The 55,215-nt window shown below is 28.3% G+C and carries 51 protein-coding genes and 1 other annotated feature; of the genes, 41 read left to right on the top strand and 10 right to left on the bottom strand.

Going from position 1 to position 55,215, the window contains the following annotated elements; translation table 11 throughout:
- The first annotated feature begins 189 nt into the window (after positions 1-189).
- Positions 190-966 carry an enoyl-CoA hydratase-related protein gene (locus tag HMPREF3045_RS03285; RefSeq protein ID WP_004839134.1) on the top strand — a complete coding sequence of 259 codons (777 nt, stop codon included), beginning with the start codon at positions 190-192 and terminating at the stop codon, positions 964-966.
- Positions 967-1,022: 56 nt separating this feature from the next.
- On the opposite strand, the gene HMPREF3045_RS03290 is transcribed toward HMPREF3045_RS03285, so the two are convergent.
- Positions 1,023-3,140, bottom strand: a complete 2,118-nt coding sequence (locus HMPREF3045_RS03290; protein ID WP_070737048.1) for a metallophosphoesterase family protein — start codon at positions 3,138-3,140, stop codon at positions 1,023-1,025.
- A gap of 202 nt (positions 3,141-3,342) precedes the next feature.
- Between HMPREF3045_RS03290 and HMPREF3045_RS03295 the strand changes: the two genes are divergently transcribed.
- The 9 genes from HMPREF3045_RS03295 to serS all read left to right on the top strand — a co-directional run bounded on the left by HMPREF3045_RS03295 (position 3,343) and on the right by serS (position 12,457).
- Positions 3,343-4,233 carry a DUF2232 domain-containing protein gene (locus HMPREF3045_RS03295; RefSeq protein ID WP_070737049.1) on the top strand — a complete coding sequence of 297 codons (891 nt, stop codon included), beginning with the start codon at positions 3,343-3,345 and terminating at the stop codon, positions 4,231-4,233.
- Entirely contained in the window at positions 4,230-6,236 is a 2,007-nt protein-coding gene (locus HMPREF3045_RS03300; protein ID WP_070737050.1) for a DHH family phosphoesterase, read from the top strand. Before HMPREF3045_RS03295 ends, HMPREF3045_RS03300 begins: the two co-directional genes overlap by 4 nt.
- Positions 6,217-6,657 carry a 50S ribosomal protein L9 gene (gene rplI, locus HMPREF3045_RS03305; protein ID WP_026074017.1) on the top strand — a complete coding sequence of 147 codons (441 nt, stop codon included), beginning with the start codon at positions 6,217-6,219 and terminating at the stop codon, positions 6,655-6,657. The genes HMPREF3045_RS03300 and rplI overlap by 20 nt, the downstream gene beginning before the upstream one ends.
- Positions 6,657-7,982, top strand: coding sequence for a replicative DNA helicase (gene dnaB, locus HMPREF3045_RS03310; RefSeq protein WP_070737051.1), 1,326 nt, complete (start codon positions 6,657-6,659; stop codon positions 7,980-7,982). The genes rplI and dnaB overlap by 1 nt, the downstream gene beginning before the upstream one ends.
- A gap of 1 nt (position 7,983) precedes the next feature.
- Positions 7,984-8,547: a GNAT family N-acetyltransferase gene (locus HMPREF3045_RS03315; protein WP_070737148.1), complete on the top strand. Its 564-nt coding sequence runs from the start codon at positions 7,984-7,986 to the stop codon at positions 8,545-8,547.
- Positions 8,537-9,298: a DnaD domain-containing protein gene (locus HMPREF3045_RS03320; protein ID WP_004839125.1), complete on the top strand. Its 762-nt coding sequence runs from the start codon at positions 8,537-8,539 to the stop codon at positions 9,296-9,298. The genes HMPREF3045_RS03315 and HMPREF3045_RS03320 overlap by 11 nt, the downstream gene beginning before the upstream one ends.
- The gene (locus tag HMPREF3045_RS03325) at positions 9,295-10,254 is read left to right on the top strand and encodes an ATP-binding protein (protein ID WP_070737052.1); all 960 of its coding nucleotides are present in this window, start codon (positions 9,295-9,297) and stop codon (positions 10,252-10,254) included. The genes HMPREF3045_RS03320 and HMPREF3045_RS03325 overlap by 4 nt, the downstream gene beginning before the upstream one ends.
- A gap of 9 nt (positions 10,255-10,263) precedes the next feature.
- Entirely contained in the window at positions 10,264-10,926 is a 663-nt protein-coding gene (locus tag HMPREF3045_RS03330) for an NAD(P)H-hydrate epimerase (protein WP_070737053.1), read from the top strand.
- A gap of 35 nt (positions 10,927-10,961) precedes the next feature.
- Positions 10,962-11,127, top strand: a binding site (T-box leader).
- Between the two features lie 40 nt (positions 11,128-11,167).
- Positions 11,168-12,457: a serine--tRNA ligase gene (gene serS, locus HMPREF3045_RS03335; RefSeq protein WP_070737054.1), complete on the top strand. Its 1,290-nt coding sequence runs from the start codon at positions 11,168-11,170 to the stop codon at positions 12,455-12,457.
- Between the two features lie 56 nt (positions 12,458-12,513).
- Here the strand turns inward: serS and HMPREF3045_RS03340 are convergent, their stop codons facing one another.
- The 3 genes from HMPREF3045_RS03340 to HMPREF3045_RS03350 are packed head-to-tail and all read right to left on the bottom strand — an operon-like array spanning position 12,514 to position 15,898.
- Positions 12,514-13,050 carry a 5-formyltetrahydrofolate cyclo-ligase gene (locus tag HMPREF3045_RS03340; protein ID WP_070737055.1) on the bottom strand — a complete coding sequence of 179 codons (537 nt, stop codon included), beginning with the start codon at positions 13,048-13,050 and terminating at the stop codon, positions 12,514-12,516.
- Between the two features lie 59 nt (positions 13,051-13,109).
- Positions 13,110-13,991: a YihY/virulence factor BrkB family protein gene (locus HMPREF3045_RS03345; protein WP_004839120.1), complete on the bottom strand. Its 882-nt coding sequence runs from the start codon at positions 13,989-13,991 to the stop codon at positions 13,110-13,112.
- Positions 13,988-15,898, bottom strand: a complete 1,911-nt coding sequence (locus HMPREF3045_RS03350; protein WP_070737056.1) for an alpha/beta hydrolase family protein — start codon at positions 15,896-15,898, stop codon at positions 13,988-13,990. The genes HMPREF3045_RS03345 and HMPREF3045_RS03350 overlap by 4 nt, the downstream gene beginning before the upstream one ends.
- A gap of 114 nt (positions 15,899-16,012) precedes the next feature.
- Here HMPREF3045_RS03350 and hpf point away from each other — a divergent pair, with 114 nt between their 5' ends.
- The 10 genes from hpf to HMPREF3045_RS03400 all read left to right on the top strand — a co-directional run bounded on the left by hpf (position 16,013) and on the right by HMPREF3045_RS03400 (position 28,076).
- Positions 16,013-16,546, top strand: coding sequence for a ribosome hibernation-promoting factor, HPF/YfiA family (gene hpf / locus HMPREF3045_RS03355; protein WP_070737057.1), 534 nt, complete (start codon positions 16,013-16,015; stop codon positions 16,544-16,546).
- A gap of 104 nt (positions 16,547-16,650) precedes the next feature.
- Positions 16,651-17,457: a prephenate dehydrogenase gene (locus HMPREF3045_RS03360; RefSeq protein WP_070737058.1), complete on the top strand. Its 807-nt coding sequence runs from the start codon at positions 16,651-16,653 to the stop codon at positions 17,455-17,457.
- Positions 17,457-18,488: a 3-dehydroquinate synthase gene (aroB, locus tag HMPREF3045_RS03365; RefSeq protein WP_070737059.1), complete on the top strand. Its 1,032-nt coding sequence runs from the start codon at positions 17,457-17,459 to the stop codon at positions 18,486-18,488. The genes HMPREF3045_RS03360 and aroB overlap by 1 nt, the downstream gene beginning before the upstream one ends.
- Complete coding sequence (gene aroA, locus HMPREF3045_RS03370; protein ID WP_070737060.1) at positions 18,475-19,704, top strand: 3-phosphoshikimate 1-carboxyvinyltransferase; 1,230 nt, start codon at positions 18,475-18,477, stop codon at positions 19,702-19,704. The genes aroB and aroA overlap by 14 nt, the downstream gene beginning before the upstream one ends.
- Complete coding sequence (locus tag HMPREF3045_RS03375; RefSeq protein WP_070737061.1) at positions 19,705-21,192, top strand: shikimate kinase; 1,488 nt, start codon at positions 19,705-19,707, stop codon at positions 21,190-21,192. It abuts the gene before it with no gap.
- Positions 21,173-21,607, top strand: a complete 435-nt coding sequence (aroQ, locus tag HMPREF3045_RS03380; RefSeq protein WP_070737062.1) for a type II 3-dehydroquinate dehydratase — start codon at positions 21,173-21,175, stop codon at positions 21,605-21,607. Before HMPREF3045_RS03375 ends, aroQ begins: the two co-directional genes overlap by 20 nt.
- A gap of 126 nt (positions 21,608-21,733) precedes the next feature.
- Positions 21,734-24,448, top strand: a complete 2,715-nt coding sequence (secA, locus tag HMPREF3045_RS03385) for a preprotein translocase subunit SecA (RefSeq protein ID WP_039920545.1) — start codon at positions 21,734-21,736, stop codon at positions 24,446-24,448.
- Positions 24,449-25,558 carry a peptide chain release factor 2 gene (gene prfB / locus HMPREF3045_RS03390; protein ID WP_019117432.1) on the top strand — a complete coding sequence of 370 codons (1,110 nt, stop codon included), beginning with the start codon at positions 24,449-24,451 and terminating at the stop codon, positions 25,556-25,558.
- A gap of 34 nt (positions 25,559-25,592) precedes the next feature.
- Positions 25,593-26,681, top strand: a complete 1,089-nt coding sequence (gene trpS, locus HMPREF3045_RS03395; protein WP_070737063.1) for a tryptophan--tRNA ligase — start codon at positions 25,593-25,595, stop codon at positions 26,679-26,681.
- Positions 26,682-26,825: 144 nt separating this feature from the next.
- Positions 26,826-28,076 (top strand): dicarboxylate/amino acid:cation symporter, encoded by a 1,251-nt coding sequence (locus HMPREF3045_RS03400; RefSeq protein ID WP_019117434.1) that lies wholly within the window; start codon positions 26,826-26,828, stop codon positions 28,074-28,076.
- Positions 28,077-28,128: 52 nt separating this feature from the next.
- On the opposite strand, the gene HMPREF3045_RS03405 is transcribed toward HMPREF3045_RS03400, so the two are convergent.
- Both HMPREF3045_RS03405 and HMPREF3045_RS03410 read right to left on the bottom strand, forming a co-directional pair.
- Positions 28,129-29,253: a HAMP domain-containing sensor histidine kinase gene (locus HMPREF3045_RS03405; RefSeq protein ID WP_070737064.1), complete on the bottom strand. Its 1,125-nt coding sequence runs from the start codon at positions 29,251-29,253 to the stop codon at positions 28,129-28,131.
- Positions 29,250-29,924 carry a response regulator transcription factor gene (locus tag HMPREF3045_RS03410; RefSeq protein WP_019117436.1) on the bottom strand — a complete coding sequence of 225 codons (675 nt, stop codon included), beginning with the start codon at positions 29,922-29,924 and terminating at the stop codon, positions 29,250-29,252. Before HMPREF3045_RS03410 ends, HMPREF3045_RS03405 begins: the two co-directional genes overlap by 4 nt.
- 104 nt (positions 29,925-30,028) lie before the next feature.
- Between HMPREF3045_RS03410 and HMPREF3045_RS09295 the strand changes: the two genes are divergently transcribed.
- From HMPREF3045_RS09295 to HMPREF3045_RS03420, 3 genes are read left to right on the top strand one after another with little or no spacing between them, the layout of a single operon-like run.
- Positions 30,029-30,184: a CD1871A family CXXC motif-containing protein gene (locus HMPREF3045_RS09295; protein ID WP_004839104.1), complete on the top strand. Its 156-nt coding sequence runs from the start codon at positions 30,029-30,031 to the stop codon at positions 30,182-30,184.
- Positions 30,171-31,097: a 4Fe-4S binding protein gene (locus HMPREF3045_RS03415; RefSeq protein WP_070606069.1), complete on the top strand. Its 927-nt coding sequence runs from the start codon at positions 30,171-30,173 to the stop codon at positions 31,095-31,097. The genes HMPREF3045_RS09295 and HMPREF3045_RS03415 overlap by 14 nt, the downstream gene beginning before the upstream one ends.
- Positions 31,087-32,016 (top strand): TlpA family protein disulfide reductase, encoded by a 930-nt coding sequence (locus HMPREF3045_RS03420; RefSeq protein WP_070737065.1) that lies wholly within the window; start codon positions 31,087-31,089, stop codon positions 32,014-32,016. The genes HMPREF3045_RS03415 and HMPREF3045_RS03420 overlap by 11 nt, the downstream gene beginning before the upstream one ends.
- Positions 32,017-32,113: 97 nt before the next feature.
- On the opposite strand, the gene ppdK is transcribed toward HMPREF3045_RS03420, so the two are convergent.
- The gene (gene ppdK, locus HMPREF3045_RS03425; protein WP_070737066.1) at positions 32,114-34,744 is read right to left on the bottom strand and encodes a pyruvate, phosphate dikinase; all 2,631 of its coding nucleotides are present in this window, start codon (positions 34,742-34,744) and stop codon (positions 32,114-32,116) included.
- The gene (locus HMPREF3045_RS03430; RefSeq protein ID WP_019117439.1) at positions 34,737-35,558 is read right to left on the bottom strand and encodes a pyruvate, water dikinase regulatory protein; all 822 of its coding nucleotides are present in this window, start codon (positions 35,556-35,558) and stop codon (positions 34,737-34,739) included. The genes ppdK and HMPREF3045_RS03430 overlap by 8 nt, the downstream gene beginning before the upstream one ends.
- Positions 35,559-36,005: 447 nt before the next feature.
- Here HMPREF3045_RS03430 and HMPREF3045_RS03435 point away from each other — a divergent pair, with 447 nt between their 5' ends.
- The 8 genes from HMPREF3045_RS03435 to HMPREF3045_RS03470 all read left to right on the top strand — a co-directional run bounded on the left by HMPREF3045_RS03435 (position 36,006) and on the right by HMPREF3045_RS03470 (position 45,054).
- Entirely contained in the window at positions 36,006-38,633 is a 2,628-nt protein-coding gene (locus HMPREF3045_RS03435; RefSeq protein ID WP_070737067.1) for a valine--tRNA ligase, read from the top strand.
- A complete protein-coding gene (locus HMPREF3045_RS03440; RefSeq protein WP_070737068.1) occupies positions 38,633-39,361 on the top strand; it encodes a class I SAM-dependent DNA methyltransferase in 729 nt (242 codons plus the stop codon). The genes HMPREF3045_RS03435 and HMPREF3045_RS03440 overlap by 1 nt, the downstream gene beginning before the upstream one ends.
- Before the next feature lie 2 nt (positions 39,362-39,363).
- A complete protein-coding gene (locus HMPREF3045_RS03445) occupies positions 39,364-39,570 on the top strand; it encodes a cold-shock protein (protein WP_070737069.1) in 207 nt (68 codons plus the stop codon).
- Positions 39,567-40,574, top strand: a complete 1,008-nt coding sequence (locus HMPREF3045_RS03450; protein ID WP_070737070.1) for an alpha/beta fold hydrolase — start codon at positions 39,567-39,569, stop codon at positions 40,572-40,574. The genes HMPREF3045_RS03445 and HMPREF3045_RS03450 overlap by 4 nt, the downstream gene beginning before the upstream one ends.
- Before the next feature lie 58 nt (positions 40,575-40,632).
- Positions 40,633-41,940: an amidohydrolase gene (locus HMPREF3045_RS03455; RefSeq protein ID WP_070737071.1), complete on the top strand. Its 1,308-nt coding sequence runs from the start codon at positions 40,633-40,635 to the stop codon at positions 41,938-41,940.
- Positions 41,915-42,556, top strand: a complete 642-nt coding sequence (pcp, locus tag HMPREF3045_RS03460; protein ID WP_070737072.1) for a pyroglutamyl-peptidase I — start codon at positions 41,915-41,917, stop codon at positions 42,554-42,556. Before HMPREF3045_RS03455 ends, pcp begins: the two co-directional genes overlap by 26 nt.
- 118 nt (positions 42,557-42,674) lie before the next feature.
- Positions 42,675-43,430, top strand: a complete 756-nt coding sequence (locus HMPREF3045_RS03465; protein ID WP_180363001.1) for an ABC transporter ATP-binding protein — start codon at positions 42,675-42,677, stop codon at positions 43,428-43,430.
- Positions 43,423-45,054 carry a hypothetical protein gene (locus HMPREF3045_RS03470; RefSeq protein WP_070737074.1) on the top strand — a complete coding sequence of 544 codons (1,632 nt, stop codon included), beginning with the start codon at positions 43,423-43,425 and terminating at the stop codon, positions 45,052-45,054. Before HMPREF3045_RS03465 ends, HMPREF3045_RS03470 begins: the two co-directional genes overlap by 8 nt.
- A gap of 21 nt (positions 45,055-45,075) precedes the next feature.
- On the opposite strand, the gene HMPREF3045_RS03475 is transcribed toward HMPREF3045_RS03470, so the two are convergent.
- On the bottom strand, positions 45,076-45,348 hold the full coding sequence (locus HMPREF3045_RS03475; RefSeq protein ID WP_070606046.1) for a YkvA family protein: 273 nt from the start codon (positions 45,346-45,348) through the stop codon (positions 45,076-45,078).
- 183 nt (positions 45,349-45,531) lie between these two features.
- Between HMPREF3045_RS03475 and HMPREF3045_RS03480 the strand changes: the two genes are divergently transcribed.
- Positions 45,532-46,023: a macro domain-containing protein gene (locus HMPREF3045_RS03480; protein WP_070606044.1), complete on the top strand. Its 492-nt coding sequence runs from the start codon at positions 45,532-45,534 to the stop codon at positions 46,021-46,023.
- Between the two features lie 151 nt (positions 46,024-46,174).
- On the opposite strand, the gene HMPREF3045_RS03485 is transcribed toward HMPREF3045_RS03480, so the two are convergent.
- Positions 46,175-46,930 carry a DeoR/GlpR family DNA-binding transcription regulator gene (locus HMPREF3045_RS03485; RefSeq protein ID WP_004839088.1) on the bottom strand — a complete coding sequence of 252 codons (756 nt, stop codon included), beginning with the start codon at positions 46,928-46,930 and terminating at the stop codon, positions 46,175-46,177.
- Between the two features lie 226 nt (positions 46,931-47,156).
- Between HMPREF3045_RS03485 and ulaG the strand changes: the two genes are divergently transcribed.
- From ulaG to tkt, 9 genes are all read left to right on the top strand, one after another.
- Positions 47,157-48,221: an L-ascorbate 6-phosphate lactonase gene (ulaG, locus tag HMPREF3045_RS03490; protein WP_004839087.1), complete on the top strand. Its 1,065-nt coding sequence runs from the start codon at positions 47,157-47,159 to the stop codon at positions 48,219-48,221.
- A gap of 54 nt (positions 48,222-48,275) precedes the next feature.
- Positions 48,276-48,731: a PTS sugar transporter subunit IIA gene (locus tag HMPREF3045_RS03495; protein WP_004839086.1), complete on the top strand. Its 456-nt coding sequence runs from the start codon at positions 48,276-48,278 to the stop codon at positions 48,729-48,731.
- Positions 48,732-48,740: 9 nt separating this feature from the next.
- Positions 48,741-50,213, top strand: a complete 1,473-nt coding sequence (locus HMPREF3045_RS03500; RefSeq protein ID WP_070737075.1) for a PTS ascorbate transporter subunit IIC — start codon at positions 48,741-48,743, stop codon at positions 50,211-50,213.
- A gap of 9 nt (positions 50,214-50,222) precedes the next feature.
- Positions 50,223-50,519 carry a PTS sugar transporter subunit IIB gene (locus tag HMPREF3045_RS03505; RefSeq protein WP_004839084.1) on the top strand — a complete coding sequence of 99 codons (297 nt, stop codon included), beginning with the start codon at positions 50,223-50,225 and terminating at the stop codon, positions 50,517-50,519.
- Positions 50,520-50,529: 10 nt separating this feature from the next.
- On the top strand, positions 50,530-51,222 hold the full coding sequence (locus HMPREF3045_RS03510) for an L-ribulose-5-phosphate 4-epimerase (protein ID WP_070737076.1): 693 nt from the start codon (positions 50,530-50,532) through the stop codon (positions 51,220-51,222).
- Positions 51,209-52,039: an L-ribulose-5-phosphate 3-epimerase gene (locus HMPREF3045_RS03515; protein ID WP_180363002.1), complete on the top strand. Its 831-nt coding sequence runs from the start codon at positions 51,209-51,211 to the stop codon at positions 52,037-52,039. Before HMPREF3045_RS03510 ends, HMPREF3045_RS03515 begins: the two co-directional genes overlap by 14 nt.
- Positions 52,040-52,049: 10 nt before the next feature.
- Complete coding sequence (locus HMPREF3045_RS03520; RefSeq protein ID WP_070737078.1) at positions 52,050-52,685, top strand: 3-keto-L-gulonate-6-phosphate decarboxylase UlaD; 636 nt, start codon at positions 52,050-52,052, stop codon at positions 52,683-52,685.
- Positions 52,686-52,711: 26 nt separating this feature from the next.
- On the top strand, positions 52,712-53,359 hold the full coding sequence (fsa, locus tag HMPREF3045_RS03525) for a fructose-6-phosphate aldolase (protein ID WP_004839080.1): 648 nt from the start codon (positions 52,712-52,714) through the stop codon (positions 53,357-53,359).
- A gap of 96 nt (positions 53,360-53,455) precedes the next feature.
- Positions 53,456-55,215, top strand: a 1,760-nt coding sequence (tkt, locus tag HMPREF3045_RS03530; RefSeq protein WP_070737079.1) for a transketolase, incomplete at its 3' end; no start/stop codon positions are given.

Genomic DNA, 55,215 nt, shown 5'->3' on the forward strand with positions numbered 1-55,215 from the left:
TAGCATGAGGATTTGTATACTTTGTCAACAATCTAAATTCCCCAATGAGGGAATTTTTTATTTGCAAAATTTTAAAAATATTCAAATGAAATTATAATTCTATTTACTATATTTGCTTGACAAAAATTAATCAATGTTATAAGATGAATTTATAGAAAGCGTTTTTAAAAAAATCTTAAAGGAGAAAATATGAATAACGTAAAAGTAGATGTAAAAAATGAAATTGCTTATGTAACTATTGATAGACCAAAAGCTTTAAATGCTTTAAATTCAGAAACTTTAAAAGAATTAAATGAAACTTTTTCAGATATAAGAGATAGAAAAGATGTAAAAGTTTTAATTCTTACTGGTGGCGGAGAAAAATCTTTTGTAGCTGGTGCTGATATTTCTGAAATGGTAAATGCTACACCACAAGAAGGAAGAGCTATGAGTATGCTTGCCTATGAAACTTTTAATATGCTTGAAGAAATGCCACAAGTTACAATTGCAGCTGTAAATGGCTTTGCTCTTGGCGGCGGTTGTGAAATTTCTATGGCTTGTGATATTAGAGTTGCATCTAAGAATGCTCTATTTGGTCAACCAGAAGTTGGTCTTGGAATTATTCCAGGATTTGGTGGAACTCAAAGACTTCCAAGACTTGTTGGAAAAGGAATTGCAAAAGAATTAATTTTTACAACAGATTCTATAAAAGCTGACGAAGCTTACAGAATTGGTCTTGTAAATCACGTAGTTGAAAAAGAAGAATTAATTGATTATTGTACAAAAATGGCAGAAAAAATTATTTCAAAAGCATCTTATGCAGTAACACTTGCAAAACAAGTTATAAATCTTGGAGTAGAATCTGACCTCCACACAGGAATCCAATTAGAAGCAAACACTTTTGCATCAACTTTTGAAACTCACGACAAAAAAGAAGGCATGACAGCTTTCCTTGAAAAAAGAAAAGCAGATTTATCTGATTTTTAATTAAAAAAATTAGGGGCTTTTGTAGGATTAAATTATTTCTACAAAAGCCCCATTTTTTATTCATCTTCGTATTCCACATAAGAAAAATAATGATCTCTTTCATTTAAATCTTCATTTTCGTAAGTTTCAATTACTTCGTTGTTGATTGATTTTACTAAATCTATTATATATGATCTAAGATTTGCTCTTCCGAGCATTTTTTTACCTAAATTTTGTTTTATATTTGTGATTTTTTTATAATTTACTATATATTTTGCAAGGTCGACGCCTTCAACTCTTCTTTTTTTCAAAATAAATTTGGAAATAAAAGTTAGAAGGTCGAACAAATTATTTGATTTTCTTTTTAAATATTTAATTAAACTATTAAAAAATATTCCCTTTATAGAAACTAATTTATTAAAAAATTTATCTTTTGAACCATCAATTTCAAATCTTATATTTTTTGTTAAAAATTCAAAAATTTCATTAATTTCATCTTGGCAATAATCAATTATTTGGTCTGTTATTGAATAATTTGGATTATTTAATTTTGCCATAAATTCAACTACATAAGATGGAGTTGTCTTTTCATCAAGCGCCTTGTATTGGTAAATATAATTTGAAAAATCATATAAGCTATGTCCGTCTTTTGAAATTGGCATAGAAATACCTTTTTTCATAAGCTTATCATAATAATAAATTATATTGTCTGTTGTCATTATTTTTTCTTCAAATTGCTCAATCAAAATCTCTAGACATTCTTCCAAATCTTTTGCTTTTATTATGGCGTGAGACCTGTATGAATCAATTTTTATAAACATTTCCCCATCTGCATCAAAAATATTTATAAAACCTAATTTTTCAATATGAATTGGGAATTTATCCTTGTAAAATTTTAAAATTTCTCCTATATATCCTTTTTTTGGAAGATTTATTTTTAAAGCTGTGTTTATCCTATCAATTAAAAATTTTTTAATATTCATTTCAGAAATCATAGGATTTTTTGCCATGGAATGAACGTAATTAAACAAAACATCCTTTAGTGATAATTGATTTTCTAGAGCGTATGCAATTGAATTTTCTATTTTTATGGTTTCTCCTGATAAATTTTCGTAAGAAAAAGATTTGATTAATTGAGTTTTTAAATCAACCGAAAATCCATTAAATTCTTCTATATCATCCAAAACATTAATGTGTCTTATTGGAAGAGGATAGGTTACGGTTGAGCCAGTTTGAATATTAAATATTTCATTTCCCAAAACAGATTTATATTTTGCAGTTCCATTTTCATGCAGGTGACCTGTAAATAAAAATTTTACGCCCATATCTGCCAAAACTTCAATTGGAAGCTTATCATTTATTCTAGGATCATCGTCAATATATTTTTCTTTCCAATTTTTTATTATAAAAGGTCCCAAGACGAGTCTTTGATCTCTAAAATTTGGAATAAAAGCATGATGAGATATTACAAAAATCATATCTTTTCTACATTTTGCCTCATCGATTTTTTCAATCGCCCATTTCATAACATTTTTATCAAGGGCTCCAACCACATTTGTTTTGCCATCCTTATGATTTTGTTCATAATCACAAGAATAAATTGAAGTGTCAATAAAAAGTAAAGTTAGAGAATTTTTATTTTCTAAATTATTATCAATTCTTGCAAGATAAGAGCCATATCCTTGGCAATAATAAGAATATTTAAAATCTCTGTTAAATTTTTTATTTACAAAATCTAAATGAGATTTAAAAATATTAGAATTTTTATAAAATTCCAAAACCTTATCTTTGTATAAAAAATCATATATTTCAAAAAATTCTCTAGGTTCAATATAATCAGTTTTTTTTAGATTTTTATAGTCAAAAGCTTGCTTGTTATTTATATCATGATTTCCTGGAATTAAAAATATATTTCTTTGTGGATTTTCATAGGTCCAAGATTTTAAAATTTCCCTAACTTCTAGATGAGATTTTTTTTCTCCATCTTTTGTCAAATCGCCAGGAATTATTATATATTTGCTATCATTAAGACTTGCAAGCTCTAATGCTTTTTTTAAAAGCCCTTCGCCTTCAACCAAAAATTTTCTGTCATATTTTATAGCCATATTAAATTCTTTGTTATTAGCCATCAAAGATCTTGCCAAAATATGAATATCAGAAAGAATGCTGAGGCTTATTTTTTTATTATTTTCCATACTATCATTTCCTTTTTCTTAATTTTAATATACCATAAGTAAAAAATAAAAATAAGGAGAAATATTGAATTTTTAATGGAAATGGCTGCTTAATAATTTAAATTATTTTATTTTTTTGTTTTGATTTTTTTGGGTTAGCTTTTTTTTGCTAAAAATCGTATAATCTATGTGATAAACATCCTAAAAAATAGAAAGGATTTTTATGAATGATTATTTAAAGAAAAATAAAAAATTAGGAGCAATAATTTTTGGTTTAATAAATGTTGTTTTAGCATTTTTATCAACGCGTTTTTTGGTATTTGCATTTTTTATTCCAATTTTTACTGCCATAAAATTGTGGGAATTAAATGATAAAAATAAAATGATATTTTTATTTACGACAGGTTTATTTTCTGCAATTTTAAATATAAGGATGACTATTTTTTTAATGTCTCCTATGATAATTTATGGAAATGTTTTATATGATTTAATTAAGAAAAATAAAACTGATAAGTATAGTTTGAAAGTACTTACTATAATTTTTTCGGTTTTATCTTTGACAATTATTGGGTATCTTTACTCTAAGTCAGATATTAATTTTAATTTTTTAGTAGATGCAACGGAAAAAATATTTAAAGATCAAAATTTCAAAATAAATAAAGTAATAATAAGAAAAAGTCTTAAAGCAATACCTTTGGTTTTTATTTTCTTTTCTTTGATTTACAGCATGATTTCACTAAAACTTGTTAGAAATTATTTGAATTATAAAAATGAAAATATAAGGGATTTAAGAAGAATTAACACAATTAGAATTGATATAAAAGATTTAAGAGATATTTTTATTTGCCTAATTATTTCAGTAATATTATGTAAAATTTTATCTTTTTCAAATGAATTTATTTTGTTAAATTCAATTATGGCTTTTAAATTATTATTTTTTCTAAATGGAGTTTTGCTTATTGATTATTTTGTATCACTAAAGAAAAGCAAAGTAGCAAGAATAATTAATTGGTTTTTATTATTTATATTGTTTGCTTACATATCAGATATTATAGCAACAATAGGTTTTATTGATATATTTTTGAATTTAAGAAGAAAAGCGAGGATAGCATGAAGGAAAAATTAAGGTATTTTACGAAAGAAAATTATATTTTTATACTAATCTTACCTCTAATTATTTCGATAATCTTGTTTTTTTATGAGAAAATTTTTGCAACTATAGGACTTATCCTTGTAGTTTTATTATATTTTTATATTAGAAAAATAGATGATAATAATGAGGATTTTTTCCAAGCATATATTGATGAGTTGGATTATTCTTTTGATGAAATAACTAAAAACGTTGTATTTCAAATGCCATTTCCTATTGTTATTTTGGAAGATGGAAAAACAATTAAGTGGCATAATTCTAATTTTAAGGAATTGTTTGAGGCGAAAAATTTAATAGGGAAAAGTGTAAATAATTTTATAACAGATTTTAGCCAAATAGATTTTTCTAAACAATCAACGGATCCTATAACTGTTGATATTTACGATAAGGTTTATGAATTTTATTATTCCACAATAAAAAGAGAAAAATTTGATGATGAGCTTACTTTTGTTTATGGAATTGATAATACATCTGATGAAAATATCAAAAAAATATTTAAAGACAGACGCCTTGTTGTTTTGACAATGTATATTGACAACTTTGATGATTTAAGACAATCTACAAAGGCAAGTGACAGATCATCTCTAACTGGAGAAATTGATAGAATTATAATGAATTATTTTGAAAAATTTGGTGCCATGGTAAGAAAATACGAAAATGATAGGTACATGGTAATGATTCATTATGATGATTACAAAAAAATTTATGATAGTAAATTTAAAATTTTAGATTTGGTAAGAGATGTAAAAAAAGGAAATTCTATCCAACCAACTCTTTCTGTTGGTGTAGGTTTATCAGGCTCAAAGCCTATTGATATTTACGAGGAATCTAGAATTTCAATAGATATTGCTCTTTCGCGTGGTGGCGATCAAGTTGTAATAAAAGAAGGCGATAATTACGAATATTTTGGTGGCAAATCAAAAGCAACAGAAAAAATTTCAAAAGTAAGAAGTCGTGTTATATCTCAAGCTTTAAAAAGAATGGTAGAAACATCATCAAAAGTTTTTGTTATGGGACATAACAATCCAGATATGGATTCTTTTGGATCAGCTCTTGGAATTTATGAAGGAATAAAAAGTATTGGTAAGGAATGTTATTTTGTTTTAAATGAAGTAAACAAACCAATAGAAAATATTTACAATAGAACTGTTGAAGATTTGGAAGGCTTTAGAGAAAATGTTGTTACAGAAATAAAAGCTTTGGAACTAATGGATCAAGGCTCTTTGGTAATAGTAACAGACAATCACAGAAAAAATTCTACAGAAGCTCCATCATTAATAGATAGGACAGAACAAATTGTAATAATTGATCATCATAGAAGGGGAAATGATTATATAAGAAATGCAACAATTTCTTATATTGAGCCTTATGCCTCAAGTGCAAGCGAGCTTGTAACAGAAATTTTAAATTATTTTGATGAATCATTTAAGGCAAGAGTTCCAGTTGCAGAGGCTTTACTTGCAGGACTTACTGTTGATACAAAAAATTTCGTTTATCAAACAGGAGTAAGAACTTTTGAAGCTGCATCAATTTTAAAAAGATGGGGAGCAGATTCAATTATAATAAAAAGAATGTTCAAAGATGATTTTGAAATAGTAAAATACAAATCAGAAGTAATAGCTGATTCGACAGTTGTAAATGATTTTATTGCAATAGGTCATTTTAATAGAGAAATGGATGGCTCAACTTTAATTGCAAGTCAAGCTGCTGATGATTTATTAAATATAAAAGGTGTTAAAGCAAGTTTTGTTTTAACAAGATCGAATGATAAAATCCATATATCAGGAAGAAGTTTGGGAGATATTTCAGTTCAATTAATTTTGGAAAGAATTGGCGGAGGAGGACATTTAACTTCAGCTGCAACCCAACTTGATATGAGTATAGAAGAAGCAGAGATTATGCTTAAAAAAGCTATAAAAGAATATTTAGAGGAGGAAGTTGAAAAAAATGAAGATAATATTAACTGAAGATGTTAAAAAAATCGGCAAAAAAGGCGAAGTTGTAAATGTAAAGCAAGGTTACTTTAGAAATTATATTTTACCAAATAATCTTGGAGTAGAAGCAAATAAAGAAAATTTAGCAAAGCTTGATGAGCATCTTAAACAACTAAAAAAAGAAGAAGATGAAAACATAAAAGCTGCAATGGAAAATAAAGAAAAAATTGAAAAAACAGAAGTTATAATCAAGGTAAAAGCTGGAGAAAATGGAAAATTATTTGGCTCTATTACAAATATGGATATTAAAAAAGCTCTTGATGAAAAAAATATTGAAGTAGATAAGAAAAAAATCGACAAGGCTGACATTGATTCACTTGGAGATTATGAAGTTACAATTAAGCTTTACCAACAAGTTTCTGCAAAATTAAAAGTGAAGGTTGAGGCAGAATAATGGAAGAAAATCTTAGGCAAATGCCTAGTGATATTTCTTCAGAGATGGCCATAATTGGTTGTATAATTACAAAAAGTGAAACCATAGATCAGGCTATACAATTAGTAAAGCCTTATGAGTTTTATGATTCAAGATGCCAAAGAATTTATAAGACTTTAGTTAATATGTATCAAAAAGATATAAAAATAGATGAAGTAAGTCTTATATCAAAATTAAAATCAGAAAACATCTTGGAGGAAGTTGGAGGAGAGCAGTTTATTGTAGAGATAACACTCTCCTCATTTTATACTCCAAATATGGATCAATACTGTGAGAATGTCAAAGAAAAAGCTCTCCTTAGAGCATTAATCGGTGCGTGTGATGAAATAGTTGGAAAATCTTACGAGCAAAAAAAAGATGCTAAAGAAGTTATAGAAATGGCAGAATCAAAAATTTTTGAAATAAGCCAAAAAAATCTTGATAAGGGCCTTGTAAGAGTTTCTGAAACTATGGATGAAACAATAAAGCAACTTGAACTTTTAAGTTTAAATGAAGGAAAAATAACTGGAGTTACGACAGGAATTTCAAGCGTTGATGATAAACTGTCAGGTCTTCAAAATTCCCAATTAATTTTACTTGCAGCAAGACCTGCAATGGGAAAGACTGCTCTTGGTCTTACTATGGCATGGAATGCAGCAAACGCTGGCAAATCAGTTGCATTTTTTTCATTAGAAATGTCAACTTATCAATTAAATCAAAGATTAATTTCTATGGTTTCTATGATTGATCTTGAAAAAATTATTACAGGAAATTTGGAAGCTGATGAGTGGATTGAAATTATAAATGCAATTACAAAAATAAAAGAAAAAGAAATCTACGTCGATGAAACTGCAGGAATTACTTTGTCAGAGCTTAGAAGTAAATGTAAAAGATTAAAGGCAGAAGAAGGACTTGATTTAATTGTAATTGATTATTTGCAACTTATGACTGGGGAAGGAAGATTTGATAATAGGCAACAAGAAATTGCGCAAATTTCTAGAGGCTTAAAATCTTTATCAAAAGAAATAAATTGCCCAGTTTTATCACTTGCCCAACTATCTCGTGAGGCTGACAAAAGATCCGATCACAAGCCGATTTTATCAGATCTTCGTGAATCAGGAGCAATCGAGCAAGATGCTGATGTTGTTATGCTTTTGTATAGGGAAGATTATTATGACGTAGATGATAATCCTAATGTGGCAAAAATTATTTTGGCAAAACACAGAAATGGACCAACTGGTCTTATGGAGTTATTTTTCCACAAACAATGCACAACTTTTAAAGACCTAAGTCATGATGAAAAATAAAATGAAAATAATTGGAAAAGACGATAAGATATATTTAAAAAAATTAGACTTAGATGATGCTTATGATTTAAGAAAATGGTCAATGAATGAGGATGAAAGATTAAAAGGCTATAATTATGGAAATTTTTCTCAAATTGATTGCGAAGTTTGGTTTATGAATGTAAATATTTATAGGAAAAGATATTTTGCAGTAAGAAAAATTGACGATGATAGTTTTATTGCCTTTATTGGTCTAAAAAATTATAATCCGATTTTAAGAAAAAGTGAATTGGGAATTGTTTTTGATCCACAATATACTTCAAGAGGTTATGGTTTTAAGGCTATGCAAATCTTACTTGATTATTATTTTGAGGATTTAAAATTTAATGAACTTTATCTTGATGTAAATAATTTTAATAAAAGAGCGATTTCTTTGTATGAAAAATTAGGATTTAAAAAATGTGGCGATACAATAGAAATTTTTGAAAACCAAGAAATATATCCTGACGATAAATATTTTTTAATGAAAAATGGCAAAATTTATAGTTTTATTACAAAAATGAAAATAAGAAAAGATGGAAGGTAATAATTTGGAATTTAAAATTCAAAATTTAAGTTTGGATATGGGGGAAACATCATTTGAAAATATGTTTTTAAATACATACGTACCCATGGCAGACGGAGATAGCCTAAAAGTTTTTTTGCTTTTATATAAGGATTTAAAATCTAGTGGAGAAGTTGATTTAGAAAAAATAAAAAGACAACTTGCCTTTGATGATGAAAAAATGAACGAAATAATTTCATATTGGACAAATATGGGAGTATTTAGGAAAAAAGATAGGGGCGATGGGACTTTTTATCTTGAAATAATTTCTCTAAGACAAGCTTATTTTGGAAATTCAAAGGCAAATGCAAGCGAAAATATGCTTGATACTTCAAAAAGAAAATCTGTAATGTTTAATCAGGTTGAAAGAATTATTCAAAGACAGCTTACTCCACAAGATATTAGGAGGATTCACGAAACTTTAGATGAATATAAACAAGATCCTGAGCTTGTTACAGAAGCTTTTAGGCAAGCAAAAGAAGTAAATAATGTTGATGTAAAATATGTAATGGGATTTTTAAAAACTTGGAGAGATCAAAGTATTTTTTCCTTAAATGATTTAAAAATAAAAGAAGAAAGAGCGAAATTAATGAGAGAAAAATCTCCAAGAAAATATAAGAGTGCAAAAAAAGTTTATAGGTCAAAAAATAAAAATCCAAATGAAAAATCTTATGCCCAAAAGGCTAGGGAAGAAAGATTTAAAAAAATTCTTGAAGGAGGGGATATAAGATGAGTCCCAATGACAATATTTCAAGAATAATTGAAAAAAGAAGAATAAAAAATAAAGAAGATCAAGAAAAAAGAAAAAAAGAAATCTATGAAAAATTTCCAAGAATTAAAGTCATTGACAAAACTATTGCATCGCTTGGGCAAATGGCAATAACAAAGGCTCAAGAAGGAATTAATGTAGATGAATTAAAGAAAAAATTAAAAGAGCTTGATAGGCAAAAGGAAGAAATTTTACTTGAAAATTCTTACCCAAAAGACTATTTAAAAATCCATTATCATTGTGATATATGTAAGGATACAGGTTTTGTAAATACACAAATTTGTAGGTGTAGAAAAAAACTTATAATAGAGAAAAAATATTCCCAATCAAATATTAGTAGGCTTGTTCAAAGAGAAAATTTTAGAACATTTAACGCAAATTTATATTCTAAAAATCTTTACAAAGATTATCCAATTAGTCCCTACGAAAACATAATTAGAATTCAAAATGATGCAAAAACGTATGTTGAAAATTTCTCAAAAAATTATAAAAATCTTTATATATTTGGAGATGTTGGAAGGGGCAAAACTTTTTTGATAAATTCTATTGCCAAGGAAATTTTGGATAGAAATTATTCTGTTCTTTATCTTACAGCTACAAAATTATTTTCTTTTATGAATGATTATTTGTATGCCTTTTCTGAAAGAAAAGAGGAATTAAAAGAAAGATATGATTTGATTTTTGAATCAGATCTTTTAATTATTGATGATTTGGGAAGCGAAAATGACAGAAATTCTAATGAATCAAATCTTTTTGAAATTGTTAATGATAGGATGATTAACAAAAAACCAATTATTTTTTCATCAAACTATTCTGAAGATGAGCTAATGGAGTTTTATGGAGATAGGATTTTTTCAAGAATTATTGGTTCAAGTGACGTAATGGAAATTTTTGGAGAAGATTTAAGACTTTTATTTTAGGAGTAAAATATGCTTTTAGTAGATCGTGAAACCATGCAAAATATTGACAGTTACGCTATAAATGAAATTAAAATTCCATCTTTGTGTTTGGTTGAAAGAGCAGCACTTTCTGTGATGGAAAATATTAATCTTGATATAAGACACTCTTTTGCTCTTATTGTTTCTTGTGGAAACAACGGAGCAGATGGACTTGCTCTTGCAAGAAATTTACTTGCCCTTTCTAAAGATTGTGATATTTATATTATTGGAAATAAAAACAAGGCAAGCAAAGATTTTATAATAAATTATAATGCTTGTAAAAATCTTACAGAAAATATTTATTTGATTGAAACAATAGAAGATATGAATTTTTTAAGAAAAAATCTTGATAGGGTAAATACGATTGTTGATGGAATATTTGGAACTGGTTTGAATAGACCTGTTTCTGGAATTTATGCAAATATAATTGATTTGATAAATGAAAAAAATATCTACACGATTTCAATTGATTTGCCATCAGGTTTTGATGCAAATGGCGAAAATAATTATGGCACATACGTTGATAGCGACTTAATTGTTTGTATGCAAATTTTAAAAAAAGGTCTTTATGAAGATAATTATTTTAGGGATAAAACTGTAGTTTGTGATATTGGACTTCCTCAAATTGCTATTGAAAAATTTGTTAATGTTTGAAAAAAATAAAAATAAAAGTATATTACTATTAATTGAATAAAGCTGTGATGAGAAGTAGTAATTAAAAATAACCTTTAGAGAGAAGATGGTTGGTGAAAATCTTTGGTGAAAGTTAATGAATCCGTCTTTGAGCTTATAAATTTAAAGTGAATGAATTTATTTCATTAAATTGGGTGGTACCGCGATAATCTCGTCCCTTTTGGGATGAGATTTTTTTATTGTAAAAAAATTAGGAGGAAATATGTTAGACATAAAATTTGTAAGAGAAAACCCAGATTTCGTAAAAGAAAATATCAAGAAAAAATTTCAAGATGAAAAATTAGTTTTGGTTGATGAAGTAATCGAGCTTGATGAAAAATTAAGAGATGTAAAAACAGAGGGAGACAATTTAAGAGCAAAAAGAAATAAAACTTCAAAACAAATTGGTGCTCTTATGGGCCAAGGAAAAAAAGATGAAGCTGAAAAAGTAAAAGAAGAAGTTTCTGATATTAACGATAGACTTGTTCAAATCGAAGAAGATACAAGAAAATTCCAAGACCAATTAAAAGAAAAAATGCAAGTTATCCCACAAATAATTGACGATTCAGTTCCAATAGGAAAAGATGACAGCGAAAATGTAGAAATTGAAAGATTTGGCGAAAATGTAACTCCAGATTTTGAAGTTCCTTATCACGTTGATATTATGGAAAGTTTTAATGGAATTGATTTAGATTCTGCAAGAGATACATCAGGAGCAGGTTTTTATTATTTAAAAGGAGATATTGCAAGACTTCATTCAGCAATTCTTTCTTATGCAAGAGATTTTATGATTGACAAGGGATATGAATATCACATTCCACCATTTATGATTAGATCTGACGTTGTTACAGGCGTTATGAGCTTTGCTGAAATGGAAGATATGATGTATAAAATCGAAGGAGAAGATTTATATTTAATCGGAACAAGTGAGCACTCAATGATTGGTAAATTTATAAATTCAATCACAGATGAAAACGAAATGCCACTAAGAATGACATCATATTCTCCTTGTTTTAGAAAAGAAGTTGGAGCTCACGGAATTGAAGAACGTGGAGTTTATAGAATCCACCAATTTGAAAAACAAGAAATGGTTATAATTTGTAAACCAGAAGATTCAAAGAAATTTTACGATGAATTATGGAAAAATACAGTAGAATTTTTTAGATCATTAGAAATTCCTGTAAGAACACTTGAATGTTGCTCAGGAGATTTGGCAGATTTAAAAGTAAAATCTTGCGACGTTGAAGCATGGAGCCCAAGACAAGGAAAATATTTTGAAGTAGGTTCATGTTCAAATCTTGGAGATGCTCAAGCAAGAAGACTTAAAATAAGATTAAGAGGAGAAAAAGGAAATTATTTTGCTCACACATTAAATAACACAGTAGTAGCTCCTCCAAGAATGTTAATTGCATTTTTAGAAAACTTATTACAAGAAGACGGATCAGTAAAAATTCCAAAACCATTACAAATGTATATGGGCGGAATGGAAAAACTTGTTCCAAAAAATAAATAGAAATTAAAGAAACTCATTTATAAACACTCAAAAAATCCTAGCTTTTGCTAGGATTTTTAATATATTTTTTTATCTGTAATTATTAAATCTAATTTTTGATCAAAATTATCAAAATTTAATTTGTAAGATTTATTTATTTGGTAAAATAAACCGACGTAAAAGGACTTATGATTTTTTATGTAATAATCATAAAATCCTCCGCCGTAGCCAAGTCTAAATTTATTTTTGTCAAAGGAAAGTCCTGGGACTATGGTAAGGTCTATTTTTTCCTTTGTTGTTTCAAGTTTTGAAGTTTTTATTTTGTATTTTCCATCAATAAGATCATCAAATGATCTAAGCAAGCTTGCTTTCATTTGATTTTTTTCTGTGATTTTTGGAATATAAACTTCTTTTTTATCTAAAAATGCTTGTTCTATTATTTTTTTTGTATCAATTTCATCTTCAGTTGAATAATAAATAAAAATCGACTTGGCATTTTTATAATAATCGCTTGATATAAGTTTATTTTTTATTTTTTCATCCCAATTTTTTTTATCGTTTTTTGGGATTTTTTTTCTGTTATTTATAAAATAACGTCTTAGGTCTTTTTTCATTAAATCACTCCAAAAGCTCTTGTTTTTTGACTCAATAATTTTAAAATTTTTATTTTTTCTTAATTTAATCCTGTAAATTTATTTTTTGTTTTCATATAGGCTGCAATGATTTCTGCTCCCAAAATTATTGTCAATGAAAATAAAAGCATCCAAACTAATAAGGCTATAATTCCTGCCAAGGCTCCGTAAATAACGGACATATTGCTCATATTATTTAAGAAAAATGAATAGGCAAAGCTTGTTATGGTAATCATAATTGTTGTAGAAATTGAGCCGACAAAGGCGTCTTTGAAGCTTATTTTTATTGAATTATTGTAAGGCGCACACTTGTATAAAAGGCTTAGACCAAGAATTAAAATTATTGGTGGAAGTATTCCTGAAACCAAATTAATTAGCCAAGTAAATTCTTCAAGAGAAAATGAAGAATTTACAAGTTGCAATACATTTTCTATTAAATTTAAAATTCCATTTGAATAAATTCTTAGCAAAAATAAAAATATTAGGATAAAAATAAGGATAAATGTATACAAAAATCCAAATATTTTATTTTTTATCATGGAATGATCGTCTTCAAGTCCGTAGGCTACATTTATTGCAAGAATTATTTTTGAAACTCCTTTTGATGCTGACCAAAGGGCAAATATCAATGTGATTGTAGAAAGTGTGGAAACAGATGATGAATTAATAATTGATTTTACAAGCATCAAAATTACACCTCTTATTGTTTCTGGCAAAAGCTCAATAAATTCTACAATTACATCTTCGTTACCTTTCATATATTTTGTGACAAGATTTAACAAAACCAAAAGCATGGGAATTGCAGCAGATAAAAAATAATATGAAAGAGAAGACGCCAAGGTCATAATATCGTGGGACTTTGCTCTTTCGATTAGGGTAAAAATAAATTTTTTTGTTTTTTTTGATTTTATTTTTCCTTTCATTTCAAGTACCCATCAAACCATTCTTTAATTTTTTCTAGTCTTTTTATTCTTGCTTTTGGCTTTCCTGATCTTGACAATTCGTGATTTTCTCGGTGAAAAATATACATTTTTGTATCAACGCCATTTTCTTTTATTCTTGTATACATTTGAAGACCTTGCTCTAATGGACATCTATAATCTTCGTCAGAATGAATAAACATTGTTGGAGTTTTTACATTTTTCGCGTGTTTAATAGGAGATTGCTCCCACATTTTTTCTAAATTATCCCAAGGATTTGCCCCTGTTTGGTCAGGCGCAAAATAATATCCTATATCAGAAACTCCATAGAATGAAGTCCAATTTGAAATTGATCTTTGAGAATTTGCTGCCTTAAATCTGTTTGTGTGTGAAACAATCCAATTTGTCATAAATCCACCATAAGATCCGCCATAAACTCCCATATTATTTTCATCGATTTGTGGATATTTTTTTATAGCCAAATCTGTAAAATTCATCAAATCTTCATAGTCAATACTTCCATATTTTCCTCTAATATCAGAATATTTTACACCGTTTCCACTTGAACCGTGTGGATTTGTATAAATAATTATATATCCATCATTTGCAAAAACTTGGTGCTCGTGGTGGAAAATATTTGAAAATTCTGTTTTTGGTCCGCCGTGGATTGATAAAATGGTAGGATATTTTTTATTTTTATCAAAATCTACTGGCAAAAGAACATATCCTCTAATTTTATCGCCGTTTGATTCATAGAAAAATTCTTCGATTTTTCCAAGTGATGAATTTATTTTATTATCAAGTAAAATTTTGTTATTTTTCTTTTCTTTTAAGTGGGAAATTCTATCTTCTGTCATTGCAAAATAATAAATATTGTCATTTGCTATTGCAAAATCTTCAACGCAACCAGAAATTTCCAGTTTTATATTTTCATTTTCATCTATTGAATAAAGTTTTGATTCTTCTTTTTCTGTAACTACAAAATAAAATTTATTGTTTTTGTAAAAGAAAGTCCTATAAGCTTCGTATCTTGCATCGCTACCAATAGAATTGCCAAAAGATTTATCAAAATCATCAGGACTTATTTTTTTATATTCTCCAGATAAATTGGTTTTATAGATAAAGGCGTCTTCATTTATTCCGCCTTTTTTCATATCACTTGCCACAAAAATAATTTCATCTTTGTCATTAAAAAATAAATCATAATATGAAAATTCATTTTCGATTATAATTTTTTCTTCCTTATTTTCTAAATCTAAAATTATCAAATCATCTCTAAGCCTTGAAACATTATTATCATTTTTTCCCAAAACTAGAGCTAATTTGTTTGTGTTTTTATTTATTGCAAAAGCATTTAGACTATCATTTTCAAAATCTCTAATTTTTTGAAGACTTTTATCTTCCTTTTTATAAAGGTAAAGACTTTGTTTTTGATTATTTATATAACCTGTGCCATTAAACCAAAAAGGTAATTTGGTAACTTCCTTATAAAAAGAATTTTCCTTTTGTTTTTTCTTTTTGTCCTCACTTAATTTGTCAGAAGTTTTTATCAAATAATATCCATTTTTTAAATCTTTGATATATGAAACATTTTTATCAATTTTAAATTCTAAACTTCCAACTCCCATTGACCTATCTTTTTTATAAAAATAATCAAATTTATCGTCGGATTTTTCCTTGTAAATTAAATTATCATTTTCATCAAAAATAAAAATTCCAATATTTTTATTATCAGAAACTTTATATTTTTTATTTTTTTCTATATCAAAAAGATAAAGATAAGAATTGTATTTATTTTCGTCTAAATCGGCATTTGTTTTTAAAAAAGCCAAATATTTTTCGTCATTAGATATTTCAAGACTTGAATAAAAATCATAAGTTAAAATATCATTAATTTTTGTTTTTTCCATTTCTCCTCCTTGCATTTGTCTCATTATACAATAAATTTTAATAAAGAAAAAACTAAAGGTTTACATTAAACTTAGGGGGGTATATATATAATATCAAAGTGACGGAGGTTCAATATGAAATTAAATATTAAAGGTAAAAACATCAATGTTTATGAAAGCTTAAAAGAAGAAGCTAAGGAAAAATTTGATAGGCTTGACAAATATTTCAACAAGGAAGAAGAAATGGACCTCAAATTTTCTACCGAAGGTAATTTAAAAAAAGTTGAATCAACCATTTTTCTTAAAGGCGGAACAATTTTAAGAGCTGAGGAAGTAAATGATAATTTCTCAACAGGAATTGATAAGGTAATAGATGCTTTGGTTCGTCAAATTAGAAAACAAAAAACAAAATTACAAAGAAATAGAAGAAATGGTGAATCAATTAAATTTGAATCCTTTGATAACATTGAAGAAGAAAAAGAGGAAAATATTCCAAAAATCAAAAGACAAAAAGAAATAGTTCTAAGACCTATGAGCGATGAAGAAGCTTGTATGCAAATGGAATTATTAAATCATGATTTCTTCATATACTTAGATGATGAGGAAATGAAAACAAGACTTGTATATAAAAGAAAAGATGGACATTACGGATTAATTATTCCCGAATAAAATAAATTAACTGCTACAAATTATTTTGTAGCAGTATTTTTGTGTTTACTAAAATTTTTTTTGATATAATATAAATAAAAATATTTAAATATGAGGGATAAATAATGAAAAAAATTGCTATAGTTGGTTTAGGATTAATGGGCGGTTCTTTTGCTAAGGCTTTTATAGAGTATAGTGATAATATAGTTTATGGCTATGATATTGATGAAAAAACGAAAAAATCGGCCAAGAATTTTGGTATAAAAATAATTGAAGATAAGAATGAATTAAAAAAAATGGATCTTACAATTATTTGTTTAAATCCATTAACCATAAAAAATTTTGTTGGAAAAAATTATAAATACTTATCCAAAACTGTTATGGAAATTTCCGGAGTAAAAAATAATTTGTATCCATATATAAAAAAATTATCAGAAAAATATTCTTTCGTATATAAATCAATTCAGCCTATGGCTGGTAGAGAAGTTTATGGCTTTGAATCTTCCTTAAAAGATTTATACAAAAATGCTTCTATGATTTATGTTGATGATTTAGATGATGAGGAAATTTCTTTATTTAAAAAAATTGGATTTGACAAATTTGTAAAGGCAAGTCCCAAAAAACACGATGAAATGATTTCTTTTACATCTCAACTATGCCATGTGATTTCTAATGCTTATGCATTAAATCAAAAAAGTATTTACCATGACGGATTTTCTGCTGGAAGTTTAAAAGATATGACAAGAGTTTCAAAGATTGATGAAAACTTATGGTCAGAATTATTTTTATTAAACAAGGATTTTTTGATTGAAGACATAAATACAATGATAGAAAATTTGGAAGAATTAAAAAATGATTTGAAAAATAATGACGTAGATAGATTAAAAGCCCAACTAAAAAAAGGAAATGACATAAGAAAGAAGATGTGGTAATGAAATTAAGTGTAGATTTAATAAATCCCTATGAAATAGAAATAGGCTCAAATATTATAAAAAAATTAAATACATATTTAAAAGAAAATTATAAAAATTCAAAAATTTTAATTATAAGCGATGACTTAGTTTATAAAATCCACAAAGAAAAATTAATTAAAGAGCTTGATGGATTTTTTTATAAAGAATTTATAATAAAAAATGGAGAAAATTCTAAATCAACAGAAAATTTGATAAAAATTTTAGAATTTGCTGCACAAAATCAATATAGAAGGTCTGATTTAATAATTGCTTTTGGTGGAGGAGTTGTAGGAGATATTTCTGGGCTTGTTGCATCTTTATATCTTAGAGGAATTGATTATATTTCAATTCCAACTACTTTTTTATCAGCAATTGATTCATCAGTTGGAGGAAAAACAGCTGTGAATTTGAAGGCAGGAAAAAATTTGTGTGGAACTTTTTACCAACCCAAAAAAGTTTTTATAGATACAGATTTTTTAAAAACTCTTTCGGATTATTATTTTAATGATGGTTTGGCTGAGGCTATAAAATATGGAATGATTAGGGACAAGTCTATTTTTGATGAAATTTCAAAAGAAAATGTAAGTAAAACTTACGAAAATCTCCCATCAATTATAAAAAAATGCTTGGATATAAAAAAAGATGTGGTTAAAGATGATGAAAAAGATTTTGGTATTAGGCAAATTTTAAATTATGGTCACACATTTGCTCATGCTATAGAGAAAAATTCAAATTTTGAAATAAGCCATGGCCATGCGGTTGCTATTGGTATGAAAATTATGGTTAAAAATTTTTACGAAAGTTTTTACTATGATTTTATAAAAGTGTTGAAAAAATATAATCTTGATAAAGAAATTGATTTTGATACAGAAAAAATATTAAAAGTTTGTATGGTCGATAAAAAATCAAGAAATGACAAGATAAATATAATTGTTGTGAGAAATCTTGGAACTTGCGAAATTTTAAATATAGATTTAAAGGATTTGAGGAAAATTTATGAAAACAGATAATATTTTAATTCATCCATCAAGGCTTGAAGGAGAAATTGACGCCATTTCCTCAAAATCTTATGGACATAGGGCTTTGATTTTGGCAGGTCTTTGCGAAAATCCTACAAATATTTATATTAATGAATTTTCAAAAGATATAAATGTAACTATTGATGCTTTAATAAATTTGGGAGTTGGAATTGAAAAATTTGAAAATTTTGTAAAAGTTACTCCTCCAAAAGTAAAAATAGAAAAAGCCACAATAGATATGTACGAGTCGGGTTCTTCACTAAGGTTTTTTACAGCTGTAGCAAATCATTTTGCAAAAGAAGTAAAAATAATGGGAAAGGAAAGATTAAGTCAAAGACCAAATTATGAATTAATAAAAAATTTGAGAAAGCATGGTCTTGAAATTTCATCTGATAAAATTCCTTATACGATAAAGGGAAATTTATTTGGTGGAGATTTTGAATTTTTTGAAAATAAATCCAGTCAATATATTACCGCAATTATGCTTGCGTCAAGCAAATTATCTGGAAAAACTTCGATAAAATTAAAAGAAAAACCCGAATCTCTTGGCTATATTGATATAAGCAGAGAAGTTTTAAAAGATTTTAATGTAGATGTAAAAGAAGAAAATAATTCTTATTTTATAAAAAATCCACAAATAAAATCGCCTAATAATTATTATGTGGAAGGCGATTGGTCAAATGCTGCTTTTTTTTATGGGGCAAATCTTATAAATTCTAAAATAAAAATCAATAATTTGAAAGAAGATTCCTTGCAAAAAGATAGGGAAATTGTAGATATTATAAAAAAAATAAAACTTTGCAAAAATGAAAATAAGACACTTGAAATAGATATTTCTCAAATTCCAGATCTTTGTCCAGTACTTGCTCTTCTTTTGACATATTTAGATAAAACTTCCTACATCACAAATGGAAAAAGATTGAGGCTTAAAGAAAGCGATAGGCTTGAATCAACTTCAAAAATGCTAAATGATTTGGGAGCGAAATGCGAAATTATTGGAGATAATCTAAAAATTTCAGGAAAAATAAAATCTGGAATAGTTGACTCATTTAACGATCACAGAATTGTAATGGCAGCAAGCATCGCTTCCTTAATGGCAAAAGATGATATTATTATAAAAAATTATAAGGCAGTAAACAAATCCTATCCTTCATTTTTTAAAACTTTTGAAAAATTAGGAGGAAAAATTGAGTATTTAGGAGCTTAAATGGAAGATTTAAAAGAGATTAGAAATCAAATTAATAAAATTGATGAAGAAATTATAAATTTATTGAAAAAAAGATTTGACCTTTCAAAAAAAGTTAGAGCCTACAAAATTTCCCACAATAAAAAAATTTATGACCCAAAAAGAGAGCGAGAAATTTTAAAAAAAATAAAAGAGGAAAGTCCTGAATATGGCGAATATTTTCTTCCTATTTTTCAAGAAATTATGGATCAATCGAAAAATTTACAAAAAGAAGAAGAAAAATATGGACTTTTGGGAAAATCTTTAGCTCATTCTTATTCAAAAATAATTCACGAAAAAATAGCCTTTTATGATTACCAATATTTTGAAAAAAACGAAGAAGAATTAGGTTATTTTTTTGAAAGAAAAGATTTTAAAGGAATAAATGTAACAATTCCTTATAAAAAAACAGTAATGAAATACCTAGATTTTGTTTCAAAAAAAGCAGAAAAAATTGGAGCGGTAAATACAATCGTAAATAAAAATGGAAAACTTTACGGCTACAATACTGATTATTATGGATTTTCTTATAATTTGAGAAAAAATAAAATAAATGTAAAAGATAAAAAATGCTTAATTTTAGGAAAAGGCGCCTCATCAAAAACTGTAAGCCAAGTTTTAAAAGATGAGGGGGCAAAAAAAATAGTATTTTTGTCAAGAAAATATAAACCTTATTTTAAAGATGTAAAAGATTATTTTGATTTTGAAATTATAGTAAATACAACTCCTGTTGGAATGTATCCAAATAATGAAAAATATTTAAAAGAAATTGAACTTTATGATTTTAAAAATTTAGAGGCAGTCGTAGATTTGATTTATAATCCATATATGACAAAAATTATAGCTTGTGCCAAAGAAAAAAATATAAAATATGCAACAGGTTTTGATATGTTGCTTGCCCAAGCAGTTAAGGCAAGCGAATTGTTTTTGGATAAAAAAATTGATGAATCACTGATTGAAAAAATAAAAAAATCAATTTATAAAGAAAAAATAAATATAGCCCTAATAGGTATGCCAGCAGTAGGCAAAACCAGTCTTGGAAAAATTTTAGCAAAAAATATGAATAGAAAACTTGTCGATATTGATTTAGAATTTGTAAAAAAATATGGAAATATTGAAGAGTTTTTCAATAAATATGGGGAAGATGAATTTAGAAAAAAAGAAAGCCAAATAATAAAAGAAATTTCAAAAAAAACTTCTCTTATTATAAGCTGTGGCGGAGGTGTTGTTGAAAGAAAAGAAAATTATTATTCCCTAAAAGAAAATTCTCTAATAGTAGAAGTAAAAAGAAATTTAGAAAATCTAGAAACAAAGGGAAGACCTATTTCAAAAAAATATAATTTATTTGATTTATATAAAAAGAGAAAAAAATTATATGACAGTTTTAAAGATTTTGAGGTGGAAAATAATAATTTGCTGGAATGTGCTAGGGAAATTGAGGTGAAATTTTATGAGAATATTGATAATTAACGGACCAAATATAAATATGCTTGGAATTAGAGAAAAAAATATTTATGGCTCAAAAAATTATAAAGATTTAATAAAATATATAAAAGAATACACTAAAGAAAAGGACATTGAAATTGAAATTTACCAATCAAATTCTGAAGGACAAATTATAAATAAAATTCAAGAAGCTTATAAGTTGTATGATGGAATTGTAATAAATCCAGCAGCTTATACTCATACATCAATTGCAATTTTGGATGCGCTAAAAGCTGTAAATATTCCAACAGTTGAAGTGCATTTGACAGATGTAGATAGAAGAGAAGATTTTAGAAAAATATCTTATGTTTCATATTTTGCCAAAAAAACTATTAAAGGCAAGGGATTTGATGGTTATATAGAAGCGATTGATTTTTTAAAAGAAAATTATGATAAATAAATTTGTAAATTTATTTTACAATTTGTTGATTTTCATTTAATATTATATTTGTGATAGTTTAATCCTAACTTATTGCCAAAAGCTTATAAAAAGGGTAGGATATACAGAGAATTAGAGGTGAAAGATTTGGCGTTATTAAATATATTTAAATCATTTAGTCAAAAAGAAATTGATAACAACCAAAAATTGGTTGATAAAATTTTGGCACTAGATGAAGATATGCAAAAATTAACAGATAAACAGTTACAAGATAAAACTAATGAATTTAAAGAAAGATTAAACAAGGGAGAAAGTCTTGACGATTTATTGGTAGAGGCATTTGCAACAGTAAGAGAAGCAAGTGATAGGGTTTTGGGAATGAAACACTATCCTGTTCAATTACTTGGTGGAATTGTTCTACATAATGGACAAATTGCAGAGATGAAAACAGGAGAAGGAAAAACTTTAGTTGAAACTCTTCCTGCTTATCTAAATGCCCTTGATGGAAAAGGCGTTCACATAGTTACAGTAAATGATTATCTTGCAAAGCGTGACCAAGAGTGGATGGGAAAAGTTTATTCATTTTTAGGTCTTACAGTAGGTTGTATAATTTATGGACTTACAAATTCAGAAAGACAAAAAAATTATAACTGTGATATAACTTATGGAACAAACAACCAATTTGGTTTTGATTATCTAAGAGATAACATGGTTATTTATAAGGACAATATGGTTCAAAGAGGACTTCACTATGCCATAGTCGATGAGGTTGACTCAATTTTAATAGATGAAGCTAGAACTCCACTTATCATTTCTGGAGAAGGGGATGAATCAACTGATACTTATGTAAAAGCAGATGAATTTATAAAAGGTCTTGAAGGAAGAATTTTAGATCCAAACGAAGATTTGGACCAAGATCCATTTGATAGAGAATTTGTTGTAGAAAAAGTAGATTTCTTAGTTGATGAAAAAAGAAAATCATCAAACCTTACAGAACAAGGTACAGCAAAGGCAGAAAAATTCTTTGGAATTGAAAATTTATCAGATCCAGAACATCTTGAACTTGCTCACTACATCAACAATGCTTTGAAAGCAAACACTACAATGACAAGAGATATTGATTATGTTGTAAATAATGGCGAAGTTATGATTGTAGACGAATTTACTGGACGTATCATGCAAGGAAGAAGATATTCTGATGGTCTTCACCAAGCAATTGAAGCAAAAGAAGGAGTTGAAGTTCAATCAGAATCAAAAACTCTTGCAACAATTACCTTCCAAAATTACTTTAGGATGTATGATAAATTATCAGGAATGACTGGTACTGCAAAAACAGAGGAAGAAGAATTTTCAGAAATTTATAATCTAGATGTTGTAGAAATTCCTACAAATAAACCAATTCAAAGAGTTGATGATGTAGATTATGTTTATATAAATGAAAATGGAAAATATAATGCGATAATTGAAGAAATTAAAAGAGTACATGCAACAGGTCAACCAATCCTTGTAGGTACAATTTCAATAGAAAATTCTGAAAAATTATCAAATGCTCTTAAAAAAGAAAAAATTAAACACGTTGTGTTAAATGCAAAAAACCACGAAAGAGAAGCTGATATAGTTGCTCAAGCAGGAAGATTAAATTCTGTAACAATCGCAACAAATATGGCAGGCCGTGGTACTGATATTATGCTTGGTGGAAATGCCGATCACATGGCAAAACAAAGATTGAAAAGAGAAGGAATCTCAGAAGAATTGCTTGAACAAGTTGACTCTTTCCAAGAAACAGACAACCAAGAAATATTAGAAGCAAGAAAAAAATATAAACATTATAAATCTCTTGTAAAACCAGGAATTGACGAAGAAGCTAAAAAAGTTAGAGAAGTTGGTGGACTTTATATAATTGGTTCAGAAAGACACGAATCACGAAGAATAGACAATCAGTTGAGAGGTCGTTCTGGAAGGCAAGGAGATCCAGGAAAATCAAGATTTTTTATTTCATTAAAAGATGACTTGATTAGACTTAATGTTGGAGAACAAATTTCAAAATTTGTAGAAAATTATAATTATCCAGAAGATGAACCAATTGTTTCAAAAATGGTTACAAGGTCAATTGAAAAAGCTCAAACAAGAGTTGAAGCAAATAACTTTGCAACAAGAAAAAGAGTTCTTCAATATGATGATGTAATGAACAAACAAAGAACAATAATCTATAACGAAAGAAAACAAGTTCTTTACGGAGAAAATATGAGAGATTCAATTCTTGGAATGATAAAAGATTCAATCTCCCAATCCGTTTATTCATTTACAAATCCACAAGTAAAACCAGAAAATTGGGAAATGGTAGCATTATTAAATCATTTAAAATCAATTGCAATTCCTGTTGAATTATTGAAGTTTGAAAATATAAATGATTTTACTCAAGAAAAACTAATAGATTATATTTACCAAACAAGCTTAGAAAAATATGAAAATAAGGAAAAACAATTTGGCGAAGAAAACATGAGAGAAGTTGAAAGAGTTGTTTTACTTAGAGTAATTGATACAAAATGGATGGAACATATCGATTCAATGGATCAAATGAGAAAAGAAATTGGTGTAAGGGCAATGGGAAATGATGATCCTGTAAGAGCTTACACAAATACTGGTTTTGATATGTATGAAGAAATGACTAATGCCATCCAAGAAGAAACTGTAAGACTTATGATGGGTGTTGAAATCAGACAAAATATTGAAAGAAAACAAGTTTTAAAACCTGACGAAGAAGGATTTGAAAATCCTGAAAATCCAGAAGAAGCAACAAACAGGGCTGAAAGAAGAAGATTAAAAAGAGAAGCTAAAAAAGGACACATCAAGGGTAATTAGATGGCAGAAATTTATGAGCTAAGAGAAATCATTAAAGAACTTGATAAAAATCTAGATATGATTGGCTCTCATCTTAACCCAGAAAAGCTAAATACAGAAATAAAACAAATTGAAAAACAAACTCTAGAAGAAAATTTTTGGGATGATAGCCAAAAAGCTCAAGAAATAATGGCAGATTTGTCAGATAAAAAAGAAAATTTTAAAACTTTTACAAGCTTTGAAGAAGAATTAAAAGACCAATCTGATCTTTTGGATATAATTGAAGAAAGCAATGAAGATTTAGAAAGTTTAAATGAAATTGAAGAAATTTTAAATTCATTAAAAAAGGAAATAGGATCTTTTAAAATAAAAACTGAGCTTGATGGAGAATATGACAAAAATAATGCCTATCTTGTAATACATGCTGGAGCTGGTGGACTTGAAGCTACTGATTGGGCAGAAATGCTTATGAGAATGTACACAAGATTTTTCGAAAAAAGAAATTTTAAATTTGATGTAACAGATTTAAATAACGAAGAAGCTGGTGGTATAAAATCTGCAACAATTCATGTAAAAGGCTCTTTTGCTTATGGATATTTAAAAGGAGAAAAAGGCGTTCACAGGCTTGTAAGGATTTCTCCTTTTGATTCTTCAAAAAGACGCCACACTTCTTTTGCATCAGTTGATATTTTTCCTGAATTAAATGATGATATGAGTGTAGAAATTGATCCAAAAGATTTGAGGATTGATACTTATAGGGCAAGTGGAGCTGGTGGACAACATGTTAATAAAACTGATTCTGCTGTAAGAATTACTCACATCCCAACAGGAGTTATAGCATCAAGTCAAGCTGAAAGAAGTCAAACTCAAAATAAAGAAACAGCAATGAGGCTTCTTTTGGCAAAACTTACTCAAATTAAAGAAGAAGAACACAGGGAAAAAATTGAAGATATTCAAGGAAATTACACCCAAATAGCTTGGGGAAATCAAATAAGATCTTATGTATTTCATCCATACACTTTGGTTAAAGATCATAGAACAAATTTTGAAGTTGGAAATGTTGAAAGCGTAATGGATGGAGATATTGACGGATTTATAGATGAATATTTAGCTAATAAGGGAAGGGAATAATCTTTCCCTTATTTTTTATTAAAAAGGAGAAAAAATGAAAAATATAATTTTAACTGGAGATAGACCAACAGGAAAACTTCACTTGGGCCATTATGTTGGCTCATTAAAAAATAGGGTTAAAATGCAAAATGAAGGAAATTATGACAAAATGTATGTTATGATTGCCGATGCTCAAGCCCTTACAGATAATTTTGATAATCCAAAAAAAATCAGAGAAAATATTACAGAAGTTATGCTTGATTATTTATCAGTTGGACTTGATCCAAATAAGGTGACATTTTTTGTTCAATCTTATGTAAAAGAGCTTACAGAATTAACTTTTTATTTATTAAATTTAGTTACCCTATCAAGGCTTGAAAGAAATCCTACTGTAAAAAGCGAAATAAAATCTAAAAATTTTGAAACAAGTCTTCCTACTGGATTTTTAATTTATCCTGTTAGCCAAACTTCAGATATTATTTTGTTTGATTCTAATATTGTTCCAGTTGGAGAAGACCAAGAGCCAATGCTTGAACAAGCTAGAGAATTGGTTCGTTCATTTAATAGTACTTATAAAGAAATTTTTAGAGAACCAAAAGCAGTAATTCCAGAAAATAAAGTTTGTAGAAGACTTCCAGGAATTGATGGAAATGCAAAAATGAGTAAGTCTTTGGATAATTGTATTTACTTATCAGATTCAAAAGAAGAAGTAAAGAAAAAAGTAATGTCAATGTTTACAGATCCAGGACATATAAAAATTACAGATCCAGGAAAGGTTGAGGGAAATTCTGTATTTACTTATCTTGATGCTTTTTGTGAAGATTATCATTTTGAAAAATATTTGCCAGAATATAAAAATTTAGATGAATTAAAAGATCATTATAGACGTGGTGGTCTTGGCGATGTAAAAATTAAAAAATTCTTAAATAAAGTTTTGGAAGATTTTCTTGTTCCTGTTAGAGAAAAAAGAGCTTATTATGAAAAAGATATTTCCAAATTATTTGAAATTATGGAAAATGGTTCGAAAGAGGCAAGTGCTTATGGAAAAATGAAACTTGAACAAGTAAAAGATGCTATGGGCATAAATTATTTTGATGATAATAATTTAATTTCTGAACTTCAAAGAAAATATGACCAAAAATAAGAAAAATTGATAATAATTTGTTAAAAAAAGTGCAATTTTATTTGCACTTTTTTTCTTTATGTCCTATAATGGATAGGTAGTCACGTTACGAGCTATATATTGTACATAAAAAAATATAGCTGAAAAAGGAGTGTTTAAATTTTTATGAGTAAATCTGAAAAGAAAAAACTTGGTTTAATACCTAAATTATTGATAGCGATTGCCTTAGGTACTTTAGCTGGTTTATATTTGCCTGAATGGTTTGTAAGAATTGCAGTTACATTCTCATCAATTTTCGGTGCATTTTTAAACTTTGTTATCCCACTTATGATAATCGCTTTTGTTACTAAAGGAATAGCAGATCTTGGAGAAGGAGCTGGAAGATTACTTGCTGTAACTGTTCTTATTGCTTATACATCAACTATAGTTGGTGGTTCATTATCTTATTTAATGAGTTCAAATATTTTCCCAGCTTTTATAAGTCAAGATCAAGTTGCTAAGATCCAAGCTTCAAGTGAAATTGAAGTTAATCCATTTTTTGAAGTGCCTATCACACCATTTTTTGATGTTACATCAGCAATTATTTTTGCCTTTATGATGGGAATTTCAATTTCTTGGTTAAGAAAACATGGTAAGGGAGAATATTCTTACGGTTTAATTGGAGAATTTAATGAGATAATTACAAAAGTTTTATCAACAGCTATTGTTCCATTATTACCATTTTTTATTTTTGGTAATTTCTCAAAAATGGCATTTACAGGTTCTGTATTTGCAGTTTTATCAATATTCTGGAAAATATTTTTGTGTGTAATTGCTCTTCACTTATTATACATATCTGCTTTATTTATAATAAATGGTCTTTATACAAAGAAAAATCCTCTTGTTTTAATCAAAAATCAAATCAAAGGATATTTAACAGCAGTTGGAACTCAATCATCTGTTGCTACAATTCCTGTAAACTTAGAATGTGCTAAGTCAAATAGTGTTAGCAAGGGAATAAGAGATTTTGTAATTCCTCTTGGAGCTACAGTTCACATGCCAGGCTCAATGATTACAATCACAGCTTGTACATTTACAATTTTAACCATGTATGGAATGGATCATTCTTATTTATTAATGTTAAGATATATGGCAATTTTGGGAATAGCTATGGTTGCAGCCCCTGGAGCACCAGGTGGAGCTGTAATGAGTGCCCTACCATTTTTACCAGTTGTAGGAATTCCTTCAGAAGGAGAGCTTGCATCATTGTTGATTACACTATATCTAACTCAAGATTCATTTGGAACCGCTGCAAATATATCAGGAGATACAGCAATCTCTATTGGTATAGATAAAATATTTAATAAACATATAGTTAAAAATGATGACTACAAAGACGGTTTCAATGATGAAATTATAAATGCTGAAGAAATTTAATTAAAAAACTAGGCCTTGTGCCTAGTTTTTTTGTGCTTAAAATTATTTTATTTTATAAATTAGAAATTGGTAGGGAAACTTTTATTAGGCTTCCTTTTTCTTTGTCTAAAACTTTAATTTTTCCTCTATGAAGTTTTATTGTTTCTTTTACTAGAGAAAGTCCTAGTCCTGATCCTATTTCTTCATTTGCTTTTATTCTATAAAAGGCTTTGAAGATATTTTCTTTTTCACTTTTTGCTATTCCTATTCCGCTATCTTCTACATAAATTTCTGCAAAGTCATTATTTTTTTTGGAATAAATTTTTACAAATCCATTATTGTTGTTGTATTTTATTGCGTTTTCTATCAAATTATAAAATACTCTATAGATTAGTAAATCACTTCCTTCTATATATATTTCTTGGCAAAGATTTTCTATGTTTATATTTTTTTTGTCGGATATAAATGATAAATCTTGAATTGCCTCTTCAATTAAAGAGGAAAGCTCTATTTTTTCATTTCTTGTAACTGATCTTAATTCGCTTAAATCTAAAAGGCTTGTTACAAGTTTTGAAAGTCTATCTGATTCGTTTTTTATCATTGTTACAAGATTTTTTATTTCATCCTCATCCATATTTTCTTCTTCGAATAGGTCGATTTGTGAATTTATTATGGTAAGGGGAGTTCTCAACTCGTGGGCTGCTCTTGCTGTAAATTCTCTTTCGTTTTTGTAAGATTCGTTTAATCTTTCTAGCATTTGGTTAAAAGATTTGGTTAATTTTTGAAATTCTTTTATTGGATTTTCTTTTACTTCGTAATCGGTTATATTTTTAAGCTGGATTTGCTCAATTTGATTTGAAAATTTATCAAGGGGTTCTAGGAATTTTCCGCTTAGAAAGTATGAAATTATTCCTCCAACAATTGTAACTAAACTTGTTATTATCCAAGATTTTTTTGAAAAATTATTTTTTGTAATTGTGACTTGGTCTGAAAAATTTGTATCAAAATCACCAATTTTATCCTTGTCAATATTTATATACAAATCTTCTTTGTTTTCCATCTTATCGACATATCCACCCAAAGAATCTATATAAAAATATGCGGTTTTATTCATAAAAAAATTCATGGTTAAACTTGTAAGAGCTATCAAAATACTTGTTAAAATGGCAATTCGAAGCCTTAATGACATTTTTTTCATTTTATTTTCCTCAACAAATATCCTATTCCAATCCTATTTTCAATTGGATCATAGCCAAGTTCTTGTTTTAATTTTTTTCTAAGAGCAGATATATGCACTCTTATGGAATTGCTTAATAAATCAACGCTAGAATCCCAAACGTGGTCAATTAATTCTTCTTGGCTTACTGGTCTTCCTTGATTTAAAAGCAAGTATTCCAAAATCCCAGATTCTTTTCTTGTCAATTTTAATTCTTTGTCGTCTATAAAAATTGTCCTATTTTTACTATCAAATTTTATCTTATCAAAAGAAAGCTCTGTATTATTTTGTATAAAATTTCTTCTTGTAAGAGATCTAACTCTTGCTTTTAATTCGTCCAAGTGAAATGGCTTTTGCAAAAAATCATTTGCTCCGGCATCAAGACCTTCAACCTTATCTTGGATTTGACTTCTTGCAGATAGAATTAAAACTTTTGTTTCAACATCTTCTTTTCTCAAATTTTTCAAAATTTCCATTCCATCCATATTTGGAAGATTTAAATCTAAAACTATAAGATCATAAGATTCGATTTCAATCATTTCCATAGCATCAAAGCCGTCAAAAGCGGATTCGACTTCATAACCTGCATCTTTTAAAGATTTATTTATTGTGTTATTTAATATTTTTTCATCTTCTACTATTAATATTTTCATGTTCTCTCCTTTATAAGTATTATATCAAATCATAATAAAATATATGTTAAGAAAATCTTAACAGAAAATTTATATCTAATCTGTTATTATTAATTTGTAAAGAGGTGATTGATATAGAAATTAAGAAAAAGAAAAATATACAAATAGGATTTTTGATCCTTGCAATAGGTTTTATTTCTTATGGAGCCTTCCGTGGAGAAGTAGATACGGTTTTTAGCAAGGCGATAAAATTATGTCTGGAGTGTGTTGGAATTGGATAAGATTAGATCAAAAACTATAGCAAAATTTAGGTGGCTAATCCAAATTTTAGCAAGTCTTATGACAAATATTCACCTTCCTAATTTTTTAAAAGGAGTAATTTATAGGGGGAATATAAAAAAGATTTGCGTTCCTGGACTTAATTGCTATTCTTGCCCAGCAGCAACAGGAGCTTGTCCAATAGGAGCATATCAGGCAGTAGTTGGCTCATCAAAATTCAAATTTTCCTATTATATAAGCGGATTTTTGATTTTTGTTGGAGTAATGGTAGGAAGATTAGTTTGCGGATTTTTGTGTCCATTTGGTTTTATCCAAGAAATTTTACACAAGATTCCATGCAAAAAATTTTCAACAAAAAAATTAAAACCATTAAGATACATAAAATATTTGATACTATTAGTTGCCGTTATTATTTTGCCAGTTCTTGTAGTAAATGAATTGGGAATGGGCAATCCATATTTTTGTAAGTACATTTGCCCAGCAGGAGTTCTAGAAGGAGCAATCCCGCTTTCCTTGGTAGATACATCAATAAGAGCAAGCTTAGGTTCATTATTTAACCTAAAACTTACAATTTTGATAATAACAGTAATCCTATCAATAATATTTTTTAGACCATTTTGTAAATGGATTTGTCCTTTGGGAGCATTTTATGCCCTATTTAATAAAATATCCCTATTCAAAATAAATTTTGATAACAACAAGTGCATATCCTGCAAAAAATGCGTAAAAGCCTGTAAGATGGATGTAGACGTTAGAAAAGACCAAAACCATACCGAATGTATAAGGTGTGGAATGTGTATCACATCGTGTCCAACCTGTGCCCTCAAATATCAATTTGGACTCGATAAGAAAAAAGAAGAAAATAAAAAAGAAAATTTAAAAGAAGATATTAAAGGAGAAAAAAATGAAATTTAAAAAAGTAAAAGTATTAGCATTATCAGCAACATTAGTATTAGCATTAACAGCTTGTTCAAAACAAGAAAACAAAGACAATATGAACTCAAATCCTTCATCAGTAGAAAAAGCTGAAAGTAATTCAAATAACTCAAATAAGATGGACGATAATAAAGCTAAAATTGACGAATTGATGAAAAAACAAAATGACATCTTAGCTTCACACGATAAGCAATGGCAAGTAGCATTTTCAAAAGCAGATAAGTCAAGCGCAGAAGATAATAAAGATAAAGGATACGATGCATATTTAAAAGATTTAGTAGAAAAAGCAAAAGATGAATTATCCAAAGAAGACTATGAACTTTTGACAAAAGACGTAGAAGAAATTGCAAAATTAGAAGAAGAAATAACAAAATTAAAAGCAGGAAACGAAAGTGCATCAAACAAAAAAGAAGATGGAGCAGTTTCAACAAAAGAATTAAAAAAATTCCCAACATTTAATTCAAAAGATTTTGATGGAAATGATGTTACAAAAGACATATTCAAAGATAAAAAATTAACACTCGTAAATTTCTGGTTTAATGGTTGTGCACCATGCGTAGGAGAGCTTCCAAAATTACAACAATTAAACGATGAAATAGAAAAAATGGGTGGACAAGTAATAGGAATAAATTCAGAAGCCAAAGTAGGCGAGGAAGATACAATAAAAGAAGCTAAAAAAATCCTAGAAAAACAAGGGGCAAAATACAAAAATATTACTATAGACAAAGGTAGCGAACTTGAAAAATACACAGAAACAATAATGTCATATCCAACATCAATCCTTGTAGATAGCGAAGGAAATATAGTTGGAGATCCAATAGTAGGAGCAATAGACAAAGAAGACAAATACAAAGAAGTAAAAGAAATGATAGAAAAAATAATAAAAGACAAAATGTAGAAAATGAAAATTTTCGAATTTAGATTTATATTATCCTTCTTGATGAATCAAAAATACCAGAGTTTTAAAACTCTGGTATTTTTGTATTAATTTTAAATTATTTATTTCTTGGATGTTCAATTGCTTCTTGAGCTGCTGCAAGTTTTGCAATTGGAACTCTAAATGGAGAACATGATACATAATCAAGTCCTACATTATATAAATATTTAACAGTAGTAGGCTCTCCGCCGTGTTCTCCACAAATTCCTAAGTGAAGATTTGGATTTGCTTTTTTACCGCGTTCAACAGCAGTTTCAACTAAGAAACCAACACCTTTTTGGTCTAGAACTTGGAATGGATCTTTTGCGAAAATATCTTTATCTAAATAAAGATCCAAGAATTTACCAGCATCATCTCTTGAAAGACCAAAAGTCATTTGTGTCAAGTCGTTTGTACCAAATGAGAAGAAGTCAGTAATTTCTCCAATTTGATCAGCTGTTATAGCAGCTCTAGGAATTTCAATCATTGTTCCTAATAAGTAGTCAATTTTCTTTCCTTTTTCTTCAAATACTTTTTCAATTTCTTCTCTTACTTGAGCTTTTACATAAGCAAGTTCTTTAACATCAGATGAAAGTGGAATCATTATTTCTGGAACAACATTAATTCCATCTTCATGACAATGCATTGCAGCTTGAATTATAGCACGAGCTTGCATTTTTGAAATTTCTGGATATCTAACGCCAAGTCTTAGTCCTCTAAATCCAAGCATTGGGTTTACTTCTTCAAGATCTAGGATTCTCTTTTTAACTTCAGATATTTCCATATTTAAATCTTCAGCAAGAGTTCTAATTTCTTCTTGTCCTCTTGGTAAAAATTCGTGAAGAGGTGGGTCAAGAAGTCTTACAGTAACAGGTCTTTCGCCCATTAGAGAATAAATTTGATAGAAATCATCTTCTTGCATTGGAAGAATTTTATCTAAAGCTTCTTTTCTTGTTTCGAAATTGTGAGCTAAAATCATTTTTCTAACTTGGAAAATTCTATCAGCCTTAAAGAACATGTGTTCAGTTCTACATAAACCAATTCCTTCAGCACCAAATTCTAAAGCTTGTTTAGCATCGTGAGGTGTATCTGCATTAGTTCTTACTTTCATATCACGATATTTGTCAACCCAGCTCATAAATTCTCCAAATGTACCTTCAAGTTTTGGATTTTCAGTTTCTAAAGCTCCAACGTAAATATTTCCAGTAGAACCATCTATTGAAAGTACGTCTTGGTCTGAATATTTTTTGCCATCAATTCTTACGAATCTTTCATCTTCATTTACATATATTTCATGAGCACCAGATACACAACATTTTCCCATTCCTCTAGCAACTACAGCAGCGTGGCTTGTCATACCGCCTCTTGCTGTAAGGATTCCAACTGCTGAAACCATTCCTTCAAGATCTTCTGGAGAAGTTTCTTCACGAACTAAGATTACATTTATACCTTTTGCAGCTCTTTTTTTAGCTTCTTTTGCAGTAAATGCAATGTAACCTACAGCAGCTCCTGGACTTGCTGCAAGACCTTTAGCAACAGGTTCATTTTCTTTTATAGATTTTTGAGAAAGTGTAGGGTGGAGTAGACCATCAAGATCTTTAGGATCAATTCTTAAAACTGCTTCTTTTTCATTAAGAAGTCCTTCATGAACCATATCAACTGCAACTTTTACTGCAGCATGAGCAGTTCTTTTACCATTTCTTGTTTGAAGTAGGAATAATTGTCCTTCTTGGATTGTAAATTCCATATCTTGCATATCTTTGTAATGTTGTTCAAGTTTTTCTGCAGTATCATGGAATTGATCAAAAACTTCTGGCAATGAATCTTTTAATGTTGCAATTTCTTTTGGTGTTCTAACTCCAGCTACAACATCTTCGCCTTGAGCGTTCATTAAATATTCACCAAATAATTTATTTTCACCAGTTGCAGGGTTTCTTGAGAAAGCTACACCTGTTCCAGAAGTTTCTCCCATATTTCCAAATACCATTGATTGAACATTTACAGCAGTTCCCATAGAATCATCAATATCATTTAATCTTCTATATAAAATTGCACGTTCATTATTCCAAGATGCAAATACAGCAGTAATAGCTTTGTCTAATTGTTCTCTTGGCTCTTGAGGGAAATCCTCTCCTTCAATATCTTTATAAACTTTTTTATATTTTTCTACAACATCTTTTAAGTCGTTAGCATCAAGTTCAGTATCTTCTGTTACGCCTTTTTCAACTTTTTTTGCACTAAGAACCTTTTCAAAATTATTTTTATTGATTCCCATTGCTACATCAGCAAACATTTGAATAAATCTTCTGTAAGAATCGTAAGCGAATCTTTCGTTGTTTGTTTTTTTGCTAAGACCTATAACAGCATCATCATTTAAACCAAGATTTAAAATTGTATCCATCATACCTGGCATAGAAATTGGAGCACCACTTCTTACAGATACAAGGAGTGGATCTTCTGTTGAACCAAATATTTTTCCATTATGTTCTTCTAAATCTTTGATGTGATTTGTTATTTCTTTTTTAAGATCTTCCCAAATTTTTTTATCTTCTTTGTAAAATCTTGCACATGCTTCTGTTGTAACCGTAAAACCGTATGGGACATTGATTCCCATATTTGTCATTTCTGCTAGATTTGCGCCTTTACCACCGAGCAAAGAGCGCATGTCCTTGTCGCCTTCGTTAAAATTGTAAACATATTTTTCAGTCATTTTTTTCCCCTTTCCTACTGTTAATATGATTAATTATTATATCAGACGTTTCTTCTATAGATTTATATGTAACATCAATCATTACACAATCTAAATCTTCCATAATCGCTTTGGCATAGTCCAATTCTTTTTGAATTGCTCTTATATCTGAATATTGACTTTTTCCAGATAAACCCAAACTTTTAAGTCTTTCTTCCCTAAAAGACTTTAAAATATTTTTATCGATAGTTAGACCGAATATTTTCTTGCTATCAATTTCAAAAAGTTCATCGGGCAGGCTAGTATTTAAAAGTATAGGAATATTACAAACTTTATAGCCCTTGCTTGCCATATAAATTGATAATGGCGTTTTAGAAGAACGAGATACTCCAATTATTGCTATATCACAAGCTTTAAGTGATCTAAAATCTTTGCCATCGTCATATTTGATTGCAAAATCTAATGAATTTAATGTTTTAAATCGGTCAGTTTCATAAAGAGACTCTTCAGAAAAAGCATACTTTGGTTCTAATTCAAGTTTTTTAGAAATAGTCCTTATGGAATAGCCAGTTATATCAACATAAGTAATATTATTTAGCTCACAAAAATCATTGATATAAACATTCATCCTTGAATCTTGAAATGAGTGATAGATAATGAAATTATCGCAAGTTTCAATTATAAAATTTAATATATCTTTAAGAGAATCTATATCTCTTACATCTGGATATATATTTGTAATTGATTCAACATTAAATTGACTAAGAGATACTTTTACAATTTTTTCTGTAGCGTATCCACTTGTATCAGAGATAATGTTTACACTAAGCTTCATCCTGTCACCTCTTTAATATAAGATTCTATTAATATTATAGCATTTTTAATCGAAAATCCAAGAGCTGAAAACATTTTTCAACCATTAAAACTAATAATTATTAATATTTTACAAATATATTATTTGAATTTTCAACATTAACTTTTACAAGTGAAATTGACAAAAAAATAATTTAAAATATAATAAGAAAAAGAATTGAATAATAAACTTTGACAAAAAGGAGTAGTAGGGGAAATTTTTTAGAGAGAAGACGGCTGGTGAAAGTCTTTAAATTGAAACTATGAAGGTTGTTTTGAAATAGTTTAATGTAGCATGCATGAATGCAAATAAGAGCCTTTTTTATAAAAAAGGAAGATAGGTGGTAACGCGATAATCTCGTCCTTGAGAATTGTGTTACTTTTTTTATTATTTATTTTTAATTTTTTATTTTGAAAATAAGGAGAAAATATGCAAACAAAATACGAACCACAAAAATTTGAAAAAGAAATTTATAAAAAATGGGAAGAAGGTGGATATTTTAAAGCAAGAGTTAATGAAAATAAAAAACCATTTACTATTGTTATGCCACCACCAAATATTACAGGAAAATTACACTTGGGCCATGCCCTAAATAATACAATTCAAGATATTATTATTAGATACAAAAGAATGCAAGGTTATGAAGCATGCTGGATTCCAGGAACAGATCACGCATCTATTTCTACTGAGGCAAAAGTTGTAGAAAAAATAAAAAACGAAGGAAAATCAAAAGAGGAGCTTGGACGTGATAAATTTTTGGAAGAATGTTGGGATTGGACAGAAGAGTACGGTGGAACAATCAAAAGACAATTAAGAACTGTAGGAGTTTCTTGCGATTGGGATCGTGATTCTTTTACTATGGATAAAAATCTTACAAGAGCTGTAAGAAAAGTTTTCAAAAAAATGTATGATGAGGGATTAATTTATAGGGGAAATAGAATTGTAAATTGGGATCCTGAAGCAAAAACTGCTCTTTCTGATGCAGAAGTTTATCACAAAGACCAAGAAGGACATTTGTGGTATATAAAATATTTCTTTGAAGATAGCGATGAATTTATAACCATTGCTACAACAAGGCCTGAAACTATGCTTGGAGATTTGGCTGTTGCTGTAAATCCAGAAGACGAAAGGTTTAAAGATAAAATTGGGAAGAATTTAATATTGCCACTTGTTGGACGTAAAATTCCTTTGATTGAAGATTCTTATGTTGATATGGAATTTGGTACAGGCTGTGTAAAAATCACTCCATCTCATGACCCTAACGATTTTGAAGTTGGGAAAAGACATAAGCTTGGTCAATGCGTAGTTATTGATGAAGGTGCAAAAATAAAAGAAGGATATGGAAAATATTCTGGTCTTGATAGGTATGATGCTAGAAAACTAATGATTGAAGATTTGGAAAAAGAAAATCTTTTGGTAAAAACTGAAACAATTGAACATGCAGTAGGTTATAGTGAAAGAACAAATGTTGTAATTGAACCATTAATTTCTAAACAATGGTTTGTTAAAATGCAAGATTTGGCAAAGGATGCAATCGAAGTTTATAAAAATGGAGATTTAAATTTAATTCCAGATTCTTTGGGAAAAACCTACATGAATTGGCTAGAAAATATTAGAGATTGGTGTATTTCTAGACAATTGTGGTGGGGACATAGACTTCCGGTTTTCTATACAGAAGATGGGAAAATTATTGTTTCAGAAGATGATCCGGATGAAAATGGATATTTGGATGGAAAAAAAGTAACACAAGAAGAAGATACTCTTGATACTTGGTTTTCATCAGCACTTTGGCCTTTTGCAACTTTAGGTTGGCCAGAAGAAACTGAAGATTATAAATATTTCTTCCCAACAGATATTCTTGTAACAGGTTATGATATTATATTTTTCTGGGTTATAAGAATGGTATTTTCTTCACTTTACAATACAAATAAAACTCCTTTTGACCATGTACTTTTCACAGGTCTAATTAGAGATCCTCAAGGAAGAAAAATGAGTAAGTCTTTAGGAAATGGGGTTGACCCAATTGATGTTGTAAATAAATACGGAGCGGATGCTCTTAGATTTACAATTATTACAGGAAATTCTCCTGGAAATGATATGCGCTATGACGAAAAAAGAATTGTAGCAAGCAGAAATTTTGCCAATAAGTTGTGGAATGCAACAAGATTTGTCTTGATGAATATAGATGAATCTGATGATCTTGAATTTAAAAATTTAGATTTAAGTCTTGAAGATAAGTGGATTTTAAAAAGATTAAACAATGTAGTAGAAGAAGTTTCTAAAAACTTAGACAAGTATGAAATTGGTCTTGCTGCAAGCAGGATTGAAGATTTTATTTGGGAAGAATTTTGCGATTGGTATATTGAATTTGCCAAGGAAAGATTAAATTCTGATAATGATAATAAAAAAGCTACAGTTAAAAAAGTTCTACTTTATGTTTTAAAAGATATGATTTCACTCTTACATCCTTTTATGCCATTTATTACTGAAGAAATTTATAAGCAATTGCCAAACAAAAAAGATATGCTTATAGTTGAAGATTGGCCACAAGTTAGGGATGATTTTAATTTTGATGATGAGGCAAGAGTTGTTGATGGAGCAATTGAAGCTATAAAAGCTATCAGAAATCAAAGACAAACTTTAAATCTTGGATCAAAAACAAGACAAGATTTAATAATTTACTCATCTGATGAAAATACAAGAAAATTCTTAGAAATTTTGAAGGGACAATTTGTAAATCTTTCAAAATCTGGGGAAATTTCAATTATAAGCGAAGATAAAGAGGTTGAAGATGCGGTTAGTTTGATTTTTAATGATTTTAAAATTTATATTCCTTTGAAAAATTTAATTGATTATGACAAGGAAAGAAAAAGATTAAAAGATGAAATCAAAAAATTAGAATCCGAAATAAAAAGAGCTGAGGGCAAACTCAACAATCAAGGCTTTGTTTCAAAAGCACCAGAAGCAGTTGTAAATGAAGAACGTGAAAAATTAGAAAAATATAAAGACTTACTTGTAAAAACTCAAGAATCTTACAAGGAAATAGAAGATAAATAATGTATAAAGATTTTGCTTATATTTACGATAAATTATCCTTTGACCTTGATTATGAAAAATATGCAAATAATATCAAGAATTTAGTCGGACAAAATAATATAAAAAAAGAAAAAATGTTAGAGTTAGCATGCGGGACTGGCATGCTAACCAATCATTTTTTTGATTTTTTTGAAAAAATTGATGCCTTAGACTTATCAAAATCTATGCTTGAAGTTTTTTCAAAAAAATTTCAAGAAGAAAATGTGTCTTTATATAATTATAATATGGTCGATTTTCAAAATGAAAATTCCTATGATTTAATTGTAATTTTGCTTGATTCTATAAATTATATTTTGGATGAAAATGATTTGAGAAAACTCATTGAAAATTCATATAAAAATTTGAAAAAGGGTGGACTTTTGGTTTTTGATATAAATTCAGAATATAAAATGAATGAAGTTTTTGGCTCAAAATCTTATATTTATGAGTATGAAGATATTTTTTATACTTGGGATAATATTAAAGATGGCGATATAATTGATATGGAATTAAACTTTTTTGTTGAAAATGAGGACGGAACTTACCAAAGAATAATTGAAAATCAAGTTGAAAGAATTTATTCTGTAGATTTTATGAAAAAAGTTTTAAAAGAAAATGATTTTTCAGATATAGAAATTTTTGATGAAGATGATATGGGAAAAGTTAAGGATAATACTTTGAGAATTTTGTTTAAGGCTAAAAAGGAGTGAATATGGAAGGAAAAGTTAAATTTTTTGATGAGAAAAAAGGATTTGGTTTTATAGAATCAGAAAGTGGCGACTATTTTTTCCATTATTCTGAAATAATTTCTGACAAGGTTTATAAAACTATTGAAAATGGTGCAAGGGTTGAATTTGATGTGAAAGATTTGGGCAGGGGAGATACTGCCTTTAATGTGAAAAAAAAGGAGTTAAGATGAAATATTTTATTTTGATTTTGTTTTTGATTTTTCTTCCTCAAATTTATTATTTATATAGGAAAAAAACTTATCTTGATTTAAAAAATGGTTCAAGATTTTTTATCAAAGAAGAAAGTATGATTAATGACAATAGGTGTAAGGTGGTTTTGACAAATTCTGATGGTTTTGATATTTATGCTAACCGTTTTGATGTTGAAAATCCAAAAGCTGTTGTACAAATTGTTCATGGTATGCTTGAACATTCACTTAATTATTTGCATTTTATTAAATTTTTAAATGAGAGAGGATATGCTGTTATCATTTCTGATAATAGGGGACATGGAAAATCTATTTCTGAAAATCATCCTTCTGGATTTATAAAGGAAAAAGATGAGCTTGTTGACGATCAATATGTCATAAATAAATATATTAGAATGTATTACAAGGACAAAAAAATTTATATGATAGGTCATTCTATGGGATCTTTGATTTGTAGAAATTATTTGCAAAAATATGATGATACAATTGATAAATTAGTTTTGACAGGAACTGTAGCTTATATTCCAATAGCAAGTCTTGGAATTTTTATTGGAAATATTGTAACATTTTATTTGGGAGAAAAAAGAAAATCTAAAATTCTTGATAAACTTTCTGGAATTTCATCAAAAGATCCATCTTGGATTTCCTATAATGAAGAAAATGTAAGGATTAAAAACAATGACCCAATGCGCCTTGAAGGATTTTTGGCAAGAAGTAATGTATCTTTGTTTACTCTTGTAAATAATTTAAACAAGAAAAATAAATTTAAACTAAAAAATAAAAATTTACAAATAGCTTCATTTAATGGAGTTGATGATGACGTTACTGGTGGAGATAAGGGACTATTGAATACAAAAAATATTTTATCTTCTATTGGTTACGAAAATTTATATTTCAAAACTTACGATCACATGAAACATGAAGTTTTAAATGAAGATGAAAGATTTGAAGTTTTTGAAGATATAGATATGTTTTTTAAAAAATGAGTCTAGGCTCATTTTTTTAATGTGATACAAAAAAATGATTTTTAAATAAGGAAATAAAATGATTGAAGAAGAGCTTATTAGATTAAGAAGACATTTTCACAAATATGCCGAACCTGCTTGGATGGAATTTTTGACTACTGTAAAAATTATTGAAGAGTTGAAAAATTATAATCTCGACCTTTATTATGGAAAAGAAATTTATTTCAATAAAAGAATGGGACTTCCAGAAAAATCAATCCTAGAGTCTTATAAAAATTCCATTTCTATTTCTGATATAGAAAAAAAGGAAGAAATTTTGGATTCTTACACAGGTCTTATCGCTGTTTTGGATACGAAAAAAATTGGACCAAATATTGGATTTAGATTTGATATAGATGCAAATGAACTTTGCGAAAGTAATTCACTTGGACATTTGCCAAATATTTTAAATTTTTCATCAAAAAATTCTTTTGCCATGCACGCTTGCGGTCACGATGCTCACATGTCAATTGGGATTGAGCTTGCAAAAATTCTCGCATCAAATGTAAAAAAATTAAAAGGAAAAATTATTTTTATTTTTCAACCAGCAGAAGAAGGAGTAAGAGGAGCTTATTCTCTAATGAATAATCCTATTATAGATAAACTTGATTACTTGGCTGGCATGCATATTGGAATGGACGTAAAAAGTGGAGAAATTGGCGTGGGAAGTCATGGATTTCTTGCTACAAAAAAAATTGATATTATTTTTAAAGGCAAGGCTTCTCATGCTGGAGCAAGTCCCGAAAAAGGTCACAATGCACTTTTGGCTGCATCAAGTGCAGTTTTAAATTTTAATAGTCTTGCTCAACATTCTATGGGAGAGGCAAGAATTAATGTTGGAAAATTAAATGCAGGAAGTGGAAGAAATATAATAGCTAATAAGGCGAAAATCGAAATGGAGATTAGGGGAGAAAATGAAAATATAATTTCTTATTTATACGATGGAGTAAATAGAATCGTTGAAGGCTCAGCTATCTCTTATGATTGTTCTTATGAAATAGAAATAAAGGGACAAGCTCCATCACTTATTTCTTATGATGAAGAATTTATAAAAAATCTTAGAAATTATTATAAAGAAAAATCCTACAAACTTGTTGATGCACAGTTGAAAGGCTCAGAAGATATTGCTTATTTATTAAATGAAGTGAGAAAAAAAGGCGGCAAAACTGTTCATTTTATTTTAGGCTCAAATTTAAAAGACAGCCATCACAGCGAAGAATTTGATATTAACGAAAAAGATATGTTAAGAGGAGTCGACCTAATGGTAGATTTTGTAAAATATATTGAAAAAATTGATAAGATTGATTATGAAAGGATAGAAAATGAAAATTTTGCTTACAGGATTTGATCCTTTTGATAAAGACAAAATAAATCCATCAATTGAACTTGTAAAAAAAGTTGAAGAAAAAATTGAAGGCGCCCAAATTTTTAAAATAGAAATTCCAACAGTTTTCAAAAAATCTGGAGAAATTTTGGAAGAAAATATTAAAAAAATAAGGCCAGATGTAATTTTGTGCATTGGGCAAGCTGGTGGAAGAAGCTCTATTTCTGTTGAAAGAATTGCAATAAATATTGACGATGCAAGAATAGCTGATAATGATGGTAAAAAACCGATTGATGAAAAAATAAGAATTGACGGAGAAAATGCTTATTTTTCAAATCTTCCAATTAAAAAAATTGTAGAAGAGATAAAAAAAGAAAAAATTCCAACAGAAATTTCAAACTCAGCAGGCACTTTTGTTTGCAATCATTTGATGTATGAGGCCTTGTATTTGGCAAAAAAATATAAAAATATAAGGGCAGGATTTATTCATATTCCATATTTGCCAGAACAAGTTTTAAATAAAGCGAACACGCCTTCAATGGATTTGGAAAATTCTTTAAAAGCAATAAATATTGCTATAAAAACTATAATAAACCATGACGGAGAAGATTTGAAAATTTCTGGTGGAAAAATTTTATAATTTTTTTAAAAAAGCAAGTTTTGTACTTGCTTATTTTTTTGTTATAATGAAAAAGATTAGTGATAAAATAAATAATATTATTAATAAAATAAATATAAATTTTCTTAAAGGAGCTTTTATGAAACTTGAAATAAAAAATCTTTCCAAAAAATTTGGTAAAAAAGAAGTTTTGAAAAACATAGATTACACTTTTGACCAAGGAGTTGTTTATGCTCTTTTGGGAAGAAACGGTGCTGGAAAAACTACACTTTTTTCTTTGATTAGTGAGCAAATAAAAAAAGATTCTGGAAATATTTTTCTTCTTGATGAAAATGAAAAGAAAGAACTTGATTTTAGGGATGTATTTTTTATGGTGGCAGAGCCAGATCTTCCCAAATTTCTTACAGGGCGAGAATTTATAAAATTTTTTGTAGAGGCAAACAAAGAAATTATAAAAGATTTTAAGTCCGTCGAAGAATATTTTTCTCTTGTGGATTTTGACATTGAAGATGCTGATAGATTAATTCAAGATTATTCAACAGGAATGAAAAACAAACTTCAAATGCTTATGTTTTTGATTCTAAGACCAAAGGTTATTTTGATGGATGAGCCTCTTACAAGCCTTGATGTAGTTGTTCAACTTGAAATGAAAAAAATAATTAGAGATATTCACAAGGACCATATAATTATTTTTTCAACCCATATTTTGCAACTAGCAAAAGATATTTGTGATGATATTGTTCTTCTCCATGACAAAAATTTACAAAAAGTTGATAAGAAGGTTTCAGAAGATAAGGATTTTGAAGATAAAATAATAAAGCTTTTGACAAGCAAAAATATTGAAAATATTGAGATAAATATAGATGATGAAAATTTGGGTGATAAAGATGAGTAGATATTTTTCAAAATTTCTTTTAATTGAAAGAATAAAAATCACCAAAATTTTTAATGGGATGGTTTATGGTATAAGAAAAATTCCAATAATTGGAAAACACATGGGCGATAAGTATTATTTTTATGATTTAAAAGAAATTGTAAATACATTTGTTCCGATTTTTTCTATAATTTGGCAATTTATCAAATCGATTTTAACTTTTGGATTTGCAATAATAATTTCAAGGACTATGTTAAAATTTTTATTTGAAAGTTCTGATAAATCTCCCTTATTTTTTAGGGAAAATTTTGATTTAAGTCTGGGAGCAGTTTTTCTAACTTGTATTCCTTTTGTTTTTTATATAACAAATATGATTACATCATCAATGCTAACAGATAATGGAAATGTATTTTCAGATTTGAGTAAAAATTTTAATTTTTTTCCAGATGATTTGGCGCGCATATTTTTGTATTTACAGCCATTTTTGATTTTTATTGGAAGGACTTTGGGATTTGTGATTTTTGGAAAAATTTTTGCAAATATAAATCCTATTTACACATTTTTATTTAGTCTTGGTATTTATTTTTATAATATAAATATTACGGGATTTTGGACAAAAATATATGAAAAAAGAGAAAAATCATTTTTTGAAGATAGACCATTTTTACAAATCATTTTGATTTTAATTTTGGATTTGGCGATAAGTTTGTTAGTTTTAATAATAAAACTTGATTTTAAAGTTTTAAGCCTTGGATTTTTCTTGATTAATTTAATTTTATTTCCATTTACAGTGAAATATTTTAAAAATTTCAAGGGATATGACAAAATAATCGAAAAAACAATAAATGTATATAAAATTGCGGTTAAAGATGCGAAAAATATTCAAGATGGTGTAGTAAAAATTGAAAATAAAGATATAAATAAAAAGGAAAAGATTAAAGGCGAAGGCTTTGTGTATTTAAATAAGATATTTTTTAAAAGACACAAAAAACATCTTTTAAAGCCAACTTTAATAAAAAGTGGAATTTTTCTTATCTTAGGAATTGGTGGATTTTTATTTGTATCAAGCCTTACAATGAAGGCGAAAGAAATTTATAAAATCTTAATATTTATAATTCCAATAATTTCATATATTTTATTTAAACAAGATTTAATACTAATGGCATTTTATAAAAACTGCGACTCATCGCTTTTGTATTACAATTTTTATAGGGAAGATAAGAATTTGTTGAAAATGTTTTGGCTAAGATTTAATTCGATTTTTAAACTAATGCTTATTCCTATGGGAGCCATGTTTGTAATTTATATTGGTTTTGCAATAAAATTTTTGATAAACACTGATTTAAATTTATTATTGCCGATTTTTTATATTTTATTAAATGCAATATTTTTTACAGTTTTGCCCTTGTTTCAATATTATATAATCCAGCCCTTTGACAAGGAAGGAAAACAAAAATCTGTAGTTTTAGTTTTAATGAATATATTTTTGTATTACATTTTTATATTTGGACTTCCAGCTTTGGCAACAAAAATTGGAGAGATTAAATTTATGTTAATAATTTCAATTTTTATGGTTGCCTTTGTAGGACTTGCAAGTTTTTTAATATATAAATTTGCTCCAAAAACCTTTAAAATTAAGCAATAAAAAAGACCCTGCTGGGTCTTTTTATTTGTTTTCTTCTATATATTCAAATTTTTCCTTTTGCATTATTGAATCAGGAATCATTTTGCTTGTTACATATATTAAAAATGGGAGGACAATAGCATCATCCAAAATTCCAATTGCTGGTATCACATCATTTATAATATCAGCAGGTATTATTGCGTAAGCAATTGCTCCAAGTCCCAAAATTTTTGCAAGTTTTGGAGTTTCTTTATTTCTCATTGCCTTAAAATATACTGGTATAAAATTTTTGATTTTTCTAAATTTATTTATCATTATTTATCCCTTACTTTCTTTTGTTAAAACAGAATATAAAATATTCTTAGGTTCAATTTAATTATACTAGAAATATCACGCTTGTAAATTAAATATATTAATTTTAAATTTAAAGTATTCCTACAAGAATAGTATATTATGATTTTTTTAAATTTCAAGTTATAATATATAAAAGGAGTTATTATGGCGTTAAAAGTTATTGATATAGATATTTTAAAATTAAATGTAGATGCAGTTGTAAATGCTGCGAACGTAGACTTGGTTGAAGGTGGTGGAATTTGCGGGCAAATTTTTGAAAAAGCTGGAAGAGAAAATCTAAAAAAAGCTTGCCAAAAAATATCCCCAATTAAACCAGGCGAGGCTGTAATTACAGATGGATTTAATCTTTATCAAAAATATATAATCCATGCAGTAGGCCCTGTTTATAATGAAATGTATAAAGAAGCTTGTCAAAAAATCCTTCAAGATGCCTACAAAAATTCTTTAAATATTGCCAAGAAAAAAGGAATAAAGTCTATAGCTTTTCCACTAATTTCATCTGGAATTTACGGCTATCCTGACAAAGATGCCTTTATGATTGCAAAAAATACAATAGATGAATTTTTAAAAGATAATGAAATGGAAGTTTATCTATCAACTTATGGGAAAAATATTTTATCTTTAATTATGGGATAAGGAAAGTTATTTATTTCATTTTTGAAAAATAAAAAAATTCCGATAAAATTAAATATTTTTACAAAAAAGAATTAGACTTTTGCCTAAGAGCTAATTCTTTTTTGTTTATAAACATTCAATTCAATCATAAAATCGTTATTTAAAACTTGTCTTATACAAGTATAACTTTGATTCCTAAACTTTCGGCATATTCTAAAATACTTCTTGGCATAGAACTATCTGTTATCAGAATATCTATATTTTCTATTGTTCCTATTTTAAAATTTGCGGTTTTTGAAAATTTACTTGAATCGCATACCAAAATATTTTTGCTTGTAGATTCGTTTATCATATATTGGTTTATTTCAACTTCATCTATAACTGACGTAGTTAATTCTCCGCTTTCAGATACACCAGAAATTCCTAGGATTGAAATATCTGATGCAACAGTTTTGAGATTATTTAAAGCAAAAGTACCGGTAAGTGCGTTTTTTGGATAAGAAACCCTGCCACCGGTTAAAATCACATTGACTAAAGGGTCTATATCAATATAAGATGCTTTTGCGTTATTTGTTATAACATTTATCCTTTTATTTTTGAGATATTTTAAAACTCCTAGGGCTGTCGATGATGAATTTATAAAAATATCATCATTTTCTTTTATAAAATCAGCACATTTTTTTGCGATTTTTTCTTTATTATTTTCAATAGTTAGATTTTTACAGCTGTTTGATTCGTTATATTCTGCTCCTCCATAAAATCTTTCTATTTTTCCTATTGATTGAAGATAATCCAAATCTCTTCTTATTGTTATTTCTGAAACTTTAAATATTTCGACAAGTTCATTTGTTTTTGCTTGTTTATTATCCTTTATAAATTTTAATATATTATTTCTTCTGTTATTTACGATTGTTTTTTTAATTTTCATAACTACCTCTCTTTAAATGATAACCTATACTTAGAAAAAAATCAAAAGAATCCATTAATTTAATTAAAATTTTTAAAAAAACCTTTCTAAATTATAAAAAAATCAAATAACGAAAGAAACAATCGTAAAATATATGCAAAAATGTGTTTTTTATGCTTGACCGTTCAAAATAATTATTATATTATAATATCAAAGAAAAAAAGAAAATGAAAAATTGGAGGTATTGATGAGCAAAGTTGACGAAATCACAAGAGAAAATTGGATTTTAAATGCTTTTCCAGAATGGGGAACGTGGCTAAATGAAGAAATTGATGAAGAAGTTGTAGAAAAAGGCACATTTGCTATGTGGTGGATAGGATGTACTGGTATTTGGTTTAAAACTGAAAATAATACTAACATAGCTGTTGATCTTTGGTTTGGTAATGGAAAGAGAACAAAAAAAGTTAAAGAGATGCAACCATATCATCAAATGAGAAATATGACTGGTGGAAAAGCTCTTCAACCAAATTTAAGAGCAAATCCAATTGTCTTTGATCCTTTTGCTGTTAAGAATGTTGATGCAGTTTTATCTACTCATTATCATAATGATCATATTGATCCTTTCTTTGCTGCAGCAGTTTTGAAAAATTGTCCAGAAGATGTTCCTTTTATAGGTCCTGAGGAATCTGTAAAAAAATGGTTGTCTTATGGTGTTCCAGAAGAAAGATGCAAAATGGTTAAACCAGGAGATGAAATTAAAATTAAAGATACTACTATAGTTGTGTTGGACAGTTTTGATAGAACTTGTTTAGTTACTACTGAAGTAGGAGAAGATATTGAAGGAGTTTGTCCTACAAATATGGATCAAAAGGCTGTAAATTATTTAATAAAAATGCCAGCTGGTAGCGTATATCATACAGGTGATTCTCATTTTTCAATTGGTTTTGCAGAAGTTGGAAAAAAATATGATGTAGATATTGCGTTTGGTTCTTATGGAGATAATCCTGTTGGAAATCAAGACAAGATGACTTCAATTGATATTTTAAGAATGGCTGAATCAGTAGGATGTGAAGTTGTAATTCCAATTCACTATGATGTTTGGACTAACTTCAAAGCTGATCCTAAAGAAATAAAATATTTATGGCAATATAGAAAAGATAGGTCAAAATATAAATTCCATCCATATATTTGGGATGTAGGTGGCAAATACGTATGGCCTAAGATGAAAGATGAATTAGAATTTAGATATAGACCTGGATTTGAAGATGCGTTTGATAATGAAAGGAATGTTCCTTTTAAATCTATTTTGTAAAATAATAAGTGCTGTCAAATTTTTGGCAGCGCCTACATATAAGTGAGGATAATAATGATTAGTGAAATTATTGAAAAGGGTTTATTTGATTTTTATGATAAAATCGATACCTGGCAAGATGCTATTATAAAATCTTGTGATAAGCTAGTGGAAAAGGATATTGTGGATGATTCTTATGCTAAACAAGTTATAGAAACAGTTGAAAAATATGGTCCATACATAGTTTTAATTCCTGGAGTTGCCATGCCACATTGTCAAGAATGTGCCGATGGAGTAAAAGATACCGCTGTGGCTTTTATGAAAGTAGAAAAGCCAGTTGTATTTGATGAAAATGATAGGGATAAGGATGCGAAAATATTTTTTACAATAGCAAGTGAAAATAATGAAAAACATTTGGAAAATATAGCACAACTTTCTGATATTTTGTGTGATGAAGAAATAGTAGAAGCTTTTAATCAGGCTAAGAACGTAGATGATTTAATAAAAATTTCAAAAAAATATAATATTTAGGAGAAAAATATGGATATAATTTTAAGTATTTTAAATGGATTTGTAAAAAATATTCTCACAAAACCAGCGTTTTTCATAGGATTTTTGGTTTTAATTGGTTATTTGTTAGATGGAAAAAAATGGTATGAAGCATTGGCTGGTTTTATTAAAGCTACTGTAGGATATATGATTTTGATGGTAGGTTCTGGTGGACTTGTTTCAACTTTTAGACCAATTCTTACAGGACTAAAAGATAGATTTAATATTTCTGCAACTGTAATAGATCCTTATTTTGGACAAAACGCAGTTACTGAAGGTATGGAACACTTAGGTAAATCATTTTCTCAAGTAATGATTTTGTTATTGGTTGCCTTTATTGTAAATATTATTTTGGTAAGATTAAAAAATATTACAAAAATGAGAGCTGTTTTTACAACAGGACACGTACAAATGCAACAAGCTGCTACAGCTTTTTGGTTAATAGTTTTTTGTTTTCCAAAGTTAGGACAAACTCCTATACTTGTTATAATGGCAATTCTATTAGGACTTTATTGGGCTGTTGGTAGTAACTTGACAGTTGAAGATACACAACGCTTAACTGATGGGGCTGGTTTTTGTATAGCTCACCAACAAATGTTTGGTATTAGACTTGCTTGCTGGTTAAGTGATAAATTATTTGCAAATAAAAAAGATCAAAGTAAAGATATTGATGATATTGAACTTCCTGGATTTTTGTCAATTTTCAATGAAAATAATGAAAATATGGTAGCAACTGCTATACTAATGACTTTATTCTTTGGAATAATCCAAGGTGTTTTGGGAAAAGAATATTTAGTAGCTCAAGAAGCTTTAACAATGGAGGATAATTTCTTCTTCTATATACTTCAATCATCATTTAGTTTTGCTGTAAATTTAGCTATTTTACAATTAGGAGTTAGAACTTTCGTTGGAGAGTTGACTGCATCATTTGATGGAATTCAAAACAAACTTTTACCAGGAGCTCTTCCAGGAATAGACTGTGCTGCAGTTTTCGGATTTGGTGCAGCAAATGCTGTTACAATTGGATTTATGTTTGGTGCGTTAGGTCAATTTTTAGCAATAGCAATTCTATTTTTACTAAAATCTCCTACATTAATAATTGCAGGATTTGTACCTTTATTTTTTGATAATGCTGTAATTGGGGTATATGCTAATAATAGAGGAGGATATAAAGCAGCTTTCTTGATGCCATTTATATCTGGACTAATTCAAGTATTTGGTTCTGCTTTTATAGCAACATATACAGGACTTGCTCAATATGGTGGATACTTAGGAATGTTCGACTGGGCAACAGTATGGCCAGCATTTACAGTATTGATTAATAATATCCAATATGTTGGTGTAGCAATAGTAGCAATTTTCTTGATAGTTATACCTCAAATTCAATACAAAAAGAACAAAAAAGGTTATTTCATGATAACTGAGGATTACGAAAAGTACAAAGAAACAATTGAAAACAAATAGGAGGAAAAAATGAAAGTAATAGTAGCGTGTGCAAATGGAGCTGGAACTTCTTTAATGATGATGAATAAAATCAAACAAGCATTTAAAGAGTTGGATTATAAAGGAAAACTTGATATATCTCATTGCTCCTTGTCAGAAGGAAAATCTACAGGTAGAAATGCTGATGTTATATTCTGTGCTATTAATTTTACCAAAGATTTTGATGCGTTAAAATCAAAAGGCGTTGAAATAATTGGAATGAAAAATATTCTTTCTAAAGATGAAGCTATTGAAAAGATTAAAGAACATAATCTTTTAGAAAAATAAGTTGGTTAAAATGTTAGAAGATATAAAAGAAAGGGTCTACAAGGCAAATTTATTATTGCCAAAATATGATCTAGTTAAATTTACTTGGGGCAATGTTTCAGAAATCACTGCTGATAGAAAATATGTTGTAATAAAACCATCCGGCGTTGATTATGATAGCATGAAAGCAAGTGATATGGTTGTAGTTGATTTAGATGGAAATATCGTAGAAGGTAATTTAAAACCTTCTAGCGATACTCCAACACATCTTGAACTTTACAAAAAATACAAAGATATTTGTGGTATAACTCATACTCACTCAAAATGGGCAACAATTATGTCACAAGCAAAGCTTGACATAAAAGCTATGGGAACAACTCATGCAGATTATTTTTATGGAAGTATTCCTGTAACAAGAGATATGAAAAAAGAAGAAATCGAAAATGACTACGAAAAAAATACTGGTCTTGTAATAATAGAATGTTTTGAAGAAAAAAATATCTCTCCAAAAGATGTGCCAGCTGTGTTGGTAGCAAATCATGGCCCATTTGTATTTGGAAAAGATGCAAATGATTCAGTGTTTCATTCAGTAGTTTTAGAAGAAGTTGCCTTTATGAATTGGCACTTAGTTTCTCTTGGAAAAAATGAATCTATGAGTGATGATCTTCTTAATAAACATTACCTAAGAAAACATGGAAAAGATGCTTATTATGGACAAAATTAATCTTGGAATATATGAAAAGGCTCTGCCAAATAGGTTAGATATAAATGAAAAATTAAAACTTGCAAAAAAAATAGGATTTAATCAGTTAGAAATTAGCATAGATGAGTCAGATGAAAAATTAAATAGGCTTACAAATGGTTTTTCCAAAAAACTTCTCAAGGCACAAATTGATAATGACATGAGAGTAAGGACAATGTGTTTGTCAGGACACAGAAAATATCCTTTTGGTTCAAATGACGAGAAAATCAGAAAAAAAAGCCTTGATATTATGCAAAAAGCTTTAGAATTTGCTGATATTAATTCTATAAAAATAATTCAACTTGCAGGTTATGATGTTTATTACGAAAAATCAAATGAAAAAACAAAAAAATATTTTATAGAAAATTTATTTAAAGCGGTGGACTTTGCATCAAAATATGGAGTTATACTTGCTTTTGAAACCATGGAAACAGAATTTATGGATACTGTAGAAAAAGCTATGGAATATGTTAATCTTGTTGATAGTCCATATCTTGGAATATATCCAGATATTGGCAACTTAAAAAACGCATCTGTAAAATATAACAAGGATGTAGTTGAAGACATAAAAAAAGGCAAGGGACATATTTTTGCAGCACACCTTAAAGAAACAAATCCTGGAATTTATAGGGATATGCAATTTGGATCTGGTGGTCATACAGAATATGAAAGATGTATAAAAGAATTAAAAAATCAAAAAGTTCAAATTTATACTGGCGAATTTTGGGATCATGGAGAAGAAAATTATAAGGAAATAATAAAAAATTCTTACGAATTTTTAAGTGAAAAACTAAAATAAGGAGAAAGTTATGGCAAAACCAAAACTACAAATAGCACTTGATAGTCAATCTTTAAGTGAGGCTCTAGTTACAGTTAGAGAAGTTGGAGATGTAGTAGATATTTTAGAAGTTGGAACTGTACTTTGCTTGCAAGATGGTATGGAACCTGTAAGAGCAATCAGGGCATTGTATCCAGAAAAAACAATTCTTGCAGATACAAAATGTGCAGATGCTGGAAAAACTGTTGCTAAAAATTGCAAAGATGCAGGTGCTGATTGGATGACTGTTATCTGCTGTGCAACAATACAAACAATGCAAGCGGCTAACAAAGAAATAGACGAGCTTCAAGTAGAATTATATGGAGATTGGACATTCGATCAAGCAAAAGATTGGAAAAATATTGGGATAGAACAAGTTGTTTATCATCAATCAAGAGATGCCCTTCTTAGTGGACAAAGCTGGGGAGATAAAGATTTAGATAAAATTAAAAAATTGGTAGAAATGGGCTTTAAGGTTTCAGTTACAGGTGGGCTTGATGTAGATACTCTTGAATTATTTAAGGGAATAAATGTTAATGCTTTTATAGCAGGTAGATCTATAGCACAAGCGGAAAATCCTAAACAAGCTGCCATTGATTTTAAAAATAAAATAAACGAAATATTTTAATTGTTAGAAGAAAGTTAGGAGTTAAAATGAAATTTTTCTTAGACACAGCAAATATTGAAGAAATAAAAAGAGTAAACGACCTTGGACTTTGCGACGGAGTAACAACAAATCCATCTATAATAAAAAAAGAAGGTAGAGATTTTGAAGAGGTTGTAAAAGAAATTTGTAAGCTTGTAGATGGTCCTGTATCAGCAGAAGTAACAAGCTATGAATGTGAGGGAATGGTTGAACAAGCAAGAGCTTTATCAAAATGGGCAGAAAATATTGTTGTAAAAATTCCTATGACAGAAGAAGGATTGAAAGCAATAAATATTTTGTCAAAAGAAAAAATAAAAACTAACTGTACACTAATATTTTCTGTATCTCAAGGATTAATGGCTATGAAAGCTGGAGCAACATATATTTCTCCATTTATGGGAAGAATAGATGATATGGGAGAATCTGGAGCAAAATTAGTAAGTGAATTAAGAGATGTTATAGATATTTACGGATATGATTCACAAATAATTGCAGCAAGCATAAGACATATTGGTCATCTAGAAGAAGCTGCTTTAGCAGGGGCTCACATAGCAACAATCCCAGGAACTTTATTCGAAAAACTATGGTCTCATCCATTGACAGATGCAGGCATAGAATCATTTAAAAAAGATTGGGAAGCTTTCGAAAATCGTTAATTTAAAAATGGCTTTGCACAATGTTTAAAATATTTTGCAAAGCCTTTTTCTTATTCAAAAATAAAATTTACAAATAAAAATATATAAGGAGAATCAATGTTTACAAAAAATGATCAACTAGCAGTTAATGCAATAAGATGTTTGTCCCTTGCTCAAATAGAAAAAGCAAATAGCGGCCATCCAGGACTTCCTATGGGAGCAAGTCCTATGGCTTATGTTTTGTTTAATAAAATTTTAAAAGCAAATCCAAAAAATGAAAATTGGTTTGATAGAGATAGGTTTGTTTTGTCAGCAGGTCATGGTTCTGCAATGCTTTATTCGCTTTTGCATTTGTCAGGATATGATTTATCAATTGATGATTTAAAACAATTTAGACAAAAAGGTTCAAAAACTCCAGGCCATCCTGAATATTCACACACCAAAGGAGTAGAGGTTACAACAGGTCCACTTGGTCAAGGTATAGGTCAAGCTGTAGGTCTTGCTATTGCAGAAAAACACATAGAAGCTCTTTACAATAAAGATGATTTAAAAATTATTGACCATTATACATATGCTCTTTGTGGAGATGGCGATCTTATGGAAGGTGTTTCTTATGAGGCGATGAGTCTTGCAGGACATCTTAACCTAAATAAATTAATTGTTTTATACGATTCAAACGATATTTGTTTAGATGGTAATCTTTCATCATCATTTTCTGAAAATGTAGAAAAAAGAGTTAAGGCACAAAATTGGAATTATTTAAAAGTAGAAGATGGAAATAATCTTGAAGAAATTTACAAGGCTATAAAAAAAGCAAAAGAAAATCAAAATGGTCCAACATTAATTGAAGTAAAAACTATTATAGGATATGGTTCAAAAAATCAAGGAACAAATAAAGTTCATGGTGCTCCGATAGGAGATGATGATTTTTCTTTAGCCAAAAAAAATTATGGCTGGGAATTTGAAGATTTTATAGTGCCAGATGAAGTTTATAAAACTTTTGAAGATGGCATTTTAAAAAATGGTAAAGAAGAAAACGAAAAATGGGATGAAATTCTTAAAAATTATGAGGAAAAATATCCGAAAGATTATAAAGAATTAATGATAGGCATTAATAGAAAACTTCCTAAAGATTTTATGAAAGATGTAAAAAAATATGACTCATCAATGAAAGCTCTTGCAACAAGAGCATCAAGCGGAGAAGTTATTCAAGATCTTTCAAAAATAACACGAAATTTCTGGGGTGGTTCTGCTGATTTGTTTGCATCAAACAAGACTGATATAAAAGATGAGAAAAGTTTTAGCGATGAAAATTCTTGTGGAAGAAATATTTTTTATGGAGTTCGTGAATTTGCTATGGCAGCAATTGGAAATGGAATTATTGCCCATGGCGGAAGTTTTCATCATGTGTCAACATTTTTTGTTTTTGCAGATTATTTGAAAGCTGCAATTAGACTATCAGCTTTATCGGGACATGCTTTAACTTATGTTTTTACACATGATTCAATTGCTGTTGGAGAAGATGGACCAACTCACGAACCGATTGAACAATTAGCAATGCTAAGATCAATTCCAAATACTATAGTTATAAGACCAGCAGATGCAAATGAAACAAGACTTGCTTGGAAAATTGCCTTGGAAAGTCAAAATACACCAGTAATACTTTCTTTGACAAGACAAAATCTTCCAAATTTAAAACAAACAGAAAATTTAGAAGATATTAATAGGGGAGCTTACGTAATAAAAGATTGCGAAAATCCAGAATTAATTTTAATATCTACAGGCTCAGAAGTTTCTCTTGCCCTAGAAGTTTCAAAAAAGCTTGAAGAAGAAAATAAAAAAGTAAAAGTTGTATCAATGCCATCAATGGAATTATT

The organism is Anaerococcus sp. HMSC075B03, assembly GCF_001815585.1.
In the GTDB taxonomy this organism is placed as follows: domain Bacteria; phylum Bacillota; class Clostridia; order Tissierellales; family Peptoniphilaceae; genus Anaerococcus; species Anaerococcus vaginalis.

Excerpts from the sequence above, each read along its gene's own strand:
- HMPREF3045_RS03485 (WP_004839088.1), bottom strand. The coding sequence starts at position 46,930 with ATGAAAATTAAAAAAACAATCGTAAATAACAGAAGAAATAATATATTA.
- HMPREF3045_RS03505 (WP_004839084.1), top strand. The coding sequence starts at position 50,223 with ATGAAAGTAATAGTAGCGTGTGCAAATGGAGCTGGAACTTCTTTAATG.
- HMPREF3045_RS03375 (WP_070737061.1), top strand. The coding sequence starts at position 19,705 with ATGGAAGATTTAAAAGAGATTAGAAATCAAATTAATAAAATTGATGAA.
- HMPREF3045_RS03320 (WP_004839125.1), top strand. The coding sequence starts at position 8,537 with ATGGAAGGTAATAATTTGGAATTTAAAATTCAAAATTTAAGTTTGGAT.
- HMPREF3045_RS03520 (WP_070737078.1), top strand. The coding sequence starts at position 52,050 with ATGGCAAAACCAAAACTACAAATAGCACTTGATAGTCAATCTTTAAGT.
- aroQ (WP_070737062.1), top strand. The coding sequence starts at position 21,173 with ATGAGAATATTGATAATTAACGGACCAAATATAAATATGCTTGGAATT.
- HMPREF3045_RS03510 (WP_070737076.1), top strand. The coding sequence starts at position 50,530 with ATGTTAGAAGATATAAAAGAAAGGGTCTACAAGGCAAATTTATTATTG.
- prfB (WP_019117432.1), top strand. The coding sequence starts at position 24,449 with ATGGCAGAAATTTATGAGCTAAGAGAAATCATTAAAGAACTTGATAAA.
- trpS (WP_070737063.1), top strand. The coding sequence starts at position 25,593 with ATGAAAAATATAATTTTAACTGGAGATAGACCAACAGGAAAACTTCAC.
- fsa (WP_004839080.1), top strand. The coding sequence starts at position 52,712 with ATGAAATTTTTCTTAGACACAGCAAATATTGAAGAAATAAAAAGAGTA.
- HMPREF3045_RS03330 (WP_070737053.1), top strand. The coding sequence starts at position 10,264 with ATGCTTTTAGTAGATCGTGAAACCATGCAAAATATTGACAGTTACGCT.
- HMPREF3045_RS03430 (WP_019117439.1), bottom strand. The coding sequence starts at position 35,558 with ATGAAGCTTAGTGTAAACATTATCTCTGATACAAGTGGATACGCTACA.
- HMPREF3045_RS03340 (WP_070737055.1), bottom strand. The coding sequence starts at position 13,050 with ATGAAAAAAGACCTAAGACGTTATTTTATAAATAACAGAAAAAAAATC.
- HMPREF3045_RS03360 (WP_070737058.1), top strand. The coding sequence starts at position 16,651 with ATGAAAAAAATTGCTATAGTTGGTTTAGGATTAATGGGCGGTTCTTTT.
- dnaB (WP_070737051.1), top strand. The coding sequence starts at position 6,657 with ATGGAAGAAAATCTTAGGCAAATGCCTAGTGATATTTCTTCAGAGATG.
- HMPREF3045_RS03515 (WP_180363002.1), top strand. The coding sequence starts at position 51,209 with ATGGACAAAATTAATCTTGGAATATATGAAAAGGCTCTGCCAAATAGG.
- HMPREF3045_RS03435 (WP_070737067.1), top strand. The coding sequence starts at position 36,006 with ATGCAAACAAAATACGAACCACAAAAATTTGAAAAAGAAATTTATAAA.
- HMPREF3045_RS03325 (WP_070737052.1), top strand. The coding sequence starts at position 9,295 with ATGAGTCCCAATGACAATATTTCAAGAATAATTGAAAAAAGAAGAATA.
- HMPREF3045_RS03295 (WP_070737049.1), top strand. The coding sequence starts at position 3,343 with ATGAATGATTATTTAAAGAAAAATAAAAAATTAGGAGCAATAATTTTT.
- HMPREF3045_RS03405 (WP_070737064.1), bottom strand. The coding sequence starts at position 29,253 with ATGAAAAAAATGTCATTAAGGCTTCGAATTGCCATTTTAACAAGTATT.
- serS (WP_070737054.1), top strand. The coding sequence starts at position 11,168 with ATGTTAGACATAAAATTTGTAAGAGAAAACCCAGATTTCGTAAAAGAA.
- HMPREF3045_RS03470 (WP_070737074.1), top strand. The coding sequence starts at position 43,423 with ATGAGTAGATATTTTTCAAAATTTCTTTTAATTGAAAGAATAAAAATC.
- HMPREF3045_RS03500 (WP_070737075.1), top strand. The coding sequence starts at position 48,741 with ATGGATATAATTTTAAGTATTTTAAATGGATTTGTAAAAAATATTCTC.
- HMPREF3045_RS03400 (WP_019117434.1), top strand. The coding sequence starts at position 26,826 with ATGAGTAAATCTGAAAAGAAAAAACTTGGTTTAATACCTAAATTATTG.
- HMPREF3045_RS03350 (WP_070737056.1), bottom strand. The coding sequence starts at position 15,898 with ATGGAAAAAACAAAAATTAATGATATTTTAACTTATGATTTTTATTCA.
- HMPREF3045_RS03290 (WP_070737048.1), bottom strand. The coding sequence starts at position 3,140 with ATGGAAAATAATAAAAAAATAAGCCTCAGCATTCTTTCTGATATTCAT.
- HMPREF3045_RS03450 (WP_070737070.1), top strand. The coding sequence starts at position 39,567 with ATGAAATATTTTATTTTGATTTTGTTTTTGATTTTTCTTCCTCAAATT.
- HMPREF3045_RS03475 (WP_070606046.1), bottom strand. The coding sequence starts at position 45,348 with ATGATAAATAAATTTAGAAAAATCAAAAATTTTATACCAGTATATTTT.
- HMPREF3045_RS03465 (WP_180363001.1), top strand. The coding sequence starts at position 42,675 with ATGAAACTTGAAATAAAAAATCTTTCCAAAAAATTTGGTAAAAAAGAA.
- HMPREF3045_RS03420 (WP_070737065.1), top strand. The coding sequence starts at position 31,087 with ATGAAATTTAAAAAAGTAAAAGTATTAGCATTATCAGCAACATTAGTA.
- pcp (WP_070737072.1), top strand. The coding sequence starts at position 41,915 with ATGAAAATTTTGCTTACAGGATTTGATCCTTTTGATAAAGACAAAATA.
- HMPREF3045_RS03445 (WP_070737069.1), top strand. The coding sequence starts at position 39,364 with ATGGAAGGAAAAGTTAAATTTTTTGATGAGAAAAAAGGATTTGGTTTT.
- ulaG (WP_004839087.1), top strand. The coding sequence starts at position 47,157 with ATGAGCAAAGTTGACGAAATCACAAGAGAAAATTGGATTTTAAATGCT.
- rplI (WP_026074017.1), top strand. The coding sequence starts at position 6,217 with ATGAAGATAATATTAACTGAAGATGTTAAAAAAATCGGCAAAAAAGGC.
- hpf (WP_070737057.1), top strand. The coding sequence starts at position 16,013 with ATGAAATTAAATATTAAAGGTAAAAACATCAATGTTTATGAAAGCTTA.
- aroB (WP_070737059.1), top strand. The coding sequence starts at position 17,457 with ATGAAATTAAGTGTAGATTTAATAAATCCCTATGAAATAGAAATAGGC.
- HMPREF3045_RS03480 (WP_070606044.1), top strand. The coding sequence starts at position 45,532 with ATGGCGTTAAAAGTTATTGATATAGATATTTTAAAATTAAATGTAGAT.
- HMPREF3045_RS03285 (WP_004839134.1), top strand. The coding sequence starts at position 190 with ATGAATAACGTAAAAGTAGATGTAAAAAATGAAATTGCTTATGTAACT.
- HMPREF3045_RS03410 (WP_019117436.1), bottom strand. The coding sequence starts at position 29,924 with ATGAAAATATTAATAGTAGAAGATGAAAAAATATTAAATAACACAATA.
- HMPREF3045_RS03315 (WP_070737148.1), top strand. The coding sequence starts at position 7,984 with ATGAAAATAATTGGAAAAGACGATAAGATATATTTAAAAAAATTAGAC.
- ppdK (WP_070737066.1), bottom strand. The coding sequence starts at position 34,744 with ATGACTGAAAAATATGTTTACAATTTTAACGAAGGCGACAAGGACATG.
- HMPREF3045_RS03345 (WP_004839120.1), bottom strand. The coding sequence starts at position 13,991 with ATGAAAGGAAAAATAAAATCAAAAAAAACAAAAAAATTTATTTTTACC.
- HMPREF3045_RS03495 (WP_004839086.1), top strand. The coding sequence starts at position 48,276 with ATGATTAGTGAAATTATTGAAAAGGGTTTATTTGATTTTTATGATAAA.
- aroA (WP_070737060.1), top strand. The coding sequence starts at position 18,475 with ATGAAAACAGATAATATTTTAATTCATCCATCAAGGCTTGAAGGAGAA.
- HMPREF3045_RS03300 (WP_070737050.1), top strand. The coding sequence starts at position 4,230 with ATGAAGGAAAAATTAAGGTATTTTACGAAAGAAAATTATATTTTTATA.
- HMPREF3045_RS03455 (WP_070737071.1), top strand. The coding sequence starts at position 40,633 with ATGATTGAAGAAGAGCTTATTAGATTAAGAAGACATTTTCACAAATAT.
- HMPREF3045_RS03440 (WP_070737068.1), top strand. The coding sequence starts at position 38,633 with ATGTATAAAGATTTTGCTTATATTTACGATAAATTATCCTTTGACCTT.